52 protein-coding genes and 2 pseudogenes (2 of these 54 cut by a window edge) are annotated in these 57,671 nt (G+C 50.4%); 23 read left to right on the top strand and 31 right to left on the bottom strand.

All coding sequences use genetic code 11. The features are described from left to right. The 4 genes from AOA63_RS02375 to AOA63_RS19595 all read left to right on the top strand — a co-directional run. On the top strand, nucleotides 1–878 hold the 3' portion of the coding sequence (locus tag AOA63_RS02375) for an asparaginase (RefSeq protein ID WP_053958213.1). The gene continues 94 nt to the left of window position 1, outside the view; 878 of the gene's 972 nt are visible here — the last part of the coding sequence; the start codon falls outside the window, past its left edge; it ends in the stop codon at nucleotides 876–878. Nucleotides 879–902: 24 nt separating this feature from the next. Then, a complete protein-coding gene (locus AOA63_RS02370; protein WP_053958212.1) occupies nucleotides 903–2,234 on the top strand; it encodes an MFS transporter in 1,332 nt (443 codons plus the stop codon). An 89-nt stretch (nucleotides 2,235–2,323) separates the two neighbouring features. Continuing rightward, nucleotides 2,324–3,205 (top strand): polysaccharide deacetylase family protein, encoded by an 882-nt coding sequence (locus AOA63_RS02365; protein ID WP_053958211.1) that lies wholly within the window; start codon nucleotides 2,324–2,326, stop codon nucleotides 3,203–3,205. A gap of 818 nt (nucleotides 3,206–4,023) precedes the next feature. Then, entirely contained in the window at nucleotides 4,024–4,167 is a 144-nt protein-coding gene (locus AOA63_RS19595; protein WP_171822583.1) for a hypothetical protein, read from the top strand. 156 nt (nucleotides 4,168–4,323) lie between these two features. Here AOA63_RS19595 and AOA63_RS02355 read toward each other — a convergent pair whose 3' ends face one another. From AOA63_RS02355 to AOA63_RS02335, 5 genes are all read right to left on the bottom strand, one after another. Continuing rightward, nucleotides 4,324–5,676 carry an FMN-binding glutamate synthase family protein gene (locus tag AOA63_RS02355; RefSeq protein ID WP_053958209.1) on the bottom strand — a complete coding sequence of 451 codons (1,353 nt, stop codon included), beginning with the start codon at nucleotides 5,674–5,676 and terminating at the stop codon, nucleotides 4,324–4,326. Beyond that, nucleotides 5,658–6,374: a glutamate synthase gene (locus tag AOA63_RS02350; protein ID WP_053958208.1), complete on the bottom strand. Its 717-nt coding sequence runs from the start codon at nucleotides 6,372–6,374 to the stop codon at nucleotides 5,658–5,660. The genes AOA63_RS02355 and AOA63_RS02350 overlap by 19 nt, the downstream gene beginning before the upstream one ends. Continuing rightward, the gene (locus tag AOA63_RS02345; protein WP_053958207.1) at nucleotides 6,341–7,258 is read right to left on the bottom strand and encodes a glutamine amidotransferase; all 918 of its coding nucleotides are present in this window, start codon (nucleotides 7,256–7,258) and stop codon (nucleotides 6,341–6,343) included. Before AOA63_RS02345 ends, AOA63_RS02350 begins: the two co-directional genes overlap by 34 nt. Nucleotides 7,259–7,450: 192 nt before the next feature. Then, the gene (locus AOA63_RS02340) at nucleotides 7,451–7,975 is read right to left on the bottom strand and encodes an Lrp/AsnC family transcriptional regulator (RefSeq protein WP_242848262.1); all 525 of its coding nucleotides are present in this window, start codon (nucleotides 7,973–7,975) and stop codon (nucleotides 7,451–7,453) included. A 35-nt stretch (nucleotides 7,976–8,010) separates the two neighbouring features. After that, entirely contained in the window at nucleotides 8,011–9,195 is a 1,185-nt protein-coding gene (locus tag AOA63_RS02335) for an NAD(P)/FAD-dependent oxidoreductase (RefSeq protein WP_053958206.1), read from the bottom strand. A 113-nt stretch (nucleotides 9,196–9,308) separates the two neighbouring features. Here AOA63_RS02335 and AOA63_RS02330 point away from each other — a divergent pair, with 113 nt between their 5' ends. From AOA63_RS02330 to AOA63_RS02320, 3 genes are all read left to right on the top strand, one after another. Continuing rightward, nucleotides 9,309–10,085, top strand: coding sequence for an IclR family transcriptional regulator (locus AOA63_RS02330; RefSeq protein ID WP_242848261.1), 777 nt, complete (start codon nucleotides 9,309–9,311; stop codon nucleotides 10,083–10,085). A 620-nt stretch (nucleotides 10,086–10,705) separates the two neighbouring features. After that, complete coding sequence (glnT, locus tag AOA63_RS02325; RefSeq protein WP_053958205.1) at nucleotides 10,706–12,022, top strand: type III glutamate--ammonia ligase; 1,317 nt, start codon at nucleotides 10,706–10,708, stop codon at nucleotides 12,020–12,022. A 60-nt stretch (nucleotides 12,023–12,082) separates the two neighbouring features. Continuing rightward, nucleotides 12,083–13,519, top strand: coding sequence for an APC family permease (locus tag AOA63_RS02320; protein ID WP_053958204.1), 1,437 nt, complete (start codon nucleotides 12,083–12,085; stop codon nucleotides 13,517–13,519). 816 nt (nucleotides 13,520–14,335) lie between these two features. On the opposite strand, the gene AOA63_RS02315 is transcribed toward AOA63_RS02320, so the two are convergent. The 3 genes and pseudogenes from AOA63_RS02315 to AOA63_RS02305 form a co-directional block, all read right to left on the bottom strand. After that, entirely contained in the window at nucleotides 14,336–14,557 is a 222-nt protein-coding gene (locus AOA63_RS02315; protein WP_053958203.1) for a hypothetical protein, read from the bottom strand. A 69-nt stretch (nucleotides 14,558–14,626) separates the two neighbouring features. After that, nucleotides 14,627–15,223 carry a PAS domain-containing protein gene (locus tag AOA63_RS02310; protein ID WP_139061468.1) on the bottom strand — a complete coding sequence of 199 codons (597 nt, stop codon included), beginning with the start codon at nucleotides 15,221–15,223 and terminating at the stop codon, nucleotides 14,627–14,629. Between the two features lie 4 nt (nucleotides 15,224–15,227). Further along, nucleotides 15,228–15,783, bottom strand: a pseudogene (locus tag AOA63_RS02305) (GGDEF domain-containing protein). 665 nt (nucleotides 15,784–16,448) lie between these two features. Here AOA63_RS02305 and AOA63_RS02300 point away from each other — a divergent pair. From AOA63_RS02300 to AOA63_RS02290, 3 genes are all read left to right on the top strand, one after another. Then, nucleotides 16,449–17,015, top strand: a complete 567-nt coding sequence (locus AOA63_RS02300) for a TQO small subunit DoxD (RefSeq protein ID WP_053958200.1) — start codon at nucleotides 16,449–16,451, stop codon at nucleotides 17,013–17,015. A gap of 34 nt (nucleotides 17,016–17,049) precedes the next feature. Continuing rightward, complete coding sequence (locus AOA63_RS02295) at nucleotides 17,050–17,595, top strand: TQO small subunit DoxA domain-containing protein (RefSeq protein WP_053958199.1); 546 nt, start codon at nucleotides 17,050–17,052, stop codon at nucleotides 17,593–17,595. Between the two features lie 347 nt (nucleotides 17,596–17,942). Then, complete coding sequence (locus AOA63_RS02290; protein ID WP_053958198.1) at nucleotides 17,943–19,559, top strand: FAD-dependent oxidoreductase; 1,617 nt, start codon at nucleotides 17,943–17,945, stop codon at nucleotides 19,557–19,559. A gap of 102 nt (nucleotides 19,560–19,661) precedes the next feature. Here AOA63_RS02290 and AOA63_RS02285 read toward each other — a convergent pair whose 3' ends face one another. Both AOA63_RS02285 and AOA63_RS02280 read right to left on the bottom strand, forming a co-directional pair. Next, complete coding sequence (locus AOA63_RS02285; protein ID WP_053958197.1) at nucleotides 19,662–20,363, bottom strand: helix-turn-helix transcriptional regulator; 702 nt, start codon at nucleotides 20,361–20,363, stop codon at nucleotides 19,662–19,664. A gap of 605 nt (nucleotides 20,364–20,968) precedes the next feature. Continuing rightward, on the bottom strand, nucleotides 20,969–22,222 hold the full coding sequence (locus tag AOA63_RS02280) for a YeeE/YedE family protein (protein ID WP_053958196.1): 1,254 nt from the start codon (nucleotides 22,220–22,222) through the stop codon (nucleotides 20,969–20,971). 239 nt (nucleotides 22,223–22,461) lie between these two features. On the opposite strand from AOA63_RS02280, the gene AOA63_RS02275 reads away from it, so the two are divergent. The 4 genes from AOA63_RS02275 to AOA63_RS02260 all read left to right on the top strand — a co-directional run bounded on the left by AOA63_RS02275 (nucleotide 22,462) and on the right by AOA63_RS02260 (nucleotide 26,611). Next, entirely contained in the window at nucleotides 22,462–23,277 is an 816-nt protein-coding gene (locus AOA63_RS02275) for an IclR family transcriptional regulator (protein ID WP_053958195.1), read from the top strand. A gap of 111 nt (nucleotides 23,278–23,388) precedes the next feature. Then, the gene (locus tag AOA63_RS02270; protein WP_242848259.1) at nucleotides 23,389–24,402 is read left to right on the top strand and encodes a thiamine pyrophosphate-dependent dehydrogenase E1 component subunit alpha; all 1,014 of its coding nucleotides are present in this window, start codon (nucleotides 23,389–23,391) and stop codon (nucleotides 24,400–24,402) included. 135 nt (nucleotides 24,403–24,537) lie between these two features. Beyond that, the gene (locus AOA63_RS02265) at nucleotides 24,538–25,554 is read left to right on the top strand and encodes an alpha-ketoacid dehydrogenase subunit beta (protein ID WP_053958194.1); all 1,017 of its coding nucleotides are present in this window, start codon (nucleotides 24,538–24,540) and stop codon (nucleotides 25,552–25,554) included. Between the two features lie 10 nt (nucleotides 25,555–25,564). Then, entirely contained in the window at nucleotides 25,565–26,611 is a 1,047-nt protein-coding gene (locus tag AOA63_RS02260) for a 2-oxo acid dehydrogenase subunit E2 (protein WP_242848258.1), read from the top strand. A gap of 89 nt (nucleotides 26,612–26,700) precedes the next feature. Here the strand turns inward: AOA63_RS02260 and AOA63_RS02255 are convergent. The 12 genes and pseudogenes from AOA63_RS02255 to AOA63_RS02200 all read right to left on the bottom strand — a co-directional run. After that, nucleotides 26,701–27,002: pseudogene (locus AOA63_RS02255) on the bottom strand (IS1634 family transposase); the annotation flags it as partial. 945 nt (nucleotides 27,003–27,947) lie between these two features. Then, nucleotides 27,948–28,382: an SRPBCC family protein gene (locus tag AOA63_RS02250; RefSeq protein WP_053958192.1), complete on the bottom strand. Its 435-nt coding sequence runs from the start codon at nucleotides 28,380–28,382 to the stop codon at nucleotides 27,948–27,950. Between the two features lie 15 nt (nucleotides 28,383–28,397). Next, entirely contained in the window at nucleotides 28,398–29,138 is a 741-nt protein-coding gene (gene fabG, locus AOA63_RS02245) for a 3-oxoacyl-ACP reductase FabG (RefSeq protein WP_053958191.1), read from the bottom strand. After that, nucleotides 29,135–29,749, bottom strand: coding sequence for a hypothetical protein (locus AOA63_RS02240; RefSeq protein WP_053958190.1), 615 nt, complete (start codon nucleotides 29,747–29,749; stop codon nucleotides 29,135–29,137). The genes fabG and AOA63_RS02240 overlap by 4 nt, the downstream gene beginning before the upstream one ends. Next, nucleotides 29,746–32,010, bottom strand: coding sequence for an MMPL family transporter (locus tag AOA63_RS02235; RefSeq protein WP_053958189.1), 2,265 nt, complete (start codon nucleotides 32,008–32,010; stop codon nucleotides 29,746–29,748). The genes AOA63_RS02240 and AOA63_RS02235 overlap by 4 nt, the downstream gene beginning before the upstream one ends. Continuing rightward, the gene (locus AOA63_RS02230) at nucleotides 32,003–33,220 is read right to left on the bottom strand and encodes a 1-acyl-sn-glycerol-3-phosphate acyltransferase (protein WP_053958188.1); all 1,218 of its coding nucleotides are present in this window, start codon (nucleotides 33,218–33,220) and stop codon (nucleotides 32,003–32,005) included. The genes AOA63_RS02235 and AOA63_RS02230 overlap by 8 nt, the downstream gene beginning before the upstream one ends. Nucleotides 33,221–33,240: 20 nt before the next feature. Continuing rightward, nucleotides 33,241–33,852 (bottom strand): 3,4-dihydroxy-2-butanone-4-phosphate synthase, encoded by a 612-nt coding sequence (gene ribB, locus AOA63_RS02225; RefSeq protein WP_082344030.1) that lies wholly within the window; start codon nucleotides 33,850–33,852, stop codon nucleotides 33,241–33,243. Nucleotides 33,853–33,858: 6 nt separating this feature from the next. Next, nucleotides 33,859–34,449 carry a TetR/AcrR family transcriptional regulator gene (locus AOA63_RS02220; RefSeq protein ID WP_053958186.1) on the bottom strand — a complete coding sequence of 197 codons (591 nt, stop codon included), beginning with the start codon at nucleotides 34,447–34,449 and terminating at the stop codon, nucleotides 33,859–33,861. 974 nt (nucleotides 34,450–35,423) lie between these two features. Then, entirely contained in the window at nucleotides 35,424–36,179 is a 756-nt protein-coding gene (locus AOA63_RS02215) for a ferritin-like domain-containing protein (protein WP_053958185.1), read from the bottom strand. A gap of 370 nt (nucleotides 36,180–36,549) precedes the next feature. Then, complete coding sequence (locus AOA63_RS02210; RefSeq protein ID WP_053958184.1) at nucleotides 36,550–36,984, bottom strand: PIN domain-containing protein; 435 nt, start codon at nucleotides 36,982–36,984, stop codon at nucleotides 36,550–36,552. Then, nucleotides 36,981–37,253 carry an AbrB/MazE/SpoVT family DNA-binding domain-containing protein gene (locus AOA63_RS02205; RefSeq protein WP_053958183.1) on the bottom strand — a complete coding sequence of 91 codons (273 nt, stop codon included), beginning with the start codon at nucleotides 37,251–37,253 and terminating at the stop codon, nucleotides 36,981–36,983. The genes AOA63_RS02210 and AOA63_RS02205 overlap by 4 nt, the downstream gene beginning before the upstream one ends. Nucleotides 37,254–37,492: 239 nt before the next feature. Further along, nucleotides 37,493–38,356 carry a hypothetical protein gene (locus tag AOA63_RS02200; protein ID WP_053958182.1) on the bottom strand — a complete coding sequence of 288 codons (864 nt, stop codon included), beginning with the start codon at nucleotides 38,354–38,356 and terminating at the stop codon, nucleotides 37,493–37,495. Between the two features lie 577 nt (nucleotides 38,357–38,933). Between AOA63_RS02200 and AOA63_RS02195 the strand changes: the two genes are divergently transcribed. Next, nucleotides 38,934–40,100, top strand: coding sequence for an HTH domain-containing protein (locus AOA63_RS02195; RefSeq protein ID WP_053958181.1), 1,167 nt, complete (start codon nucleotides 38,934–38,936; stop codon nucleotides 40,098–40,100). A 311-nt stretch (nucleotides 40,101–40,411) separates the two neighbouring features. On the opposite strand, the gene AOA63_RS02190 is transcribed toward AOA63_RS02195, so the two are convergent. From AOA63_RS02190 to AOA63_RS02180, 3 genes are read right to left on the bottom strand one after another with little or no spacing between them, the layout of a single operon-like run. Next, nucleotides 40,412–41,680, bottom strand: a complete 1,269-nt coding sequence (locus tag AOA63_RS02190) for a ParB/RepB/Spo0J family partition protein (RefSeq protein ID WP_053958180.1) — start codon at nucleotides 41,678–41,680, stop codon at nucleotides 40,412–40,414. Further along, nucleotides 41,664–42,497: a ParA family protein gene (locus AOA63_RS02185; protein ID WP_053958179.1), complete on the bottom strand. Its 834-nt coding sequence runs from the start codon at nucleotides 42,495–42,497 to the stop codon at nucleotides 41,664–41,666. Before AOA63_RS02185 ends, AOA63_RS02190 begins: the two co-directional genes overlap by 17 nt. Continuing rightward, the gene (locus AOA63_RS02180; protein WP_053958178.1) at nucleotides 42,494–42,694 is read right to left on the bottom strand and encodes a helix-turn-helix transcriptional regulator; all 201 of its coding nucleotides are present in this window, start codon (nucleotides 42,692–42,694) and stop codon (nucleotides 42,494–42,496) included. Before AOA63_RS02180 ends, AOA63_RS02185 begins: the two co-directional genes overlap by 4 nt. A gap of 2,318 nt (nucleotides 42,695–45,012) precedes the next feature. On the opposite strand from AOA63_RS02180, the gene AOA63_RS02170 reads away from it, so the two are divergent. The 3 genes from AOA63_RS02170 to AOA63_RS20105 all read left to right on the top strand — a co-directional run bounded on the left by AOA63_RS02170 (nucleotide 45,013) and on the right by AOA63_RS20105 (nucleotide 48,389). Beyond that, nucleotides 45,013–46,602, top strand: coding sequence for an SIR2 family protein (locus AOA63_RS02170; RefSeq protein ID WP_053958176.1), 1,590 nt, complete (start codon nucleotides 45,013–45,015; stop codon nucleotides 46,600–46,602). Nucleotides 46,603–47,137: 535 nt separating this feature from the next. After that, nucleotides 47,138–47,917, top strand: coding sequence for a transposase (locus AOA63_RS20110; protein WP_242848257.1), 780 nt, complete (start codon nucleotides 47,138–47,140; stop codon nucleotides 47,915–47,917). Continuing rightward, a complete protein-coding gene (locus AOA63_RS20105) occupies nucleotides 47,901–48,389 on the top strand; it encodes a hypothetical protein (protein WP_242848256.1) in 489 nt (162 codons plus the stop codon). The genes AOA63_RS20110 and AOA63_RS20105 overlap by 17 nt, the downstream gene beginning before the upstream one ends. Nucleotides 48,390–48,736: 347 nt before the next feature. Here the strand turns inward: AOA63_RS20105 and AOA63_RS20525 are convergent, their stop codons facing one another. Further along, complete coding sequence (locus AOA63_RS20525; protein ID WP_171822578.1) at nucleotides 48,737–48,901, bottom strand: DUF1778 domain-containing protein; 165 nt, start codon at nucleotides 48,899–48,901, stop codon at nucleotides 48,737–48,739. A 771-nt stretch (nucleotides 48,902–49,672) separates the two neighbouring features. Here AOA63_RS20525 and AOA63_RS19575 point away from each other — a divergent pair. Next, a complete protein-coding gene (locus AOA63_RS19575) occupies nucleotides 49,673–49,846 on the top strand; it encodes a hypothetical protein (protein ID WP_171822577.1) in 174 nt (57 codons plus the stop codon). A gap of 114 nt (nucleotides 49,847–49,960) precedes the next feature. On the opposite strand, the gene AOA63_RS02160 is transcribed toward AOA63_RS19575, so the two are convergent. The 5 genes from AOA63_RS02160 to AOA63_RS02140 all read right to left on the bottom strand — a co-directional run bounded on the left by AOA63_RS02160 (nucleotide 49,961) and on the right by AOA63_RS02140 (nucleotide 52,806). Beyond that, entirely contained in the window at nucleotides 49,961–50,230 is a 270-nt protein-coding gene (locus AOA63_RS02160) for a BrnA antitoxin family protein (protein ID WP_242848255.1), read from the bottom strand. Next, the gene (locus AOA63_RS02155; protein ID WP_242848361.1) at nucleotides 50,175–50,414 is read right to left on the bottom strand and encodes a BrnT family toxin; all 240 of its coding nucleotides are present in this window, start codon (nucleotides 50,412–50,414) and stop codon (nucleotides 50,175–50,177) included. The genes AOA63_RS02160 and AOA63_RS02155 overlap by 56 nt, the downstream gene beginning before the upstream one ends. A gap of 602 nt (nucleotides 50,415–51,016) precedes the next feature. Further along, complete coding sequence (locus tag AOA63_RS02150) at nucleotides 51,017–51,733, bottom strand: UTRA domain-containing protein (protein WP_053958173.1); 717 nt, start codon at nucleotides 51,731–51,733, stop codon at nucleotides 51,017–51,019. 4 nt (nucleotides 51,734–51,737) lie between these two features. Continuing rightward, nucleotides 51,738–52,370 carry a creatininase family protein gene (locus AOA63_RS02145; protein WP_053958172.1) on the bottom strand — a complete coding sequence of 211 codons (633 nt, stop codon included), beginning with the start codon at nucleotides 52,368–52,370 and terminating at the stop codon, nucleotides 51,738–51,740. Between the two features lie 16 nt (nucleotides 52,371–52,386). Then, nucleotides 52,387–52,806, bottom strand: a complete 420-nt coding sequence (locus AOA63_RS02140) for a hypothetical protein (protein ID WP_053958171.1) — start codon at nucleotides 52,804–52,806, stop codon at nucleotides 52,387–52,389. Nucleotides 52,807–53,918: 1,112 nt separating this feature from the next. Between AOA63_RS02140 and AOA63_RS02135 the strand changes: the two genes are divergently transcribed. The 4 genes from AOA63_RS02135 to AOA63_RS02120 form a co-directional block, all read left to right on the top strand. Further along, nucleotides 53,919–54,425, top strand: coding sequence for a hypothetical protein (locus tag AOA63_RS02135; protein WP_053958170.1), 507 nt, complete (start codon nucleotides 53,919–53,921; stop codon nucleotides 54,423–54,425). Nucleotides 54,426–54,478: 53 nt separating this feature from the next. Next, nucleotides 54,479–55,255: a hypothetical protein gene (locus AOA63_RS02130; protein ID WP_053958169.1), complete on the top strand. Its 777-nt coding sequence runs from the start codon at nucleotides 54,479–54,481 to the stop codon at nucleotides 55,253–55,255. Nucleotides 55,256–55,284: 29 nt separating this feature from the next. Next, on the top strand, nucleotides 55,285–56,757 hold the full coding sequence (locus tag AOA63_RS02125) for a lytic transglycosylase domain-containing protein (protein ID WP_053958168.1): 1,473 nt from the start codon (nucleotides 55,285–55,287) through the stop codon (nucleotides 56,755–56,757). 79 nt (nucleotides 56,758–56,836) lie between these two features. After that, a protein-coding gene (locus AOA63_RS02120) for a hypothetical protein (RefSeq protein WP_053958167.1) crosses the window boundary here: on the top strand, nucleotides 56,837–57,671 show its 5' portion. The gene runs 23 nt beyond the window's last position; only the first 835 of its 858 coding nucleotides appear in the window; the start codon lies at nucleotides 56,837–56,839; its stop codon lies off the right edge, out of view.

Genomic DNA, 57,671 nt, shown 5'->3' with positions numbered 1-57,671 from the left:
CATCAGAGTTAACGACTTCCTCCTCCGATTTAATTGTTCACGAGTTGAGTTTAGAGGGTAGTTATAATTTTGATTTTGTGTTTCTCAATAGGTTATTAACGACAATTGAGTCATTAACTCATCTTCCGAATTGTCAAGGCATCGTAGTTTCTCAAGGAACGGACACCATGGAAGAAACCGCTTGGACTGTCTACCTCTTCAATCACACAAATGTGCCCGTCGTTTTTACCGGTGCTCAACGTGCCGCAGACATTCCCGACACCGATGGCCCTCGCAACCTTCGTCATGCGATATACGTTGCCCGTCAATCAAAATTTCAGTTTTCGCGCAGCCTCATCGTTTTTGGTTCTCAAGTACTATCAGGATTATGGGCCATCAAACGTCACACTACATCTCTTCAACCATATGCAAGTGCTAGCGGTGTCATTGCTGCGTTCGATGAATCTGATGCACTTTCAATTTTTCAAGATAAGCCAATTTCGCTATCCCTACCTCCTTTAAAACGTCACTGGATGGAATCGATAGCCGTCCTTCCCATGATGCTAGGATTGTCAGGAGATTTATTACTTCACATGGCTCGTAATGGCGTGAAAGGTATCGTCCTCGAAGGATTCGGATTAGGTAACGCCAATCGCTCAGTAGCGCATGCTGTAAGTCAATTAACAGAACAAAATATTCCGGTCGTTATCACGTCCCGCTGTCGAGAAGGTCCAGCTCGACCCGTTTATGGGAACGGAGGAGGGGCCGATTTACAGCAACGTGGCGCAATATTTGCTGGGCATCTTCCCGCATCTAAAGCTAGATTATATTTGTCGTTGTTACTCGGAAACGGCATCCCAATAAATCAATTGGCTGAGCATTTTCAACCATTTTATTGAAACTATCCATAGGGAGTGGTAATTATGGAACGCGTAAGCGACCGCATCCAGGTTCCTCGAGACACACTGACATCTCGGGATGTAACATACTCATCAATTGTTGCGTTAGTCGCATGGACCCTTTCCGTTTTTGATTTTATTCTATTTGGAACTTTACTACCTCAAATGGCTCAGACATTTCATTGGTCAACAACAAAAAGTGCTCAAATTGCCACGTGGGTAGCATTTGGAACATTCATTGTTGCATTAACGGTAGGACCTCTAACCGATTATCTCGGGAGACGCCGTGCATTAATCGTTACTACAGCAGGTGTAGCGGTCAGCTCTGGTTTAACAGCTCTTACCGCTGTAATTCCAAGTGCTCTTTATCTCATTATCGTTAGGGCCTTTTCAGGATTCGGATATTCAGAACAAGCCGTGAATACTACTTATTTATCAGAAATTTATGGGGCAAGAAATCGAGGATTACTCTACTCCTTTATTCAAGGAGGATGGCCAATTGGGGTAATGATAGCTTCCACTGTCACAGCGCTGTTAGTAGGTACGGTCGGTTGGCCCGGAATGTTTGCGATTGGAACGATTCCGGCTGTCATTATTGTATTACTTGGAACGAAACTTAAAGAATCTCCTCGCTATCAACATGTCGTCCAAATTCGAAATCTCCTCCGATCTGGTCAACTCAAAGAAGCAGAGGAGTATGGAACACAATATGGAATTGATACAAAACGCACGCGATCCTTTACTTATGCCCAACTTTTTCAAGGTGGTATGCTCAGGACAACTGTATTTTTGGGACTGGGGTTCTTATTAAATTGGTTTGCAATAGAAGTTTTTAACGTCTTAGCAACAACTATTTTAACGGAAGGAAAACACCTTAACTTTGGTAATTCGTTGTGGTTACTAGTACTCGCAAATGCAGTGGGATATGTCGGTTATGTAGCCCATGGATGGGTGGGCGATCACATTGGAAGGAGAGAAACTATTGGAGTAGCATGGATTTTGGGTGGATTATCGTTTGCCGGTATGCTTTATGTTGCGCATAGTTATATAAGTGTATTAGTTTTTCAAAGCATTGGTAGCTTCTTTCTTAATGGGGCCTATTCCGCTTTATTCATCTTCATGAGTGAATCATACCCGACACGGGTCAGAGGCACTGGAACCGCGTTTATCAATGCAATGGGTCCTGTCGGTGGTATCCTAGGTGCTCTATCATTTTCTCTATTGCTTAGTAGTCATCTAGGTATTCTTATGGCTGCTTTAGTAGGAGGGGCCATCCCGTTAGCCCTTTCGGGCATTGTAATGTTTGCTTTAAAACGTATCCCTCCTGGTCAAGTTTTAGAAAATTTATCCACATGATTTATTCACTTCTCAATTTTCACCTCTGTCTAACTGTTCATGGGTTCACCCACCGATTTGCATCATAACACTTTGAGGAGGTTACTTTAATGACACAAAAACAAATAAAGGTTGCTTACGGAATTGATGTTGATGCAGTGGCAGGTTGGCTTGGATCATACAATGGGGAAGACTCTCCTGATGATATTTCGCGAGGATTATTTGCTGGAGAAGTTGGTGTTCCTCGTTTGCTCAAATTGTTTAGCAAATACAACATTGCCACAACATGGTTTGTACCAGGCCATTCCATTGAAACGTTTCCCGAACAAATTCGTGAGGTTGCTGCTGCCGGCCACGAGATAGCCGGTCATGGGTATTCGCATGAAAACCCCATTGCTATGTCTAAAAAACAAGAAGAAGCCGTGTTGGCAAAATCTATTGAACTCATAGAAGACGTGGCTGGCAAAAAGCCCACTGGTTATGCTGCACCTTGGTGGGAATTCTCTCATGTTACCAATGAACTTCTCGTTAAGTACGGTATTAAGTATGACCACAGTTTGATGCACCGAGACTTTGTTCCGTATCGTGTTCGTGTGGGAGATACATGGACCAAAATTGATTATACCAAACCTGCACAAGAATGGATGAAACCTCTAATACGAGGGCAGGAAACTGATTTAATTGAAATTCCTGCAAACTGGTACTTAGATGATTTGCCTCCAATGATGTTCATTAAGAAATCGCCGAACAGTTACGGCTTTACTAATCCTCGAGATATTGAGCAGATGTGGCGGGACCAGTTCGACTGGGTGTATCGTGAATATGATTACGCAGTATTTCCTATGACAATTCATCCAGATGTAAGTGGTCGACCGCAAGTACTCTTGATGCACGAGCGACTAATTGAATACATTAATAGCCATGATGGTATTGAGTGGGTAACATTCAACGAAATTGCTGATGATTTTAACCTACGGTATCCGCGACTCTAAGAATCGGTAAAGTAGGCTTGGCCACTGCATTATTGCGTCAACACCGATGAAATCCCTTAATATCGGAAAGTAAAGAGAGCAATGCGGTGCGGAAAGAGTGAGAACAACGGACATTGTCTTCGTCATGTTTGTTTGGGTTGAAGTTAAAAGGGACTGTCCCAAAAGGGGAGTCCCTTTTAACAACTTACTCTTATTTGGAATGCTTCAGGAGACACCCTTACCTAATTTCAAGTTTAGTGTCAGGTGGCATAGTGAACTACCGGTGCGGGTCGATAGGCGGAAAATGCAGAGAATAATACCCGTCCATGTCATCCGATTATGATAAAGATTGGCGATCCGCTCAGGGCAAAGGCATGTTTCGTTTCGAGGCCGGGGATAGCGATCGTTGTAATCCCCCCACCAAATGCGAAATATCTATTACCCAGTAGGGGTGTTCTCTGATTCCAGGCAGGGTAGCAAGCATATGGATCTTGACTTTCTGTCCACGCCTAGAGTTAACACATAAATGCTAAACCACTTCCAGGGAATGCTGCCCTCCTATCCCTCGACGTTGCGCTTCAAAATGAGAATTCGGGCTGAGCGAGGTCGCCAATCATCACCACGGAAACTCTCGACCGCGTCATCCTCATCCGCCAGGATTTTCCAATCCATCCGATGTCCAAAATCGTGACCAATGCGCGGTGTCGACCTAACTGCAACGTTCCATGTTGTGTGTTTCGAGGTATTTTGGTCTGTTTCCGTTTGGACATGCAATGCATGGCCCATGGAGCGGCATTTCAGAGGAGAAAACCCGGTGCCCGGTATCTTGTGCTCAACTCATGGCGTGGGATCCGTCGAAATCTTTAGGAGTCATTACTGCCGGCGAATGCCCTGTGGGACGACTGGCACACATCGTCACGGCCATAGCCGCCGAGCCAGAGCACGGTTATTCGAATCCCCAAAAGCTCCTCGCTGAAGAATAAGTCCGTGGCCGTGATTTTTTCAGCATTCGTTGAGCTTGGCACCGTATACACAATTCCTGCTCTGCAATGGTGCGCACAAAATCCCAGGGGGTTTGCACCTGAGCACATCCCGATGTCCGCATTGTCGTTGCACAATCAACCCGTTAATGGGATCCATCACCCCAGATCCCTCATTATAGGTTCGAGGACTCGTTCTGGTTCGTCATGCAAATTTCGGCGTCCCTGTCCGACAAGGGGGATCCCAGTAATTAGCGAGGCCTCGAGCGTTAAGGATCGCAAATCCGTGGCATCCAAGTGATGGACATTAGATTTGCCACAGGATCGGGCGACAGTTTGAATTTCAAGCGTCATGGCATAAAGAAAATTGGCGATCCGCTCCGCGGCTTCGTCTACGTCAAGACGCGCTGTGAGAACAGGATCCTGCGTGGTAATACCCACGGGACATTTTCCTGTATGACAGGCATGACAATAATAGGGCGCGGTGCCGAGTTTATGAAAATCTTCCGCATAACGCGGATCATTACACCCCATCGCTAATAGAGTTGCTGTTCCAACCGATACAGCTGTTGCCCCTAGGGCTAAGGCCTTCGCCGCATCCACACCGCTTCGGATACCTCCCGAAATAATGAGTTGGACATCGTCTTCGAGACCTAAATCCCTCAGCGCCGCATGCGCCTCCACCACGGCCGCTAATGTGGGAATTCCGGTATGCTCCGTTTGAATCTCCACCGATGCGGCCGTCCCTCCTTCCATCCCATCAACCACTACCACATCGGCTCCCGCCTTGGCCGCTAATGTGACATCTTCATATACCCTACTAGCACCGATTTTGACATAAATGGGAATCCGCCATTCCGTGATTTCCCGAATCTCCTCAATTTTGATCACTAAATCATCCGGTCCCATCCAATCTGGATGTCGTACAGGGCTGCGTTGATCGACGCCGGGGGGCAAATCGCGCATCTGAGCAATATCGGAAGAAATTTTGTAACCGAGCAACAATCCTCCCGCACCCGGTTTGGCCCCCTGACTGACGACGATTTCCACGGCTTCTGCCCGCTTCATGTCATAAGGGCTTTGTCCATATCGTGCCGGTAAATACTGGTACACCAAAGTTTTCGACGATTGCCGTTCTTCCGGATGCATCCCGCCATCCCCTGTTGTCGTCGACGTGCCCATCTGTGTAGCCGCGAAACCGAGAGCGCGTTTCGCGGGCAAAGACAAGGCTCCAAAACTCATACCCGCAATCGTTATGGGAATGTCTAACACAATAGGCTGTGTCGCGTGACGCGTTCCCAACACCGTGCGCGTCTCGCACCGCTCCCGATATCCTTCGAGCGGTATACGGGTTAATCCCGCTGGGACGACGACCAAATCATCAAAATTCGGGACGCGGTGAGCCCGTCCCATCCCGCGAATGCGATATCGTCCCAACTCCGCCTTTTCTTGAATTTCTTCGATGACCTCTGGCGTCCAAATTTGATTCGGATTTATAAAGCCGTTTTCCATCGCGCTCTCTCCTTCTTGTCAAAATGATGCAGGGTTCCGGCACTGACCACTTTACGAAATACTTTCGGGATGCTCAGCATATCCGTATATGGTTCTAATAATTCCTTCAATTCGTCGTGTTCCGCCTTCGTCACCGATTCCACGTACGCATCTTGACCCAAATCCGCAATCTGGCCCGCAATAAAAATGCGCCCCGCATACATAGAGTCCCCTAGTCCCGGACCTGCATCGCCCAACACGATCATGGTTCCTTTTTGCATCATAAAACCACTCATGTACCCGATATTCCCGCCAACAATGAGCAGGCCGCCTTTCATCGCAATCCCCGTGCGCGGACCAGCATTGCCTGTCACCACTATCGTGCCGCCGCGTAAGGTCGGAGCGGTACTCGAACCGGCATGCCCTGCCACGACAATCAGACCCCCCATCAGATTTTCACCCAGCCCCCAGCCCACATTCCCGTGAATGTGGGCTTCAATGCCATCGCACATGGCAAAAGCATAGTACCCGAGATCTCCATACACGTGAAACGATGCGGGGGTCGTAATGCCGACTCCGATATTGTGTTGGCCCTTGACGCGTTGTAACGTCAATTGGCTCTCACCGCGCGCCAGTCGTTGCCGAATTGTTTGATTGATGTCCCGTGACGATAAATGACTACAGTCTAATTCCATAACACCATGGGTTGTGTTATCCATGTTCGCGCCTCCCCTGGCCATGCTTCATGAATAGATAGGTCAGAAACTCCCAATTGGCGGATTGCTTGACTTTCAGAGGCTATAAAGACAGCACGGTCTGATTCTGCTATCACCAGGGGTTTAAATCCAAAACCATCCCGAACATAGCCAATTTCATTGTTTGTCAGGGCGAGCACGCTATAGGACCCATCTAAATCGATAAGCATGGCATCAAGAGCTGCTTTTAAGGACAATCCCCGGGATAATTGATAGGATAAATAAGCGGCAATCACTTCTGAATCATTCACACTCTGAAAATGAAAGTCCCGACGCATCAGTCGTCGTCGCCACTGTTCATAATTCGTAATATGCCCATTATGAACAATGGTGACCGCGGGAATGGTCATCGAAAATGGCTGCGTGTGGGCCAAATCGATATGGCTTTCGGTGGCCATTCGCGTATGGCCAATGGCGACGGTTCCTTGCATCGCACTCATCCCAAATAACGCGTTCAGCCGTTTTGGATTTCCCACAACTTTCATTAAGCGGAGAGAAGCTGATACGCCCACCCCGTCCTGCGGCAATAATTTTTGGCGCAGGGTTTCTATCGTGTCGACCGAGGGCATGGATGGCGAATGAAACAGCGCGCTAGCATCCTTCGTGCCGCCACTCCAGGTCCCCTCAATGCCGAGCTCTGTCAGAATTTGTTGCACACGCAAAAATGTCCCCGTGTCACTCCATACCGTCACCATTAATCCCGCGTCTCCGTCAACGGCTGCGCCTGTTGAATCAGGCCCTCGATTGGCCAGGGCTGTCAGCATTTGAAACAAGGAGTGACCAATATCCTGGGAATGACTCAATGGCCTATCAGCGGACTTGACCATGATGCCCGCAATACCACACATCGCATGAACTCCTTTCCGCAATATAACATTTAATACGCTAGATATAATCATATCGTCGGAAAAAAGTCAATTATTAAAGCATAACGTTGGTCAATATATATGATTAACGACAGTATGACTATAATTGAAATAAAAACACGCGCTCTCCCACCCGGAGACCGCGTGTCATCATGTCAAAAATCATTAAACCGATTAGACCGATTGGTATAATTTCGGATCTAACGTGCCTTTGTCGACTGCCGCCGATAAGACAACCATGGTTTCAGATCGCTGAAATCCATGCACTTGGTCGATTTTTTCAAACAACAATTGTTGTAAATGCGCATTACTTCGGGCACGCACCTTAACTAAAAAATCATAATGGCCCGTTACGACATAAGCCGCTTCAATTTCGGGAATGTGGCTTAAATCTTCCAACGTTCGATACGCTTCCGTGCCTTGTACCGTCAGTAGTCCAATCCACGCTAACACGGGATAACCCAAAAGATCCGGATCGACACGTAACTCAAATCCCCGAATCACCCCGGATTGAATCAGTTTTTTCACGCGATCGTGGACAGCAGCCCGTGACAAGCCGATCCGCGTCGCCAGCTCCTGCAACGGCATCCGCGCTTCATTATGCAGCAGCATCAGGATTTGCCGATCGATATCATCGAGTTCCAAGGTTTCGTCCCCTTTGTGGGCTGATTCCCAAATCAAGCTTTGATAGAGGGTCATCCGTCTTGGATATCATGATACCACGTTTTGATCCCTCACCGCATTTGACTCGCTTGACCATACGGGTGTTGACTCACCAATAAATCCCCTTCTTGAAAACGACTGAGCCGAAACACATAACTGTCCAACTGGGGAAACTGTTCGGGAGCACTCACAATATCTGCCAGCATCGGCCCTATCACGGGACTCAATTTAAACCCGTGCCCGCTAAATCCAGCCGCCACAAACAATCCGGGAACCGGCGTTGGTCCGATAATCGGATTATAATCGGGCGTGACTTCATAACATCCACTATAGCCGCCCAGAAATTGCGCGTTATCCCAGGTGGGGAATCGCTGGAGCACTCGCTCAATTAACCCATGGACAAAACTCTCTGTGACTCCGTGAGGACAGGGACTGTCATCGATCCATTCTGGAACACGATGATCACTGTTGCCGACCAGAAGCGTTCCATTCATTTCGGGTCGGCCATACTGTAATTGAACCAAGTCCGAAAACACGGGCCGATGAGCCACATTCACCCCCGGATTGATGAATATCAATTGCGCCCGTTGACGACGGATCGGAACAGGGATCTCCAAGGATTGAAAAATCACCGGTGTATCGGCTCCCGCGGCAACAATAACCACCGGAGCCATCCACTCGGATCCATCTTGAGTTCGGACACCCCAAACGTCTCCGTTTTTCGTTAATATCTGGTTGACTTGCTGACCAAAATAGTATTGTACTTCGAGATTTTTGCTTAGCTCATAAAACGCCGTAGCGGTTAACGTCGGGTCAGCAACCCCGCTGTCCGGCTCAAAGGCCATCACCGCCAAGTCTGCTAGATTCATGTCTGGCCATACTTTTTGTACCTCTTCAGGATCTATCAAACGCGTCCCAATGCCTAGGCCTTGCTGCATGGCGATATTCGCCCGGAATGCGGCTTCATCTTCCGCTCCCACGCCAACGATATAGCCGGTTTGACGGTATCCGACGTCTACCCCATAATCCCTCCTCGCCCGTTTAAACCATTCCAACCCTTGGTTCGCCATCATGGCCAATATCGGAATCCCATAATGACAGCGTAATACCCCACTGGATTGTCCGGTCGCTTCGGCCGCCAACGCCGTCCGTTCGAGGACCACAATGCGACCCATGTGTTTTTCCGCCAATGCCCACGCTATACTTGTCCCCATGACCCCTGCCCCGACGACGAGAATATCCGCCTGATAAACCATGACAACACCTCCTGAATCTCATATAATGAGATAAACCTCTCGTTTAAAGAGATATTGGCACATTTTAGAGAGGAAACAGGAGTTTTGTCAACCGCTATGGCAAGGAGGGAATTTTGAATTTGACATCGGCACAATCGGGCGCTGCTGACACCGGTGTAATCTCGCGCTTGCGGCAGATCATGGATCTCTTGGCCGATCCGTCACTCATGAACGGAGCGAGTGCAACAGAATTGAGTCGTCGCGCTCACTTAGCCCTTCCCACAGTCCATCGATTGTTACTACAATTAGCGCGAGAAGAATGGGCTTATCAAGATCCTCAGACGAAGCGATGGTATCTGGGGCTCCGACTCATTACCTATGGACAAATCGCCGCGCAAAAATTTCCGTTCGTTCCGATTGTGCAGCCCATTCTTCATAACATTGTGGGTAACACGCGCGAAACGGCAATTTTTACACTGCGTGAGGGAGATTACGGCACCTATGCAGTCATTGTCGAAAGTCCCGAAAAATTGCGCCTCACGGAAACATTGGGGATGCGCTTACCATTAACCGTTGGGGCTTCCCGCCGGGTGATTTTAGCCTTTCTTCCCGAGCAAGAACAGAGGGCTATTATTACTCGGCTCTGTAAGGTTAATCCCGCGGTAAACGCCGCAGCTATTCAATGCGAGTGTCGCCGCATTGTACGCCAAGGATATGCTATCAGTGTCGGTGAAGTCACTCCGCATACCGTGGGCGTGACGGTTCCGGTTCTCCTTCAAGGCCGGGCCTGGGGAAGTTTTATGATTGCAGGACCAGATACCCGCATCACCGCCAACAAAATTCCTGATTTGGTCCAACAGCTTCATCACGCGGCGCAGCATGTTGAGACCGTGGTCTCACAAAATTCGTGAATTCGGCAATGCCGGCGGTCGCGATCCAAGGGCGGCCTCCGAGAAACATCTACCACGATTCGAACTTTTCCGCTTAGGGCCGCAACCCTTTTATCGCTTACGCGGCGTCAAAGTGGTTAAGGCACGGTATGGAGAGAGCAACCAACGCGCGTTTGGGCGACGATTAGGGCTCTCTCATTCCTTCTCGCCTTGGCAAATGCACTATGCCGGTATTCTTAAATAACACACCTCGTCGATGGTCCCGGCGTCCATCTATATCACCCGGATGGAACCCCGATTTCATTTGGTAAACGACAGACACGATCCCCCACTTAACGTGATCATGTCCCACTGACATGCCTCTTACCTATCCTGTTTCAAGACGCTGAATCGCGGCCTTTTACATAGCCTCAACGATACAATCTTCGACCGCACCCCTCCGCAAAGACTCACCGTAACGATATTTTTATGCTGTTGCCTGAAATGCTTAACGAGCCGTCCGATGCCCTTGACGCTTTTTAAGTTCTCCCAATATAATGCAAACTAAGCTGACGAAATGTTGGTAAAGTTATAGTTTTCGCGACGTTATGTTGGTTTTTCTTAATAATTTTAGATAGAAACGGTGGTGAAAAAAATTGTCAATGTTTCAAAACGTCTTCGAAAGCTCGGTTCAGCAGATTATTTTGTCCTTTGTGGATTTGCACGGGATCCTCCGAGCCAAGCTCGTCCCCAAATCGCATTTGGCTGCTCTACGAGAAACGGGGGCAGGTTTTGCAGGCTTTGCCATCGGGAGTGTTGGGCAGGGTCCCCATGACCCGGATTTAACCGTCCGACCCGATTTGTCACGGTGGATTCCTTTAAAAGATATGCCAGACACTGCTTGGACTATTGGGAACCTCATGTTAAATGATCAGCCATGGCACTTTTGTACGCGCAACCTCCTGGAAAAAGTTTGCGACGATTTTCGTCACCAGGCACTGCAAGCCAAAGTTGGCATTGAAGCGGAATTTTATCTGGTACGAGAAATTGATCCGGGTCACATTGTGCCAGCGGATGACTATGATCGCTTCCCCAAAACTTGCTATCAACTCGATGTTCTCGGCCGTCATTTGCCTTTTTTAACGAAGGTCATTGAGGGGCTGGAAGCAACCGGCATAGATGTCTATCAAGTGGATCATGAAGATGGGCCCAGCCAATTTGAAATAAATTGGGTGTATGATGACGCCCTCGTGACTGCGGATCGATTTAGTTTTCTCAAGTTTTGGGTGAAACGGGTAGCCCAGCAAGAGGGCCTCATCGCGACCTTTATGCCGAAACCGTTCTCCAGCCTAACCGGCAGTGGCGCTCATGTCCATTTATCCTTATGGGATACCCAAACCAATCGGAATCTCTTTGATGATCCGCATGACCCATGGGGGTTGAGTTCGATGGCGCATCATTTTATTGCCGGAATTGTGTCGCATGCAGCCGCCCTCACGGCCTTTGTCGCACCCACCGTAAACTCATATAAACGGTTAAGCAGTCCCACCAGCCTCTCAGGAGCCACATGGTCACCCACAACCATTACCGTCGGGGCTAATAATCGAACCCACCTCATTCGCGTTCCGGGTCCTGGACGCCTGGAATTCCGGGCGATGGATGCCGCGGCGAATCCCTATTTAGGAGTAGCAGCTTTATTAGTAGCCGGGTTAGACGGCATACAACGTCAACTGCCTAAACTCGAACCCTCCAAGGACAACATGTACGATCTCGACCCAGCAGATATCCTCCACCGTCAAATAGCCCGGCTTCCCAGTTCTCTCGATCGTGCCTTAGATGCCTTGGAAGCCGATCCGCTCTTCGCGGACGCCTTCGGTTCCACCTTTGTGCAAGGATTTCTTGCCTATAAACGCGCAGAATGGGACGAATATCACCAAACCGTATCACCCCAGGAAATTCAACGCTATTTGCTTCAATAACTGCTCACAACTCGATAAATGGTCTGGATTAGTTCTTAATATAAGGAGGATTTCACTTCTATGCAAACAGTGAACATCGCGCCCCCACCATCGCGTCACCGTGAACTGCATCAAAACTATCTGGCATTCCCTGAAACAATAGCCCAATCCATTGCTAACATTTCGCCCACGTTAACCCCTGTCCTATCTATTCCTTTAGTGGTCGCAAGTGCTGGCAATGGAACCTGGCTGGCCTACGTAATCGCGACGTTAGGACTCTTGTTAGTCGGATTAAATATTGCAGCATTTGCTCAACGTCACGCGTCTGCTGGTGCTTTGTATGACTACATTTTTGAAGGGCTAGGACAAACGCCAGGATTTCTCGGCGGTTGGGCCATGCTAGCCGCTTATTTGAGTACAGCGATGGCTCTTTTAGTAGGTTTTTCGATTTTTGTTGTTCAAATTCTTGGACACTTTCATATTCACATTTCGTACCTCCTCGTCGAAATCATTGGACTTTTTGTAGCCGCCATGTTGGCTTACAAAGACATCCGCATTTCGTCATTGACAGCTTTAATTATGGAGTTCAGTTCCGTATTGCTCATTAGTATTTTTAGTATGATAATTCTTTTTCGTCACAAGTCTCTCTGGGATGCCGCTCAAATTTCTTTGATTCACGTTCATTCATCAGGCATTGCCCTAGGGTTGGTGTTAGGCGTCTTTTCATTTGTTGGATTTGAAAGCTCGACGACACTGGGACAAGAGGCCAAAAATCCGCACCGCTCCATTCCTGCTGCCGTTATTATCAGTGTATTAGTCGCAGGAATATTTTTTACCTTGATGGCTTATTTTGAAGTTCTAGCGTTCCCGGGAGGCCTCGTATCCCTTTCGCAAAGCACTGCTCCGCTGAATACTATGGCAACCAGTTATCATCTGGGGGCATTTTCTTTGTTAATTGACTTAGGAGCGATGATTAGCCTGTTTTCTTGTGCTTTGGCATCACTGAACGCTGGAGCGCGTATTCTTTTTGCAATGGGACGAAACCGACATATCCATGATTGGGTTGGGCAAACACACACCGTCAATCGAACGCCCCATATCGCGATTGTCATTGCGTCCATCATAATAATCCTAGCCTTAATTGGCCTGGCAGAGGCGAAACCATTGAACGCCTACGGGTACTTTGGAACGTTTGCTACGTACGGATTTTTGGTCTCTTATTTACTAGTATCACTGGCTAGCCCTCTAATTGATCGGAAGCAAAGTCGACCGTGGATAGGTAGCCTTATGCGCTCTTTTGGGGCGATTTCCTTTCTATTAATCCCGATTATTGGCAGCATATATCCCATTCCCGCCTATCCCTATAATATACTACCCTATATGTTCCTCGGCTATATCGGCATTGGATTTGTATGGAATAGATTCGGTTCATCAACTAATCCATTACTGCACTCTACCAATCGAGTCGTCGACAATCGAATCACCGCGTTGTCAGAAGAACAGGAAGAAGAGGGGTAACCAGTCGCGCAACGTTTACAACACCTTCCCAAGGAACTGAAAAGAACCATCTTAAAGATGTCTTTGGCAAGAATTTTCAAAACAAATCTGTTACGCTAGTAAGGGAGTCAACCTGGCATGCTCGATCTTATATTGCTGCCCGAGTTGCTCTCATGGGACGTAACGTCGACGCAAGGCGCGATGAATAGCGCCCCCATCGGGTGTATATGGTCAAATAAAAAGGGACAGTTTGGCCATATACATTTCTCCCCGCTCGGGGTCCTGAAGCGACACGTAGTGTCATGACGGCACTGTTCCGCCGGGTAAGGACGCTTCGAGCGAGGAGAAATTCATGGCCATTGGCCGATGGCGTGGCCACTGTGCCCAGTGGCTCGCGATGGTGACCGATTAGGGGCGCCCGCGGCATCTCTTGTTGGTGACTCGTCACGGGGCGTATCGAACGACCCCGAGCTTAGGGAAACAGATTGCCCAACACATTCCGACGATCGCGGTGAATTGACCTGGAGTGGACCGAGCATTGGCCCAAGGGCCCGCGCCACCGCGCCTGCCGCACCGCCCCCAGCAAATGAGGTGGACGGAAAGCGCCTACGACCGGATGGAATAGGCCACGAATCCGGCATATGGGGATTCCCCAGAGCGTACCTGCTTGTTCGGGCAGCGGAGATCTTAACGAGATGGCAAGGCAGCCGCCCTTCGTAACCCAACCCATCGCCTACAAAATCCCCAGGAGCCATCCCTGGGGATTTTGATTTGCTTTGCTGTTGAGGAATTTACCTTGTCGTTTTTGGGGAATTAGCGCTGGCGTTTCTGGGGAATTTACCCTGCCGTTTTTGGCCTGTTTGAATTGTCGTTTTTGAGGAATTTAAATTGTCCTTGACACTTTAAGGCCCGCGCTTCCTCTGGGGTCCCGCGCTGGGTCGCGGTCTGCACCCCTTTGTGGACCAGCCGAATCGGGAGTCCATGCCGACGCGCCACCGCCGCGGCCTTCGGGATGTCCAACGCTTCTTGAATGCCCTGGGCTTTCCATGCGGGGGTCATCGTTTTCGACTCACTCCTGTCATCTCCATCCTGTCCTCAGGTAAATGATGCCAAAATTTTTCGCGATGGTCACGATGGGGGATTGTATCGCATGACGTCCGGGATGTCTAGAAGCATTTGGGGGCTTAAGAGCCAGGGACCTCGCACTCTTATCGCCTGAGCAATGGTTTGCAAACAGATGCCATCTAATTGCACAAGTGTTCCGGTTCTTTTCGCCTCAGCAAAGACGTCGAGGGGAGACAATACCCGTCCATGATATCGGAGACGAATTAAGGCGTCCTGTCCAATCACCAATTCGCTCTGCAAATTGACGACTGGCTGAAAAACCGCATGAAACGTGAGATGGTTTAGAAAATCCGTGTCAGCTGGATTGACCCCCGACGCCTCACTCGATATGGGCGATGCGACAAGTTTTGGGCTCTGTGCCGGACATTCCTGCACCGTGCCCCAATAGCCGACCACTTGCGATCCGATAACGATGGGTACGAGCGTCTCATAGGCCCACCATGGAGTGCCGTCTGGTCGGCGATTTTTTAAGTGCCCAGTCCACACTTGACCGTCGTGGAGAGTCTGCCACAACGCATCATAGACTTGGGAAGGCGTGTTCCCCGCACTATTAATTCCCGGTTTCTGGGCAGCCAACATTTCCCACGATCGCCCCGTCAATTGTTCATACGACGCATTGACGGCAACAATGGTGCCTGGTCAGTACAGCCGCCGTAGACCATTGCGCGCATAACGCCCGAGCAGCATCCGCTAACCATCCTATTTGTGCAGTCGGTGTCGTGTGGGGACCCGTCATTTCTGACAGCTCCGACGTATGGATGATGCGATTTTTGCCTTGACGTTTCGCTCGGAGCAAATTTTGGTCGGCGATGTGTGCTGTGTCGTCGGAAAGCGTTCCAACCGCCCATCCAACCGAGACGCCCAACTCAAATGATCTCGCTGTGAGTGTGCAGGATTCCTTCGTCACGGCATTGTGTAACCGTTCGACATTCCCGGACGCATCGCTAGGAGCGACATTGGGCATCCAGACAGTAAACTCACCCCCGCCCGGACGCACTAACGCGTCTTCGGCCCGGAGCTCCGCCCGAATACGGTGGGCAAAAGCCTGCAATACTTGGTCTCCAACATCGCCCCCAGGTGTCGTTGAACCATTTGAAATCGTCAAGATCGCCCGCCATAATCATGCCCGCAGATCGAGCACCTGCGGACAATTGGGTCATCCATGTTTTGAGACCATATCGTGTGAGGGCCCCGGTTAACGCGTCATGCTCAGCTCGATAGATATCTTCTTCCCATTGCCACATTCTGTCAGCGCGTTCGACAATATAGGCGACGGTAAATCCCGCAATAGTAATGGACGTCAAGACATCAGACATGGCGTCCTGCCCGGGAATCTAGGGAATCAGCGCCAGTCCTTGTAAATAGCTACTATTGATAATTCGTTAAATGCGCCATGTTGGCCCGGCCCAGTTAGAAGCAGTCGAGTTGCCACACGTGGAACTGTATGTGTAATGAAACCGGGAAATAGGTACGTCGATACGATGCACGTTCTTTTTTGGTCTTTAAGAGCAATGTGCTCACGGCGAAGCCTGCCGAATTCGGCGGTCGGCCAAATCACCGAATGGGTGCCATGTGTGACACTGCTGCAATTTTAAGAAAACACTCGGTCCTTGTTAATGGCTCAGGGTTCCCCCATGGGTTGACCCCTCTGCGAATAATTCGGTAAACGTGTCCCACGATGACTGCCCCATATGACCCTGTGCAAATAGGCCACACGGCCCTATGGTGGATGAGTCATTCCCTTGTACGATATACATGTGAATAAATTCACATAGTGATCAGCGCGCTAAGCAATATTAAGGCACATGCGAAAGGTGGAATCATTATGGTATCGGAACAAACCCACGATACGACCGAAACCACACCAAAGGGAACGGAAACGACGTGGATTCCCACATCCTATCTCTGGCCCTTACGCTTTATTTTAGGTTTTCAGTTTCTGACCGCTTGGGCCCGGCGCTATCTGAACGCCCCGGGCAAATTAGATTGGTATGCCAAAAGCAATATTGGACATAAATTCAGTACCATGATGCCGCATGCCCTGCCGCCCATTCGCGCGATGATTCAATGGCTGATTCTTCATCCGCATTGGGCTTGGGCTTTTCTCATTGCGTTTACCTGGATTGAGTTTATCGTCGGACTGTTTCTGTTAACCGGTACGCTTACCCGATTAGCCGCTCTGGGCGGAGCCTTGCTGTCCTTTGGCATGTTGTTTGGCAATGGCTGGTTAGGGACGGCCTGTATTGATGAGTTTCAGATTGGAACCGTTGAAGGTATCGGTTCGATGATTCTGCTCTTTGTAGGATCGGGGTCCTTTGGTTTAGATCATTTGATTCACAAGTATTGGGATGGGCATCTCCATCTGGCCTCACTCGATCTTCATTTGACCTAAATTCATCATGCTGAAATCAAAGGAGGCTACTGCGATGCAAGAATCGCACAATGTTACCCATCAAGAGCATCCGTTACCACAGTCGAAGGTCAAAAAACAAAGTGTATGGATGTTAATCGTAGCAATATTTCTGACATTATGGGCCTATCAATTTGAACACCACGGATTATGGGGCAAATTGGTCAACTACAATAAAACGCCAAAATTAGTCTTAACGAGGACCGCGTTAAGTCCCCAACGATTAGCACTGACAATCTACCGACCGAATGGTCCCGACACCTATGGATCGTTTGTGGTGCAAGTCATGGTGAAAGGAGAGACTTCGGCCACACCGGCTGAAGTATGGGGACCCAAACAGTTGGCGCATCTTACGCCGTCTGCTATTCATAATAAATATTTCTTTCAAAAAGTGTCGACCGGTCCGTGGGGTTTGGTCGTTCCCTTGTCCGCGCAAGCGACGATCCAACTTCCCCTCGACAATCGAGCTCAAATGGCCCTAAAGGGACAACGCGATGCGATTGTTAAAGTTGAAGATGTTAGTGGCCTGACATGGCAGACCACGGTGCCGATTCATCCGTGATTGTATACTGCGCGATCGAACGAACACAAGAAAAATGATGCGAGCCGCCATAATAGAGGAGTCGTAAAGCATAAAGGAGCAAGTATTGGGAGTAGTTTACAGCAGTTCAATGGTTACCCATCCGAAAGCCCGGCAGCAATACGGTCCACACAGTCCATTTGTATAATTCCATGTGCACATGGAAGAAGCCCCCACGAACCCCTATGATTAAATAAACAAAAAAAGGAAAAACATTATGGGTCGTGAGGGCCATTCTCTAAAAGTGCATTCGGTTTTCCATGCACTTTTGTCGAGTAAAGTGTGTCCCGTTCGTCCCATTACAAAAGATTATTCGAGGAATATTGTAAATGAAATGGCATGCGGACATCTTGATCATTGGCGGCGGCATCATCGGAACGGCTCTAGCTTATGAACTTACCCGGTCTCAATTAACAGTCACATTATTGGAACAGCATACAGTGGGCTCGGGAACCTCTTATGGCGCCGCGGGCATGTTGCCTCCTCAAGTAGAAGCTCATGAGCCAGGCCTTCTGTTGAAATGGGGGTTAGAGGCCTTTCCACGTTATCAACAATGGCAATGGGAACTGAAAGACATCGGTGGAATCCATCTTGATCTGGATACACGTGGTATCATCCAGGTAGCCGAAACAACAGCGGGACATGTTGCGCTGCAACACCAGCGGGAATGGCAGGAACGTCACGGATTAACCGTCCGAACCATGGATGGCAAACAATTGCATGACGCCATCCCGGGTCTGCGTCCGGACATCGACTGGGGAATTTGGACACCCGGAGGGCACGTGAATGCCTCGCAGTTAAGTGCGTCACTGGCCCAAGGCGCCATATTACAAGGCGCTCAGATATTAGAAGGCGTGACCGTCACGCGCATCGATGAGGGACGGGTCGAATCCACACAGGGACAATTTACTGCAGACACTATTTTGGTAGCCTCAGGCCCCTGGATTAATTCCTTGCTGAACCTTCCGATATCCCCCGTGAAAGGCCAGCGTGTATTATTTCGCCAGGCAGCGCAAAGGGCCACGTCCATGACGGTTTTTGGCGAAAATGTTTATCTCGTGCCGAAATCCGGAGGCCAGATATTAGCCGGAAGCACGGAAGAACCCACAGCGGGCTTTGACCAGACTCCCACGTTGTCAGCGATCTTACAGGTAGGTCAAGCTGCCAGGGATCTTTGTCCGGTATTAGACCGGGCCCAACTGATCGAATCATGGGCTGGTTTGCGTCCTTGTGCGCCAGATGGAGTCCCAATCATAGACCATGTGCCCCATTTCCAGAAAGTCTGGGTTGTGGGCGCACACTGCCGCAATGGCATTTTGTTGGCCCCAGTCACCGCGCAGTACCTGGTCAGACACTTAACCCACGGAACACCCTTGCCTGATGAGGTCCGCTTATCAAGATTTTCTGCAAAGATCCCGACGTCTCACGTTTCCACCCATCCCACTTTTGCCATCGAACCCACCCCCTTAACAACCTCGCCATCAGAAAAGCCAGAGGCTGACGGGATGGTTACGGTAAGTGTTCACGGCGATGTGCCAGCTTTATTGGAAAAAGTTTTTCATAGGATGACGGATTTTCCCGCTCTTATTGTGGATTCCCGCGAAATTGTCTCCGTCGTGACCATTCTCAGCTCGCACGGGGAAAGTCAAACCACGCGGTGGACCGCCTCGTTTTTGGGATATCCCATGCAATGGACTGTCGCCGATCACGTTGACCGCGTCCATTATCAAATTCACGGAACGCTTATCGAGAGTAATATTTTTGATTATTACACCTATGACGCGGCTTTGACCCCGAGCCCCCAAGGCACCCGCATTGTGCTGACGGTCACGTTTCGTCTGGCGCGGTTAAAAGGGTTGGCACTGCTTCCCGCTCGTCAATTGGTGACTCGTCACCTTGAGATGATCCTTATCCGAATCAACAAGGGCGTAACCGCCGATTCATAACCAACGACATCGGCGCAAACGGTTGCCTGCACACCGCTTTACGGAAGATGAATTTCCTATTCTCTTCGCGCTCCGGCAGGAATAATCGCCCAAGGGCTCACTCTACTCATCGATATGGTCGACCAGTCCTACTCCCCTCTCCAAACCGGCATTAAACGCCTGATACGTGTTGTACATAGCTATAGCACTTGCGCGATCCCGAACGCCCAAATACCTAAAAATATGATGAATCCGATGTTTCGTTCGTGAGAGAGTAATACCGCAATGCTGAGCGATTTGAGGATTAGAATATCCCCGCACCATCAAAGACCATATGTAATAGTCGAGTTGAGTTAACGTTCGAGTTCGCGTACAACGGCTCTTGGGCAACACCGAAGCCATGCGGCGGGCCATGTCGATATCTATACTTCCCATCTGGTAATATGCCAGGCGAATCATACTCACAATTACCGCACTCTGCGTCGAGCGGGTCAATCCGACAACTCCATATTCAAGCATCTGGAGAATCCCACTCCAATGGAAGGGACTTTGGCTAATCACGATACTCACCAAATCAGGAAATTTTTGATGAATCCGTTTGAGTAAATCTCCGAGAATAGGCCACGGTACCATCAGAACCGCAACGTCGACACGATGACCGGGAAAGGCATTGAGGATCTCCTGATTATTCTGCACGATCCATTGACAACACGTGTTCATGTCACTGTGGGCATTTATCATGCGATACAATCCTTCATTCTCTAAGTCACTGGACACTAACAACCCCACAGAGATGCGATCATGCTTAATTTCGGCTTTGGTCATTATGGTATCCACCCGTTTCGGCGAGTCAATGCTCCTCATTTGAATTGACTTTATGGTCACGCTTTGTTTTTAAGAATAGACGATGCTAAGAAAGTCCGACAGGACCATATGGTCCACTACGCGGCAGCTCTTTTTGCGCATACCATATTCCCCTTGGTTCCGATTTGAGGGTCGATGGATCCGTGTTTGGTGATCACCCCCACTCTTGATTCTCCTACATGGGCCACATGTCACAAAAACGGGCACCCCGGTGAAAAGAAACGAGGGTGCCATGTCCTGACAAATTCCTTACCAGCCCCAAAGATCAGCTGGTCTTACTCTTAGAAAACCCGCGCAGTGATTCCCGCAACAATTACCGTCACATCGCGCAAACGCTCGCGTCATCCAAATCGAAACCATCACCCTAAGGAGGATTATGATGATGAGGCCCCAAGTCGTGTCTAGCCCCCTCCATCTGAAGAATGACGCGAGGCGAAAAGGATACAACTTATTGTCACTACCGACCTACTACAAGGCTGAGGCGTCTATAGCCTACGGATTCCGTGTCCTCCAAAATGACACTTGGACCACAATCCCACGCTCAGAATTCCAGCACAGCCTAAATGTCAGCAGTTTACCAGTCCAAATATCGGCCGCAATCTTACTCCTAATGCGCTTCCCAGCATAGCGCTAAACAACCATAGCCAACCATGGAGACTGAATGAAGCCACACCGGAAAAATATGCGCCAATGTTGCATCCAAATGCAATGCGTGCGCCATAACCCATCATAATTCCGCCGAGGAAAACCGACACCAGTAGCCGGCGGGGTAGTTGTTTTAAGGACATTTGCAATAATCCTCCAGCGAGACCCGCTCCCAGCAACGCTCCCACAATTACTCCAAAATCCAATACCGTCGTGACATCGTGAAAAATACTCTGATGTAACGCGTGGGCATTAGCTGGAATCTGCCAATACGCCCAATGAGTAACCTGAAATCCTAGCCCTTCGGCAATTTTTGCCCCCCACAATGCATAAGCGAACGTAATCCCCCATGGTTTGCCCGACAACATCAAGACCAGGAAATTTCCGAAGGCCAAAATCACGCTTCCCGTCACCCATGACCACGGCCCTTGTAGAACAGGCGTCCAATAGCGTCTCCCGTCTACTCTCCTACCGGGACCGCCATTAAATAGGGCTTGCACCTGACCATGCTGCATCCGTTCCAGCCACCACACGGCCAAAAAGATCGTCCCGACAATAAGCAGTTGAAGAAGCCCACCGCCCACGATACCCAATGATTCAATAAACGAAATGGCTGGTAAATGTGGAGTACGCATCCACCACGGGAAGTTTACACTACCCAATACCGACCCGAGAACAAATCCACCAATCGTAAGAATCCCCCGACGATCGCCGCCTCCGGTATGGTATAAAGTCCCCGAGGCACAGGCATCTGCCAGTTGCATGCCTATTCCAAAAAGAAAAGCGCCCGCAACCACCGCCAAGCCAACAGGAAAGACGTATCCCGTGACACGATGACCCAAAACCTCGCCACGTATTAATAACGGAAGAAACAGCATATTGGCGATAAGGATCATCAGCATTTGAGCACGAAGACCTGCACTTCGACGGTCTAATAAGAAATGCCGAAACGATGACGTAAATCCATAATGTGTATGGTACAAACCGAGACCGAGCACACATCCGATACCGAATAATGTCGCGAGAGTCCAAGATTGAAAGGATCCCAAAACAATTACGCCTAGTCCGAGAACGGTTACGGCGATGGACACGATGCGTCGGTTCGGTGGTCGCCCTATCGCTTTCCCAGAAATGGGTTCATCGAGATTTGATACGTGTCGTTCTTCCGTGGCCATCCTACTTGCCTCCTTTATCGAAATGCTTGACCAATTATACCAGATAAACCCTATCATCTTAATCATATATGTTTTTCAAGATAACTCCGTTTTTTCCGAAAAACTTATCCCCGAAAGCCCAACAAGCATGAACAGGCATCGGTGGTTCTCATTATTTGAAATACTTTGTATTGAGCGAGATGCGTGAGCTTTTATAATGGACATGGAGCGGCCGATTCAGACACATTGGAGGTAGGACCATGGCTGAATCCTGGACGATAAAAAGCTTGTCCCGGGGATTGCACTTACTCGATCTTTTGGGGGAGCAGCCCGCTGGTACCACCATAAAATGGCTCAGCCGGGTATCGGGAATTCCTATCAGCACCTGTTATCATTTGATTAACACCTTGGTGGACTGTGGGTATGTGAAAAAGGATCGCGAACGGCACGTTTATATCCTGTCCCATAAGGTCTCCTACTTGCACAGTCAAATTCAATCTCAACAAACGGTGCCGATTGAGCTGCAAGATCTCGCCCATGAAATGAGTCGTCACTGGCATGAAACGACTTACGTCGCAAAGTGGGACGGTGACGAGATTGTCATCCAGTATATCGCTGAAGGAAATCAAGCATTGAAGGTTCGTTCACTCTATGTGGGATATTATGAGCATGCGTTCGTTCATGCGTTAGGCAAAGCCATTTTGGCTTACGTCTCGCCTAAGACATTTCACCAGTATTATCTCCGCCATCCACCCGTCATCCGCACCGAACATTCCCGCATTCAATGGAACGATTTGCAACACGCACGACTTGTTACGAGGGAACGCGGCTATTCCTTGGACGAAGAAGAATGGGAAGAAGGCGTATGCTGCATTGGCGTGCCGATTTTTAATTATACCCAAAGCATATGGGGTTCCATAGCGATTTCTCTTCCCCGAAGTCGCTACGATCGTCTGCATGCTTCATTATTGGCCGATTTGTTGCAACGATCCACGAAAGTATCCCAAGAGTTGGGCTTTCGCGTATCAAGTGACCAACATCCTGAGCGGGTAGAGTATACCAAATCGACGGGTTAACGATTTGAAAAACCACCTAGTCGATGAGATTTGAGACTGAGAACGTTGAGTTTTGGAAAACGAGCGCATCGTTACGTACAAGAATGTCAGAACAGAGAAAGGACGGAAACAATGGACCAGATGGAAAATCCGGACAAGACACAGGTGGCGAAGTATGTCGAGATGTACCGCACAATGTGTTTGATTCGCCGTTACGAAGATCGGATCGCGGAGATTTATACCGAAGGCAAAACCCCTTTATTTAGTATTGCGGCGGGAACCATCCCAGGCGAAATGCATTTAGCAGCCGGTCAAGAACCCGTAGCCGTAGGGGTGATACGGCATTTACGGAGGGAGGATGCGGTAACGGCTCCGCACCGCCCTCATCATTTCGCCATCGCCAAAGGGGTTGATCTCAAGCGGATGACTGCGGAAATCTTTGGCCGCCAAACAGGGCTCTCCCACGGGAAGGGGGGTCATATGCACCTTTTCGATCCCCTCACCCATTTTAGTTGTTCCGGTATTGTGGGCGCTGGATTTCCTCCCGCTGTTGGAGCGGCATTAGCCTTTAAGCGGCAAGGGCGTGACAATGTGGCTATTGCCTTTGCAGGGGAAGGGGCTGCTAATCAGGGCACATTTCATGAAAGTCTGAACTTGGCCGCGTTGTGGAAAGCCCCGGTCATTTTTGTGATTGAGGATAATCACTATGCCATATCTGTACCGAAAGAGCAGTCGACGGCCATTGCTCATAATAGCGAGCGGGCCCAAGCTTACGGGCTTCCTGGGGTCTATATTGCCGGCAATGATGTGCTGGCGATTTCGGAAGCGGCCGAAGAAGCCATCAGTCGGGCACGGCAAGGTAAGGGCCCGACGTTACTGGAAGTGGAAACGACAAGACTTTACGGGCACTTCCAAGGCGATCCCGAAGTCTATCTCCATGCTGGCGAAAAAGATGCCTGGCGACAGTTGGATCCGATCAAACGATTTCGTGAATACCTTTTTGAGCACCAATTTCTCACGGAAGATGAAGACCAGCAGATTCAAAATGCCGTCATCACACAGGTTGAAGAGGCAATAGACTTTGCCCGGCAATCGCCAGAGCCGGCACCCGAAGAAGCATTGTTCGACGTTTTCGTGGAGTCGTAAGTGCTGTGTCCTAACGCTAGAGGAAGGGGATTACGGTTTGATTCAGACTTGCCGCGAACCATATCCCACCGTCATAGGACTACGGAGACACTAAAAGATGAGAGAGATCAAAAGTCATAAGGGGGAAAAGGCTATATGGTGACAGCATCAATGCGTAAATTGACAATGGCGCGAGCTATCAGTGAGGCCATCAGCCAGGAAATGGAGCGTGATCCCCGTGTTTTGGTATGGGGCGAAGACGTCGGGGTTTATGGCGGGATCTTTGGCGCCACACAAGGACTCTTGGCGCGTTTTGGTCCAGAACGGGTGATGGACACTCCGATATCGGAAAGTGCCTTTATCGGAGCGGCCATTGGCGCCAGTGCCGAAGGCATGCGCCCTATTGTTGAGCTGATGTTTGTGGATTTTTTTGGGGTGGTTATGGATCAAATTTATAATCATCTGGCTAAAAACCATTATATGTCCGGAGGGAGTTTCCGGCATCCGGTCGTGTTGATGACGGCCATAGGCGGCGGATACAACGATGGGGCACAACACAGTCAAAGTTTATACGGGTTATTTGCCCATCTTCCCGGCCTTAAAATTGTGGTGCCGTCCAATGCCTATGACGCCAAAGGGTTGATGATCTCGGCGATTCGTGATGACAATCCGGTGATGTATTTCTTTCATAAGGGATTGCTGGGATTAGGATGGATGCCTTCAGATGATTTAGCCGAAGTGCATGTGCCGGAAGAATCTTATACGATTCCTTTTGGACAGGCCCATTTCGTTCAAGAAGGTTCCGATATTACTGTGATTACCATTGGTGCCATGGTGCCCAAAGCCCTCAGAGCAGCTCAGCAACTTCAGAATGAAGGCATTTCTGTAGAAGTCCTCGACTTACGCACATTGGTGCCCCTCGATCGCGACCGCATCATTCAATCCGTCCGTAAAACGCACCGGGCCCTCATCGTCGATGAGGATTACCGGTCTTTTGGCATGAGTGGGGAAATTGCCGCTGTCATCGCCGAAGAGGCGTTAGATTATCTGGATGCGCCCATCCGCCGTCTGGCCCTACCTGACGTGCCGATTCCCTATAGCCGTGTGCTGGAGCAAGCCGTGATTCCCTCTGTGGAAAAAATTGCCGACGAGATGCGTCAACTCGCGAAATAGGGAGGACATCATGGAAGAGACCTTAGTCAAAGTGGAATTTAGCGACCGGGCGGATGCCGAAGCCGTACTCATCCATTGGGTTTATGATGAGGGAGCGCTAGTTCGATCGCACGAAATTATTGCCGAAGCGATGGTGGATAAAGTCTCGCTGTCCATTGAAGCGCCGGTCGAGGGGTATTTGCATCCCCTGCTTAAGGAAAATGACACGTTTTCATCTGGACAGGCTATTGCGAAAATTACCCAAACACAAATTCCAAGAACTCAAGATTCACCTCATCGTGAGAGCCGTGATAACGGGGCGAATAACCATGCCCCGTCGGAGGACGAATTTGTGCCGGCTCCACCGCGGGTACGGCGGTATGCCAGGGAAAAAGGCATCAATTTAAAAGAGCTGGCTCAAGCGATTTCTCATCGGCCGTTGACCGTAGAAGATATTGACAATTGGATTCAACAACACGGATCCACCCCGGTGCAACCTTATTCACCTTTTCGCCAGCGCTTAATCCACAACTTAACTGATAAGAATGCACTACCAACAACCTTGTCACGCCGCATCGCGGCGGGGGATTCCCAATTTTCCCCGCTCGTGCGAATTTGCTGGGCGGCGGACCAAGCTCTTAAACGGCATCCGGAAATTCATGGATGGGCCAACGCCGAGGGATTTACCCCGGCTACAGAACTGCGGCTGGGTGTTGCGACCTCGACGGCACAAGGATTGATCGTGCCCATCTTCGTGGGCTCTCGTGATTTAGATGGCTGGAATCAAGCATTGGCCGAATTACGGCGTGCCGCTCACGATAACCATTGGGAGCACTGGGATTTTTCCCAACCATCTTTTGTTATCAGCAATTTGGGTCCATGGGGTATTGAATATTTTACCCCGCGGTTAATGGTACCCACCGTGGCCATTTTAGGCCTTGGTGCCGGAGACGACAAGAGCTTTCCCGTGTCGCTAACATTTGATCACCGGGCAGTAGATGGGGTTCAGGCTGCCAACTTTCTTCAGACCATGGATAAGCTGTTGCGTTCCCAACGTCAGGGTTATTGGGAACAATAAGCGGAAACTCGGTTGTGACACTGAAGTCAATATCAACTGAAACCCCTTATGACTCCTCTTCGGCACGTGCTGGGTGAAAGGCGCGGAATTTATCCCGAGGGTCTAGGGGGCACCTGCGTGGTAATCGTGTCCGTGAAACCCCATGCGGCCAAAATGGCCGCCACCGGCTGAGGATGAACCGCCGGGACAACCAGTTGACGGGTCTGGGCATCGCAGGGCATGACAAGCCATCCGCGCAGAGGATGTCCACGTCCTGCCCGGTGGGCCGCGCCAACAGACCGCGGGTCGGCGTGGGAAGGGGCGGGGCCTGTCGGGCCCGACGTTCGATGAGGCTGAGCACCAACGCGGCGAGCATGAGCACATAACCTAAGGCCTCTACCCATTCCGGCTTTTAAGCTTTCCGATTGCGGCATACGGCGAGGTGTATGTATTGCTGTTCATGGGTGTCGATCTGTGGCTTAAGCCCCTACGACTCTGTAAACAGACGCCGAAAGTTATCTAGCGGGCGGTTCCAGCGATGCAATTGGCCGAGACGAATTGGATCCTCGGCGGCGCTTTGAGTCACGATCTTTCCTTCCTTGAGCATCTCGAGCATGACCTGCGCCTTGACTATTGGTGCCTAATGTTTTTGCTTCGCCATAACGTGTCCAGTGTAACACATCACCGATCACCAATCTAACGTAACAGATCCCAACTTGTTTCCGGAGAAACCCAGGGACCGAGTCTGTCAGCGAGATACGGGCTCTTCACAACTTTGTCTCAGTCTCTTAAACCCATCTCGAATTGTGCATTTTTTGAGCATCGCCGGGGTCCAACATATTAGCTCTGTGTTAGGTCACCATCCATAAAACAAGAATCTCCCGCCTACAGTCCAGGCGGGAGATAATCTCCGCAATTCGTGAGAGACATTCATAGCCCATGACAAAAAACCGAGGGTCATCACACATCTGAACAAGGCCTCTGAAAGCACCCCACTCACCCACTCTTACCAGCAGCATTCATCCGGTCGGCATCCGTGTAATCTATCTCCAAAACGTAGGGGGTTATGACAAATCTGCATCAGTCGCCTCCATGTCACGGCATAGTCCTGTTAACTCTTTGTTATTGGTGGTCCGGTTTTCCGCCCAACATAGATGATTATGTTATCAACCCATCTGGGGTAAACCAGGAGCATGCTTCTCGAAGAAAGTTAGATGTCGCTAGTTCTCAGTGGCAGCTATTTGACCCGGAATTGTATTTATCCATTCTTGACGGTGAGGTACACTCTAGAACCTGTGAAAAGCTAGCCACATACTCGGATATCTCGGGCGCGTCATCTAGTTAGGTTGTGCGTTGTTTACCGCTGAAACGTCTCTAAGGACCACCGATTCCGAATTTGTCCGGTTTCACTCCATTCCTTTAAGCGCATGAGCCGCCACGCCACCGTGTGCCTTAAGGGCCGCCACCATGCAGCCCATCCTCCATACCTCACCCTATAGTCTACGCGACAGGTGGTATTGCCCTCGGAACACACTGTTAGTTGTCCCAGTTCAATCGCCCCCTTCCCCGTCATGCGATAACACAGTCGCCGATTCTGGTCATCGGCATGGATTGCGACCGTTACCCACCCAACGCCCGTCAGGCGAATCATCCATATGTCATCCTGGCTGCCGAAGGTCCGTTTCATAGCGCGAATGGCTCCATTCCACTGGATCCACTCTGAGACGTTCGCGACATGCTGCCACACCGCAGTCGCCGATTGGTTGATCCCCAGTTCCCGTCGTGCTTCCATCCGCATCCTCCCTAATTAAAATCGGATGCCGCCATCAATCCGCAACACGGCCCCATTAATGTACGCATTTTGCGCTAATAGCACCACAGCTTGACTCACCTCATCCGGTGTGCCTGCACGACGTAGCAAAATTGCCTGAAGCTTGTCGTTCACAACTTGGGGACGCACCGCACGGGTCATCGCCGTGTCGATAATGCCCGGCACGACGGCGTTAGCGGTAATTCCTTTCGCGGCATATTCCTGAGCAATAGTGTGCGTTAATCCGATCAGCCCGGCTTTGGCTGCCGCATAGTTGGCTTGACCCGCATTACCCAAAACCCCACTAATCGATGAAATATTAATCACCGTTCCCGATTTTTGTCGGATCATGGGACGTAATGCATACTTGGCGCAATAGAACGCGCCCCGCAAATTCGTATTCAGAACCTCATCCCAGAACTCCTGAGTCAAATGAATCAAGAGACCGTCGCGGGTGATGCCCGCATTGTTCACTAAAATGTCTAGTCGACGATAATGGGCCAACACGGTTTCCACCATAGCTTGAACGGCTCCTTCCTGTTCAAGGTTGGCCGACACTAATATGCCGTGACTGCCTTGGGCTTCGACCGCTTTCAACGTGTAGCGTGCTGCCTCACCATGACGCCCATAATGAATAGCGACGGTAGCCCCCGCATGGGCTAAGGCTGTGGCAAGACTTTGGCCAATGCCTCCCGACGCGCCGGTAACTAACGCCACACGACCGGCTAGTGGTTTCATGCAATACCCTCCTGTAAAAGAGACTCCCACAGCGTCGATAGTGTGACATCAAATGATGCTCCCATCGTGTAAGACGGTCCATGCCTCAGAATCAACCATCCGGGGTCTAACGGAATCACCGTCCACGATGGACTACGAGTCGACGCACTATAGTGTGTCCCATCAAATTGCCAAGCGGGAGATTCAGGCATCAGGCGGATCGTTGATAAGATGCTTGACAATCCCGATTTCACCCCGTCGAGCCAATCATAGCGAGGAATGCGCAATTCGACCCATTCGTCTCCGTGCGCATAAATCGGCAACGATCCGATATAGGACTTTATTTCGTCCAAGAAAACCCATACCTGTTCCGATTGTGTCACGTCTTTAGTCAGAAACGTGACAAGCCGTCCGCCTTGTCGCACAAAGTCCGCTATCAGGTTCTGTTGTTGCGGCGTCGGCACAATAGCGCGGAGTCGCGAACGATAGGGATGATAAGAGACCACCTCCCACTCGCACCGGCCTCGGGGATCGATCACGACCCAATCTGTGGCGTGCAAGGCGACCGAGCGCTGACTAGTCCAAGGGATACTGTGAGGAATTATCAATGGGCACCCAATCGTATAAATCATGGCGATTCCTCCTCAACGGACATGTCGATTCCAGGCGTGCTCAACGACTGCGATAAACGACGCCCGTTCCACCAATTGAATTCTCCGAACAACCGCATGGCCGCTGGCAAAATCACCGGGCGCACAATTAAGGCATCTAAGGCAATGGCCAGCGCAAGCGCAAACCCTAGTTGGCGCACAACTCCCACGGGCACCGTCGCAAAAGCCCCGAATACCGCAATCATGATGGCGGCCGCACCAGTGACTAACCGTGCGGTTTCCGCAACACCCTGTCGAATACTGTGGGTCGTAGACAGCCCCGTCAGTCGATATTCCCGAATCCGACTGACAATAAATACTTCATAATCCATACTGAGCCCGAAGAGCACCGCAAATAACACTACGGGAGTGACCGAATTTAAAGATCCCGTTCCCTGTCCCGTCCCCCATCCCCATTGAAAGACTGCAGTCAGCCCGCCGAGACTCGCGAGAGTGACCAGACCATTAAAAAGTAAAGCCTGAAGCGGAAGAATCCACGACCGGAAGGTCCATGTCAAGATCACCAGGCTCACCCCAAACACCGCCAGAATGATCCATGGCAACCGGTGCTGAACACTCTGGTCAAAATCGTACCCCGTCGCCGTCTGGCCGCCTATCCACGCTGAAAGACCCGTTCCCGCCACCCAGCGCGGCATACTGTGACGTAGTCGCGCGACCAGAACGTGAGTCGCCACGGCATTGGGTCCGGCCCGCGGGACCACCCGGATCAAAGCATCGCGGGCTCCGTGTGTGACAGCGACAGTCTGGGTTACCGCGTCTTGCATGGCCGGAGGCAGTGTATGCCATCTTTGGTCCGCCACGGCATATTGCGCCGCAGACCATCCGCGAGCCCACGTGGTCGGCCCGATAACTGCGGTGACCCCAGGCTCCGCCATCACATGGGCCGTAAGTTGCACAATGGGTTGCAAGGCCTGCGGTGTGGTCAGCGATCTGGGGCTCGTAATCACAATATCAATCGGAAACAAATCACGCGTGGCAAAGTGCGCCGTCAGAAACGACAATCCTTGGCGCGCTGGGCTGTGGGAAGGCAAGGCCCGCGCGGACGCCACGGGCACTTGCATACGCAAAGACGCGACAGGCACGGCAAGCACCCCAAGTCCCAAAATGCCTGGTACCAAAAATGCCCAGGGATGCCTCACAATGCGATTGACCCATCGCCGCCAGCGCGTCATGGCTTGAGGCCACGAGGCTCCGGGCAACGTGCCCCGGCGAATCTGCGTCCCGATCAACACCAGTCCAGCCGGTAACAGGCTCCACGCTGCCGCAACGGCGACCGCGACAACAAGCACTCCACCGACTGCAATCGATGTAAAAATCATTAAATGCGCTAAAAAGAGAGCCGCAAGACTCACCAATACGGTCACACCTGAAAAGAATACCGCTCGTCCTGCGCTCGTCATGGCTCGCTGAATCGCCACGGCCGGCACCACGTTATCCAATTCTTGTCGGTAGCGGCTGACAATAAACAACGCATAATCTACCACCACCCCGAGCCCAATCATACTAATCGCATTGGTGAGTAAAATATTCAGCGTGAGATGCCTGGCCACCACATAGGCCAAAGCCATTGAGGTCGGCAAGACGAATCCCGCCACTCCGAGCGGAATCAGCGTGGCCATCACCGACCGCGTCACCCACAACAACACGACGATCAGAAGGGGAAAAGCAATCCGCTCGGCAGCGGTGACATCGTGTTGCGTGGCCGTGTTCAACGCCGCGTTTAAGGCCGGTCCCCCCGTCACCCAGAAGCGATCGAATGGAGGCAAACTGTGCGCGACGAGCCGCGTGAGTTGGGGTACCAAGTTTTGCGCTACGGTACTGTGCGTCGTCGCAAGACGCACGATTAAATAGGTAGCGTGACCATGATCCCCAATCATGACAGGATTGGGGGGCTGGTAGGCTGTCGTGACGTGCTGGACCCACGACTGACGACGCAAACGTCCCGCAAGATGGTCAATTACCTCACGGACGGAAGACGTCGTGACTTGGGTTTGGACATTAGCAATAACGATCAGCAACGTATTGGGATTTTGGGCGGGGAAATCGCGGGCCATGATCTGCGACGCCACCGCAGATTCACTACGAGGGTTACTAAATCCGCCCGCGGATAAGGTGCGCGGCAAACGCGGTGCCACGCTCACAGAAATTATCAAGACAACGAGCCACACCACAATCACCCACTTGGCGTGGCGGATAATCCATGCAATCCACCGCTTACGCATGGGTTTTCACCTCATTTATTTCACGTTCGGGATGCCAACGTAGTAACCATGCCCATGCTTCATAGTGTCGACGTTGGTCGGCGACAGTCTGGGCCGGTAACTGCGCGGCTTGATGAAAGGCGTGCTCAGCCAGCTCCCATTGATGGGCGACAATCGCGCAACGTCCGAGCCCCATCCAAAACCCAATCTGATCAGGGACTAACTGAACGGCAGCGCTAAAATATGACAAGGCATCGGACAGTCGGCCTGGAATCCATGGCACAGTTTGATGCCATAATCCCAAGGCGTACAGAGCGTGCGCGTAATGATGATCCATATGCACCACGCGTTCAAAGGCCCGACGCGCTCGAAATATGGTCACAATTTTCGTCAGTCCACGGTGAGCCAGCGCCAAACGTCCGAGTGCCCGACCGTATTCAAACAAAACATCCGCCGTCGGAGGTTCGTGGCGAAGCAGTTCTTGTGTAATATAGTAGGCCCGCTCATGGTAGCGTTGCGCGGTTAGAGTCTGATGTTGGTTGGTGGCTTCGATGCCCTGCTCGTTCCAATACCGTGCTGCGGAGTGATTGGGCATCGAACCCCCTGGCCAGATCGGTTCATCAGTTAACAGAGACAGTCGCTCCATAACCATCTGCATCCATTGGGTCAAGGCCGCATCCCGATTATGACGCGGCAAGAGCGGAACGGACAGTGATTCTCCGATCCGCACGGTGACTCGGTGGCGTCGCGGCCACCTCCGGTGTTTAGGAAGCACGTCAAATGTGCCGGTAATGCCCATCGGAACAATCGGAACATGAGCCAATGCGGCGAGCAGAATCACTCCAGGTTTGCCAGGTTGTAAAAAGCCCGTCGGTGTTCGAGTGCCTTCTGGATACACACAGACTACTTGCCCATTGTTTAAAGCGCGTAACGTGGCTCGTATCGCTTGAGAATCGGCTGCCTGTCGGTTCAGAGGGATACATCCCACCGCCGTATGCCACCACCGCGACACGGGGTGCTCAAAACTTTCTTTTTTGGTCAGAAAATAGACCCGATGACCTCGAGCCCGTTGAATGACTGTAGCCACCACAAAATGATCGATAAAACTCGCGTGGTTTGCGACAATCAGATAACCACCGCTTTCAGGAATATACTCCGTACCTTCCACCTGTCCTAACACAAACCTTTGCGTCACCGGAACAATAATCCCACGGGATACTTGTTCAATCATGCGCGCACCTCCTCATTCGCTTACGACACGGAGGCCCGCGCCAAGGCAATATCCGACACCGTTAAATAAGGCAATTGAAAAGCCTTCGCCATAGCGTGCAAATCATCTCGACGCGCCATCATACCATCGGGGCGCAAAATTTCGACGATGACGCCAGCCGGTTGATGGCCGGCCATTTGGGCCAAGTCCACCGCGGCTTCAGTGTGGCCACGACGGACAAGAACTCCTCCGTCCTGCGCAATAAGGGGAAAGACATGCCCGGGCCGTACGAGGTCCTCAGCCACGGCATCGTCCCGGAGAGCCACTTGAATCGTTCGCGCCCGATCCCCGGCCGAGATCCCGGTCGAAAGTCCAAAGCGCGGATGCGCATCAATCGACTGAGTAAACGCAGTGCGAAACGGGTCGGTCGTGTGCGGAACCATCAGCGAGAGGGCCAAACGCTCGGCCAGTGTCCGTATCATCGGAAAGCACACCAGTCCCCGGCCCTGGGTAATCATAAAATTGATCATGTCCGGGCTGGCCCGATCCGCCAAACCAATTAAATCGCCTTCATTTTCACGATGTTCATCATCCGCCACAATAATCAGACCGCCTGCATCAAGAACGGTCAACGCTTGATCTAAATTGTTCATCACTCATTACTCCTCCTTTCGAGCCAACATTTTACGAACGGTTTCCAACACAAACGCGACCCGGCGGTCTACCGGCAAAATCGGCATGTGGACGGGCGGGTCAAGTTCCGGCATGATCATGACCAGCAAGCTAAGAATGAAATATCCGGTAATGGTGGGATACGATGTCGCAAACTCGCCGCGCGCCACCCCTGATTCCACAATTTCGCAGAACGGCTGCCGCAGCTGCGCAAAAATCGTATCCACGTCTTCGCGAAATTCCGGCGTATGATGAAATTGGTGTCGCACCCAGATCCGCGCAAACGGAATGAGATCAGGGTCTAAGTGAATGAAGGCCTCAACAGCCTGAGCCAGTTGCGCCATGGGGGAAATCGGCAGGGCCAGAATGGTCTCAGACACCGCGTTAAATTGGTCCACGATGTACTGCAACACCGCTAAATAAAGATCTTTTTTACTAGAAAAGTAGAGATAGACCGTTCCCTTGCCCAATCCCGCGTTTATGGCAATCTCATTGATATTCGCCCGGTCAAAGCCTTTAGCAGCAAACTCAGCGGCCGCGGCTCGTAATAGATCTTCGCGTTTGTCTTCAGAATCCACGAGGTCACCTCATATTCTTAATGACTGACTGGTCACCCACAAGCTAGCATAGGCATCTGCCCGCGTCAAGAACTCGAGGCCCTTCACTCGCGAATTTGGGCGTTCTACTAATTTTTGATGGAGTGGCTCGGACGGATTGACTAACATTGACATCCAGCCGAATAAAAAGATCAGCCGAATGTAACGGCAAGCACTTCATTCAACAAACTGGTTGCTCACAAAGTTTCAAAAGTTGTGTCCCCACTGAAGGTTTGAATCCGCAGTACAGTGAGCCTCCATAGGACAAGCGAGGATGGACCGATCAAAGACAGCAATGACGAGAAAAAGGGATCATCTCCGGCAATAATGAATCCATATTTGCAGTCCAGCTGCCCGTACGGATTGGTACCGGTGACCACCCGGTGGGCAAACGACGATGCAGCGAGGCTGGTTACCGGGATGACTCAAAGTTTGTCCCGCCACGACAGCAACTGTCCCCAGGATGTCGTCATTTATTGTGGATAACATAAAAACTTTTTGGATGCATGGGTTGCCATGTCATGTGGGATCGTAGGTTCCCCTTGGGCACGACCAAATGCCATTCTCGTCCCCGTTCCATCGTAAGAGAAATCTCAATGCTTTTTACAGCAATTTTAGTCGATAGCCCCTAGCGCAATGCCGCAGCCTGATGGGGAAAGATGCCTACGACATCGGCCCGTCAGCCGATTTCCCGATTGAACCGCTCCAAGGGGTTCGTGGACGCGATTTGCGATCGGTTCATGCATGGATCTCATCGCGTGAGCATTCAAGGCGAATCAATGCGCACAGTCTTGTCAAGCCCAGCCGAACGCAATCCAACCAGCGTCACGGAATAATCCTGTAGGAAGGGTCAAGAATTTCCGAACGCGATGAGTAAGAGATGTCCGATCTACCTGGTAACGACTTTCCGATCTCCCTGGTAAATCACACCGAAATATGCAACTATGTTCAAACGCTTAAAGCAATTCCCCGGTACTCCGCTCACCGCCTCTATCATTGTGTTGCTCTCGCCATGTGTCACCTTCCGTGGACGATAAAAATTGAGCACGAATCTGGGTAATTTGCGTTTCAGTCGCCGCAACCCGCTGCCGCACGGCCGGAACGTCCTCGCACCAACGGTCCAAACGGTGGCGAATCATGCGTACGTGCCGTTTTTCATCGGAAACAATTTGACGAAGAATTGTCCCGATTTCGTCTCCTGTCGGGTACAACTGAGCATGCGCCGCAAAAGAGACGACAGCCCGTTCCTCGCTCGCCAAGAGATAGACCAACAATGGAGTGACCCGCAAAATAGGCACATCACGCGTCAATGATGGCCACTCGGCCAGAGCTTGGGCAATAAGTTGTCCCCCCAAGCTCGGGGGAGTGACGTTCGAATTAGGTGATGGATTTCCCAGAAGGTTCATAATCCGCTGAAAGAGGTGTTCGTGTCGGGACTCGTCCGCCGCGTGCATCAGCGTTTCGCGTTGAAATGTCGTGTCCGGGACCATCTGCGCCAAATCCGGAAGACGCATGGCTCCAAGACGTTCCAGTTGATAAAACCCCAACAATATAGCAACCCGTTCATCGGTTGTTAGACTTGCCAAATATGCAGAGTATTGGTCAACATCATCGAACCATTCCATTTTCTGTTCCCCTTTGCCCTCGTTTGCCGCCCCAAGAATATCATAATTCGTGACGCGGTGACGAACAATCTGTAGTGCGATGACCACTGATCACACAGCCCACCCAACACACGTCTGAGCATCATTGTGTTTCCCAGCGTCTCGGGTTCACGAAGACGTGTCGCCAAACGCCCCATGTGGTCTCCTCGATGAAACATTGTCTGGGTTATTCCTGCGCGGTCATCGCATTCCGGGTGAGTACGAGGTCATTAAAGGAGCGATATTATGCTGGAATAGATTTCCACAGAATTGTGGATGACCATAACCATGGCTCAAGCGGTCTCCGACGTCTTGCGTGCTCTCCCCAGCGTGGCTTCGGACCGTTCCCACCAAAAACCAGTGAAAGAGCCTCTGCCTAAAGTTATCTTAAGCCGACAGTTCAAATCCATTACTACAAGCTGACCCATTCCTTTGAGCTTCATTGCGCCTGGTCACTAATCAGGGTGCGAAGGCGTTGGTTCGCTTCAGCCGGACGTAAAATCACGAGTCCTGGAGGAGAGTAGAAATGACGCCCATTAAAGGTCACAAGCCAATGCGTCGGAATCCGTAAGGCCGCCGCCACCACGTGACGATCCTTCTCGTGAGCATACTCCATGACCTTCTGCAGGTCCGAATCATCGGGATCGGGACCGATGTGTAAACAACGCGGCCATAAGGTCTCAAAGATGGGCAAGGCCCGGGGAATTTTTTGTTGGAGATTACGACGCACTTCGTCTAGCACTGGGAACGCCGTCCATCCCTCAATTAACCCGATTTCCGCCACTTGCGACAAGGCATGCGATGCCCCCTCGGAGGACGCGCTGCCCGCAATGATCACATCAGCATCAAAAAAGACGCGCAGAGGCGGAATCATGCGTCCTCGGATTGCGGGGCATCCGGGCCATAGCGTTCTTGGGTCCAGGCCCTTAACAGGTCTTGAACTGACAGACCCGCTGCAGCGCGTTCTGCCGCAATTTGTTTAGCGAGCTCGGTGACGACCGGAATGCGGGGACTCAAGATAAAAACCCCATTCCAATCGACCAATGTGAGCGGCGTATCGGGCCCCAGCCCATAGTGCTGGCGCACGGTTTTAGGTAAGGTCACCACGCCGCGGTCTCTCAACTGGAGTAGATATTTGTCCATAAGAAATCTCCTCCTCCTGATTACATTATACCCCATCGGACAGAAAAGCAGAAAGACAGAAAGACAGAAAGACAGAAAGACTGGCTATTAGCCTATTTCCCGGGATCGCCATGTCAAGCGAATCCACACGAAATCGATGAAAAAAATATAGGCTAACAGCCACCAGATTACGCGATGCTGGAAGCCTCGGGCTTCAGCCCTGGGGAGAAGGCGTGCTTATTCATCGCAAGACCCCAGCTTTAGCCGGGAGGTAGGTGACTCTTTCGCTGCACGCTCAACCCCGCCTCAGTCAGCTGCATCCCGGGCAAAAGCCGCCCTTGAATGAGGAATAAAGCCTCATCTCCCTCCGCACGTATCGCGGCAACGGTTTTCAGGGCCTTGCGGATACTTTTAGTTTTAAGCGGAACCTGCACCGTCAGACCTTCCGGCGTCGTCACGGGCACGATTACGTGATCACCGGACAATGCCACATCCCGAGGCCACTGGTCCGGCGCCATTGTTAATGTCACTTTCAAGGTGCGCACAGCAATCGGGGGCATCGTCACAACCTCCTTGGGCAGTGTTTGGGCAGGGCTTGGATGAGATGATGGGAAACCCCACACACGATTGCGGACCCGCGGCACACGCGGAAATCCTCGACGATGAATTGGAGGCGGCGCGGAGACCTGCCAGGTCGTATCGGCCTGGCACGCTTTCAAACGGATTTCCGGTACCCCTTGAGATCGCGCCCGGACTTGGAATCGGCCAATGCCCGGCAGCCAGCAGTCTAACCGATCGCGAAACACCGCTAACAGCACGGCAGCGTCATCAAGTTGCGCACGAAGCCAGCCGGCCGCCTCTTCATGCGAGATTTGTCGAGCTTCCGCAATGTGGCGTAAGGTGTCGGCGTCAATCACCGCCTCCTGAAAGGGGGGGCGCTGATGGTGGAGACACAGCGGACACAGCAGCACCGCCGTAGCCGGGTCGAGTCCCTCATTCCGCCCCCGTGGAATCACCCGGGCCACCCGCCGATCCATGGGGCGACCACACGCTTCACACCGGCCCGTTTCCGCAGCCCAAATCGCGTCCCGTATGGCAGGATCCACCTCGGTCGGAAATCGCATGCCATCCTCCTCCCGCAACGTCCTACTATCCAGACTCTCTCACATGGGCCGGGTCCTGACAAGATAGCTCGCGGGCAAGGTGGACGGTAATCCGTTAACTCCGGTATCAACAAACCAAAAATCGTGCCGATTATTGGAAATCTGTCCAAAAACCTGTATCATAGTGCGCAGAGGGTAGTGGATACCCATTCAGGGATGGCGTTCACTACATCTTGGGTAAGAGGAAAGAAAAAAGGACCGCGTTCCCGCGCAGTCCCCTCAGGCCCGTTCACCACTCCTGACAGCGGTGAACGACGACGCTCACATTATAGCGTAAAGCGTCTTCTCGTTCAAACCTTGAGGGAGTGTCTCAAGGTTATTTTTTTGTGCGTTAAACAGCGCGCAAAACAAAACACACAACTGCAACCAACAGTCGTGTGTGTCCCAAAAACATGTAAAAGGAGGTTCATTTGCCGTTTAATCCATAGGCGCGACTTCTCAGTGCTCAAAGGAAATTTTTACCAGAACCCCTTTGAGTACCGGGCATCGCTTTACTCTCATGATTGTATAAGAGGATAATCATCCTGTCAAGCCAATCATGACCATTACGGCAAAACCACTCATGAAACAGAATACCCACACATCTCCTCATTCATACTCCCGAGTTCTTCCGACATTAAAGCGGATTGAGACCGATCTGGTCGAACGGGGACTCCCTCCTAACACGCGACAGTTATATCTTTTTCTCTGGCGCGCCAAAACTCAAACACCCCGACTCCCTTTAGGATTAATATTTTCCGAAAAGACACTAGCGCGCGAAACGCATATGAGTACCCGCACCGTGCGTCGCTCCCTCCAACGTTTAGAAATGTTAGGATTATTGCGGATTATTTCCCGCAAACGGGCCAACGGCGGAACCACGTCCAATCGGTATGTCTTAACCTGGCAACCTTTGAAGAGCGTTCCGCAACCGACCATCACCACCGTCGAGCGGGTTCACGACACAACAGAATCGGCTCCGGCATCTGAACCCACCCCCACGCCTGACACGGTATTTATGTGGCCCGAGGTGTCCGAAGGGTCCCCGTCAGACTGTCCACGGGGGGAATCGGCGCGAGACCTTGATCCATCAACCATTGAGACCTCTATTCGCGAGCCGATCCCAGAAAAAAAGACTTTCAGTAAGAGTGATCAACCTATCCCTGGAGCGCCTCTTTGGACATTCTCCTCAAAGCACGATGTCCAGTTGTTTTTAATTGCGATGCTTCAAAAACACCAAATTTCCATCAAGCGCATCCGGCATTGGTTACGGCACTACGACATGGCACGTGTTGCGCAAGTGGCAATATGGATGGTCTCGGCACCCCCGAAAGCGATTCAGTTTCCCGGTGGATGGATGGAACGCGCACTGCGCGAAGAGTGGGCGGCACCACGCTGGGTGCATGAACTTCGACAACGGCGCATAGATTATGCTGAACATTTGACGTATCTGCAAACGCAAAAGGCTCAAGAAATAGCCGATGAAGAACGCATACACGCGGCACAGACGGAAGCGACGGCGCAATGGGAGAGATTAGCACCACGTTTATCGGAATTGTCTGGCTTAAAGGTATACGCAGCCGAGTTGGCGCGAAAAGCTCTCGGATCGTTATTCGCCCATGTCTTTCGCGAGGGCAGCCCTACGTGGCGGAGCTTTATTCTCAAAGCCGCACAGGAACGTCCTGATCTGGTGACGTTGGAACTTGCAGAAGAATGTGGGGCTTAACATACAACATGCGTGATGCCACCTCGGGTATCCGCGGGTTCTCAACGAGGTGGGCGGTGGGTGCACTGTTCCGATGTCGGAACACGTGAGGATCCTTCGTGGCGGTATTGCACCCAAGGGGGTCAAAGCCGTTCATCGCAAAGGGTCTTGAGTCACCATGATTGTTCGGTATTAGTACTCGTGTTTAACTCCGATCCCCGTTCTATTCCGCGTTGGGAGAAGGCGTGTGACAGATCTTGACGTTTATTCAACGGAGCAGCAGTGTTCCGATATCGGAACACTGCTCGTGAACCATATACATCAAAGTGTCATCACGACGAACCGGGGGTTGACTCGTCCGGTGTCGAACTATTTCCAAGCCGTTCTCGTAAGGCGCGCGCTGTGCGATCATACAAGTCGGCTAAAACCGCGAGTTCTTCGGGGGACAAACGAGCAATGCGGGTTTTCTGAATATCTTCCAATCGCGCCACTTCTTTTTTCAGGAAGCTTCCCCGTGCAGCCCGAGACTTTTGCGGTGGGGACGTTTTTGAGGATAAAGGCGATGGCTCTGCGAGACGTTCCGTAATGTATTCGCGCAGTTGGGTCACCGTGGGGCGTTTTGTCACAATAAATTGTAAAACCGATTCGATAGTATTGGGGATTTTCTCGTGGCCGTCTGTATCAATGAGCGGTGCAAGTTCGAGTGCCAGAGACCGGGTATCTAAGCGATGATCTCGCATCGCCTCGCGAATAAGGGGATTCCGGATTAATTTGAGTAAACCGGATAAATAAGCGGGAGACTTATGGAGTTGTTTCGCCAATTGGCGCAAAGACAATCCGCTATCCAACAGTTGTTGATAACCTAACGCTTCTTCCCACGGTGCCAGGTCTTGTCGCTGCACATTTTCGGTTAACATCACGATTTTCCATGCGCTTTCTGGCACGTCAACAATCCGGGCTAAAATAGTCGTCCACCCCAACGTCTTGACGGCGCGATAACGTCGTTCTCCCGCTAGGAGTCGCCACTGTCCGGGCGTGTCTCCATCAGGGGTGACTACCACGGGCTGAAGAAGTCCATGCTGCTCAATACTGGTCACTAATTCGCTAAACGACGGGTCATCTTCAATATTTAATCGGACATTAACATCCCGCACCACTATCGTCGCGAGGGGGACTTCTTGAATAGGGGCCTCCGCCACGGCTTTCACCGCTTCTATCGTCGTTACGGACGTTTCAGACAGCGGTGTAGGCGATTCGTTGTCTGTTGAGGACACCGGTGCGGCGATGGATCGTAGAGATGAAGAGGGTCCCTTGTCCATCTGACGACGCAGACGTCGTTCGGACTCCCATAAGGCTTGGACCCCTGCTAACCCATCGTGTTGATAAGCCTTCCACTGCGTATCGAGCCGATCATTTTCGGCAATCGCTTGTAATAACTTCTCCCGGTGGTGTGTAACCACTGTGGTCGCAAAGCGCCGAGGTGTGGCAATGTCCGCATCGGTAATGGCCCAGGTTTGGGCTAATTGGCGGCGTGTCGTGTCATCGAGCACCAACTCAACAAATTCTCTTAGCATTTTGACGGTATTATCGCGCGAAAGCATAGGTCAACCACCTTTGTGTGATCAATTGGAGGGCTCGGCCGACTTCTTGCGCACTCGGCGAAGATTCTCGCAATATCGGTTGCCATGCGGTTTCAGCGTGTTCGATGGCTGTGGTATTACGGATGGCCCAAGGGTAAATCCATTCATGAGGCAGAACCCGTTCTAATTGGTCTAGCCAATTTTTCGCAATCCGCATGCGACCGTCCCATTTATTAATGACGACGCCTGCGATATCGGGAATTGCTAATCCTTGCCGACGCCATGTTTGCAAATCGTCTACGGTGTCCAGAACCGCTTCAACGCCGCTCGCATTTAACGTGACGGGTAATAAGACACTGTGAATGACGTTGAGCCAAGGAATGAGAGCCTGAGCCCCTGGATGGAGATCGATCAAAATGACATCATAATGTTCGCGTAAACGGCGCACAAGCGCTTGAACCGCTTGAGGATTAAGTTCCCGTGCGGCTTCATGTCGATTGGGCCCTAGCGGAATGACATCCACGCCATAAGGAGACGCTATGCGAACAGCTGGCCACTCCACAGCGCCTTGTAATACGTCATAGAGATCTTGAGTTAATTCTTGGTGATCGCGTCCAATGCCAAGACATTGTTGAACCACGCGTGTGCTGTCGGCATTGACCACGCAAACGCGATACATCGGATTCAGGACGCGTAAGGTAAAAGCGATATTGGCCGTCAGCGTGCTTTTCCCAATGCCCCCTTTCACAGCATACGCACTCCAGACAATGGGATGTTCCGGTAGAGGGACACTCGCCATCGAGAGGGTCTCTGGAATGGTTTGAAGCACGGACGTCATAGAGCTTTTCCCTCCTGATTGCCACGATCGGTTAACCAGGTTTGGAAGGCGGCAACAGGAATACGCCAAATCCGCGGGGAAATTTTCACGCCGGGCATTTGGCCGTGCGCCAAAAGGCGACGGACCGTATCCGGACTAATCGCGAGGATTTCTGCTACATCGGCGACGGTGTAATAGTCTTTCGTGGTATTCCCCATAAGAATCCTCCTTTACATTAGTAACTGTGTTCTTTCTATTCGCGATCGGTTGTGCATTTTCCTGCATGTCCTGCACGATAATACATGATATCGGCGCTATTCGCCGTCTATGCGGTTAGGGTCATATACACGAAGTGTTCCGACGTCGGAACACCTTAGAAAGGGACAATGACGGACTATGAATACCGGTTTTCGCTGGAAGTGAAATTCACATAATTATAAATATGAATTGGGACGATACAGTGGAAGAACAACTTATGGGGATTTTGCGGGCGGTAGCTATCTGTGGCTTTTAAAAAAGTGATTAACCAAAATTAACAGACGCGTTATAAGAATAAAATGTGCGGTGTAAGGCATGCGAATTGAAGGAAGAAAGTAACAGTTCCGTCTCCTATTCAATATATGCAGACAGTTTGTCATCAGCACTAGGACGACAACGGCGTCTAAAACAGGAAAGCGTTCCGATGTCGGAACACTTTCCATTAAAAAATAACCAGTGTGTTTTTCTGGATGGGTAATGAATCCACACTTTATCGGCCATGTGGACTGTGGCAGAAGCAGGTTTGTTTTGGTCTATTGAAAAACGCCATCCTTCTACTAATTTCTCGCGCTTTTTATCATAGTTATATTCGCAGAGGAACGACGTGATTTCGCCATTAGCGGTTCACATCATTCATCCACAGATATTGTTCACGATATTTTTTTTGCATCTTTTTTATTTTGTTAATGGTAACGAGATAATCAAAGTCACTCAAGGTTGCTTATTAGCTTGACACACCCATTATCCATAGAGACACTTATTGATGCGGCTAGCTAATTTTGGCGGAATCTTACAATTGTTGAATTGAAAACAAACCAATGGCAGATTACGCTCCTATCGATTTTAGATTACGGAACGATTGTATAGTTACTATCCTGAATCTTCGAGGATTTGACGGGTCTGACAGCTAACTACATCGCTAGACGTTAAAGGGGTATAGATTCCTTATGCTACAAGAGCCATCTTAAGCGGGGCCGTACCAGACAGGCGAATTGTTATAAGCCCTTATGTACTGCGAATTTGCTCGTGGAACCACACACTTTTCTTTTTTAAAAAGCAATGAAATTGGATGGATTGGGAAACAATCATACATGAAGAGTTAGGTAATGCGAAGTCTTTGACGAACTATATTACCGAATACGAACACCAAAATGGCTGCTCTATCACCACAACATTAATTCAGCTAATCTACAACAATATAACGATAGATACGAAAATATATAGTTTATAGATATTTCTAAAAAATCAAATCCCATCAGTATCCGGATGCATTCTCTTGCCCACCAGTGTTCCGATATCGGAACACTGGTGGAGGTGGCGCGATCTACCAAACTCAGAACTGATAGTTGCGTGATGAGTTAATCACTTTTACTTTCACCCCGCATCGTATTGCGCACTCGTGGCATTAATACACAAAATCTTAGACTGCACTTATCATCAAAGCAGCACCGAGTTCTTGCGCTTAACTTTTTATCGCAATTTTATTATTCCAAAAAAATATACAAATAAATGAGTATCGGGAACGCAGCAAAACACTCTAGACTTTATAAGAGACATATTTCATTTCTCATTCCACATCAATGACCTTATGGTTTTTAATTTAATTAAATCGGAGCTACCTTTTTTTAATTTTAAAAGACTGGTCATTGTAAAAAAAAATTCCTCAATTTTATCAGGTTTTCCGACATCGGAACATATTGGCGACGACTAGTAAAATCATTCGATTTCTTTGTTAGTCGATCGTCGAACTATCTCAAAGATATTTATGAGAACAAAAGTTCGTTAGACACATATTCTCGTTGGATGCGCGGTACCCAATAGAAATGTAGTGGTCCCCGAAATCTAGACAAAATTGGAGGCCCTCAAGTGTTATACTGGACACACTATGGCGAAACAAAACATTACATGCCGACATTCAGGGCACAGATTGTATTCGAAATGCTCAAGGGAGAAAAGACTGTGACACTCATAGCCGGCGAGTATCCATTTTCCCGGCTCTCGGGCCAATGGCCTTACCGGAAACACCAAGTGCTGTCGAATAATGAGCGTATCAAATTCGTCAATCCCTCGTGATAGTAACCAAATGAGGTTAACCTGAAACAGATAATACAAAATTAAGAAAAGAAATATTTCTTAAGAGACCTAGGAAAGTCAGAGCAGGAAACATCAAGTTTATTTAGATTTATTTAAAACAGTGGACATCATGGTTATCTAATTTAGCAGGTAATAACTTAGATTGTCCGACAAAACTATACCGAATTGATAGGAAGGCTTTATTATGAAGCAATTAAACGCAAGCGAATTTCTAAGAGAAATTTTTTTCCCGTTGCGGTCTCGTAACAACCATAATTACCCACATTTCCGCCAATTCGCTTGGTTTATCGGAGCAGGGTGTTCAAGAAGCTCTGGTATTCCGGCGGCTAGTGAGCTCGTAACCTATTGGGAGAAAGAATTTCCCTTAGCGTCCGGGAATAGCACGTTTGATAAAATAGCTGAACGTTTCCCGGGGCGGCTCACCTTTCAAAAGGCTATTGAGGATGTATGCAGTCAGGGAATGCCAGGGTGGGGATATTATGTATTGGCTCAGTTAATGACGCACCCGGTTCTCCAAGGGCGTTTTAACATCGCGCTTACAACTAACTTTGATGACTTACTATTAACTGCGCTATACTGGTACGGATATTTAGACGATGAATACAGACTCTTGCCGCGTCATGTACCCGAATCAACGCTGTCTCGATTTATTCAATCTGATGATAAAAACCCAATTATAATACCTCTCCATGGAACAGCACAATTTGAGCCACTGAGCGACATCGCATCGCAAAAGGAACGATTACAAGGATTTGAAACTCATTTAAGTCGTATTCTAAAAGGCCGCGCCCTCATTGTTATCGGATACGGTGGGAACGATTTAGGTGTAAGTAAAATGTTTTTGAATTTGGCTGAACTTGACTCAACGGTGTTCTCGGAAAGCATATACTGGGTCTCGTCCACAGCGCCCTCTTTGCCGTGGTTGGACAATCTCGAATTGAGGTATAGAATTCCTGTGAAATGGGTATCGGTAGACACCTTTGAAAACTTAATGGCAGAATTTGTCCACTTTTTTATGGCACCTTCATGGTGTGGTAAAGAGGAAAGTAGAGACTACCAGAAAATATATCAACATATTGAAGACGAGTTAAATCTGTCAGAAGCAAATTTGTCAAACAGCGCTGGGTGGCCCAAATGGAATAACGTACAGAATCGACTAAAGAGTGATTTTCGTCAGTATATTAATAGGCGTGAAGCTGAAGATGAAGCTCGGAGCCAGGATTCTAGGGAAGGCTTGGCTTTAAACGGTGAAGTCCTTTCTGCATCGTCATTGGAGGGTACCCTTGATTTGGCCCAATCATTCAACAACGACTACGCCCTATGGCGACGTCAAGTGGTGAATATTCTGCAAGACAATTATAATCTTTCATTGAATCCTCTAAAACTAGCTGAATCGTCTACCCGTACAGTTTTTTCGACTGCTGATAATCAGATGGTTGTAGTAATTTTATGTTCCAAAAATCACAGTAAAACCGATGAATACGAACGTTATTGGTTTGGTTTTCATGGGTATCAACAAAACGCATGTAAGGCCGCCAATGAGGCTTATGTCCTATTGGTTTGTGGTGCACCCGAACCGAAACAAATCTTGCGAATTCCTTTTAAGGCTCTTTCCCAATACGTGTTTGATACGACCGAGAAATCTAACCCAATCCAATCCTTTTGGCATATACGGATATTAAAGAAAGATGAACATTGGAATCTGCTTGTAAAATCTTATAAAAATGGGCAGGGATACGATAATCAGGATGTTACTGAATTTGCTCTAATGTAAATCTATCGCACAAAAATATAGCGGTACTATCCTTATAATATTAATATACTTAAATAACATTTGCTTTTCTGTTTTGTAATCTTGATGAATATTGTGCGGAAATTTTACAGAAAAATCCAATCACTTTACCTCCCTTATTGGGGTGGTCTAGGGAATTAGTAAGTTGCACGACAGTTCAATGTGTATGCAGTGCACAAAGTTATGTATGTAGGGCAGACGTTTTAGGTCTAAGGACAAGAGAGGCATTTTTCAACTCTTTAATGGCTGCTTTTAATATCTGTGCGAACGAGGTAATTGCGCTGTCGAAAAACCCTTGAGGGACGCGGGATGGAGCGTTACCCCTCAAGAATTTTCCCCCATAAAATGACGGCGATATGTGGGTTTTCCGATGGGGTTCAGGGGCCGAAGGCGGATTTGACCCCACCCGCGGCAAACCGTGCCATCATCCCGGAAAACGCTTGAACACAAGAAAAACGGGCCGAGCTCTGGTAAAATTGAAGTACCAACCACAATTTTCCGAAAGGAGCTCTCCCGCATGGCTATCATACCACAACTCTCGCTGTTTTCGTGGCAAGATCTTCAAGAATTGGGCGATTTGGAACGCCTCGTGCTGGTTCTGGATACGGTGCCGGACGACGCCCTGATGCGGCACTTAGACACCGCCCGCGGACGCGGGCGCAATGACTATCCTGTCCGCGCGATGTGGAATTCCGTGTTAGCTGGTGTGGTTTTCCAACACCTGAGCATCGAAAGCCTCCGTCGGGAACTGGCTCGTAATGCCCAACTGCGCGCACTGTGTGGGTTTCGCAACGCGGCCGTCCCGCCGGCATCGGCGTACACCCGGTTTTTGCGTCGGCTGATGGCCGAACAGGACAGGATAGACGCGCTGTTTGAGCAGCTCGTGGAGGACATCACGGCCGTGCTTCCGGATTTCGGTCATCGTTTAGCGATCGATAGTAAAGCCATTCCCTCGCGGGCCGTGCGGCCCGCCAAAAACTCTGGTGCTGATGGGCGCCGCGACGTGGATGCCGACTTCGGTCGAAAGGAATACCGGGGCGTTCATGAGGACGGGACCCGCTGGAGTAAAGTCGTCCAGTGGTTCGGGTATAAGCTGCACCTGGTGGTGGATGCGACGTACGAATTGCCGGTGGCGTGGGAGGTGACGAAAGCCTCGGTGTCCGATGTCAGCCGGGCGCAGCCCTTGTTGAATCATCTCCACGACCGCCATCCCGCCCTGCTGTCACGGGCCGCCCTGCTGGGATACCTACCAGATCAAGCCAGTGATCGATATCCGGAATATGTGGCGGGATCCTGATGCCACGCGAGTCCTGCCGAGTCACCCGACGGTGACCTATAATTATCGGGGCGAGGTATTTTGTCACGATCCCGTGACGGGGCAGGTCCACACGATGAGCCACGGAGGATTTGACAAGACCCGACACGCGCTCAAAAAACGATGCCCCGCCCGCTTTGCGGGCGCATCCTGTGCCGGTCACACGACTTGCCCTGTGGCCCAGGGGATGCGGATCCCCTTAAAGACGGACCGGCGAATCTTTACGCCGATTGACCGGGCGAGTTATCGATGGGCCCGGGAATATGCCCATCGCACGGCCGTGGAACGGGTGAACAGTCGATTAGATGTCTCGTTCGGGTTGGAACTCCATACGATTCGGGGCCTTCGGAAGATGCAACTCCGGTGTGGAATGGCTCTCATTGTGATGTTAGCAATGGCGTTGGGACGCATGCGGCAACGGCAACCGGAGCGGATGCGGCAGCTCGTCGGGTAAAGTCCGGAATCCCCGACAGATTGTGGGAATTCGTAGCGGCCCCACGGGCCGCTGGTTGGCATCGGCATAACCCGTTCTCAGCGATCTGGGGGATAGCCCATGGGCGAATGATTCGTGGAAATCGGGATCGAAACCGGCTGCATGAGATACGCGCAGAAACCGAAATCCACTACAGCGCAAAAAACTCGCGAACAAAAAGATATTTTTTGTTAATCACAAATAGCATAACCTGTTGCGTTGGAATTCATCGTTTATGGGAACGCCGATTTGCGAAGTATGTTGGACCACGTGGTAGTCGTTGACTACCACACTCAGGATTATATGCTTAGCCGGACTCAACTATTTCGTCATGACAACACTTTGCGTCGCGCAAAGCACGGGGGGCGCCGAGTGGTCTGAGTCCGAAGCATTTCGGTAAATTGCCGACGGATTTGATCGCTCAGCTGAATGTTTTGATGTTGTGCCAGAACGTTTTCAGCATGATGTCTTACAGCGACTAGCCACTGAGACAAAATCTGAAATGCTCACGCCCGTTATAGCGGCAGCCGCTATTTCAATCGTTTGTTTTTGTGTTTCTAAGCGTGCTATCCGTTTTTTATTCATTGTAATCATATTTTGCTCTTTTTCCTAGGTTATTCTACGCCAAAGTGCTAAATGGCGGAATAGGGAACGCTGCCGCCTTGTAGAAACTCGCCGAATTGAGCAGAAGAAAGATGTCCTATAAGAAATCTTATGTAAACTTGTTGTTTTGCCAATGTCTGCAACAACGACACCCGAACACGACTTGACTGAGCTGGTTGTCCAGAGACGCGAACATGCACTGGATACCATCTTGTGATCTATTCCGGGGAGGGACCGTAAGGGCCGATAATTGAGGCGTTACCATAAAAGCCAGAAGACGAACTGCTCTTTGTCTGAACATGTGGATTCCACGAGAGATGATGAAGGGCGATTTCAACGGTTGGCACTGCTCCTCCATCATTTAGGCCAGGTTACCGTTAAAAAATACAGCGGGCAACTTCACTGGGGAGACCTTGCGTACTCTGCTCTTTCTCTGCAAAGCGCCTTACGTCACGGTAGCGCGACGGGGCAACACAGGAGCGGTTGCTCTCTGACTTAGAGTATACGCGCGGCCCGGTTTTTATCAATACGGCTGCCATCATTCTGGGCACTCCCCCGTCGTTAGCCCCTGAGTCCTTCCCCATTTTTCATGGTGGGGTTTCGCCAATTGATGTCCCGGGTCATAAGCGTAAAACATTCCCACCGTCAAGGTGGGGCGGTTCTTGATGCAAGTCTATGACTATCAATTTCATCCCAATATAAGCGAGCGTCGTCTCCAGACGGCTGTGATTGAGGATTTATTGAATAACGAGAACCTCACTAGTCAGTCAGAAGACAACATTCCGGGGATTAACCGTAATGCCAATGGTATTGGCCGATCAGCCAGACTTTGCTGACAGTCATTTTCGCCAAACCCATGCCATAAGGGATTAGTGCCCAGGCTGGAAGTTTGTGCCACCGCATTTTCCAGCTATGAGGTTACATGCCACGTGCCCCCGAGAGCAAGAAATTTAGGAACGTCGGCGTTGCACTTCCATATAATGGCGTAACACAGCGTTCATCCGACGTTGATAGTCAGGTCCTTGGGCGCGAAAGTATTCTACTACGTCGGCATCGATACGTAAGGTGAGTTGCTTTTTAGGTCCCGGAATGAAAACTGCATTCTGCCAGAATGTCTCACTGAGTTCTGGCAAGTCTTCATCGTAGAGGTCTGCGTCCTCCAATTTATCTACGGCCTTCCAATTGGTCTGCGAGGGTTTGTCGATATCGTGCTTGTTCACGGGCATTCGCCTTCCTTAAGGAAATAATCCGATAATGTGATCCACGGAGAGTATACGCGCACACACAGATCCGTCCGGCAATCAGGCCGATTGTCACTCGGCGCTCTTCCCCGTAGTCGTGACGTTCATCCCGCCATTCAAAGCGGGGACTCGCAAACAGTTTGGCGGCATCGGCAAAATCCATCTGATGCTTTTCGAGATTCCTCAGCCGCTTATCCTCATCCCATTCCAACTCCATACCTTCATTATACCGACTCGAAACTGTCGTGCCAAACGAAAAGGTATTACATTATTTAACCGGGTTCATGTGGATTCAAAAGAAATGGCTTCCTCCGTCCAAAAACCATTAAGTCCACTAACGTAAAAAATACTAAAAACCTGTATTGACTTCGGGATGACAGGAAACTCGGCGGCGCAAGATACTTGCACCGCCCGATTCTAGGAATTATATAGTGCTGTATGAATTTTACGAGCCGGAAGATCATTTGTTGACTTACAATGCGTATGTCCGTTTGAGACATATAGACCGCTGCTAGCACCGGACATAAGGCATCATCATTTGGATGCGGAGAGCCGCTCTCATTGACAACACTAACAAAGAATTCCTCTCCATTCGACGATTACGGTAATAGCTCTTGGATCTTGCGGCTGTTTGGTATCCAATATTTGAGCGAACCGTCTTTAAGCGTATTACGGAATTTGATTTGGATGTCATGAACTGGGTGTTTTGTAAGTCTGTTCTCGCAAAAAATCACCGAGGCATATGCAGTGTCAGTATCAATGTTACTAAAAGTGTCGATATGGCACTTCATACTGAAGGTGGTAATGACTAGCCCGATCCACCAAGCGGACGACTTCAATCACGTTGCCCATTCGGGTTCGGGTGACACGATCGATTTGTAAGACAAGCAATGGGGCTCGCCCTATCGCGTGAAACGCTTTCCGTTCGTCAAAATCAGCTAAACGTGCAGACACCGTTTCTTGAAACCCGGCTAGTAACCCATAGTGGGCTTCTAGCAAACCGTAAAAGTTCGGTCCGGGAGCTTTCGCATAGGCCCGGACTGGAGAATCCACGGCATACCATCCTTCGGAGATGGCAACGATAATGATTCCATCACCTTGCAGTGCTTTCCACCGCCAGAGTGGGCCAGTTCCCATCCATTGCGTTACCCAGTTTGGGGGGGTGTTATCAACCTCAGCGGCCAGCGTTTGCACCCAAGGGTGTTTCCATGCTGGATCACGCAAAAACTCCGTCGTGCGATCCGACACACTGCGGGTGCCTACGACACGACGTTCTCTCACACCGTGTGCGCCATAGAGCCATCCCCCGATTTCGAGTTCTTGAAGCACGCGATTCGCCGTGGCAATCGAGACGCTAAACCGTTTTTCAATCGCTTCCGCGGTCAAAAAAATGGTATCGGGTGGCCATTGCCCTTGATCGATTTCTTGTTGTAATGTCTTAAAAATCTCATCCCACCGACGCGGTTGGTATCCATCGCTCAAATAGTCATTTCCATCCTTTCACCACATCGCGTATCGTTTCGGTTAACGCATTCCACGCTGTTTGTCCTGCTTCTGCCGTGGCGGCAGTTGGATATCCGATTACACCGGATACGGTATAACCGTGCATACCGCTTGCCGAAAAATACGGACGATTGGGTTGGGAGACATCAGCGGGAATTTCAGAAGTAACGGTTTCCGGAGCCAAATAGAGGAGGAGACTGCGTTCCAACGCCCCCGCGTGCATGTCCTCGTGAGGCCCAAAATCCCACCCTGCCGCCTGATAGGCCGCGGCCCAATGCGCCCGGTCCGGGAGCAACAACACGCGGGCCCCATCGGCATTCCATTCCTGGACGAGACTTCCTAAAACTTGATTCCCGCCGTGACCATTAATAATGACCAGAGGATCACTCTGGGCCCACACAATATCGGTGAGAAGGGCGGCGAAGTGCGCGACCCGAATACTGACCACTTGGCCCAATCCCCGATGTTCAAAGGAACAACTATACGGGATGGCCGGCAACACCGTATCTTGGGGTTGAGCGCAGGCGTGACAGAGAGCGATGGCAATGCGCGTATCGGTGTCATAGGGGAGATGTCCGCCATGTGGTTCCCAGCTCCCAATCGGTAACCAGCGCATACTGATTCCTCCAAAATTAGTTTTGTAAATGTGAAGATTTTTTATGCTCCCCTTGGCGATAAGGCGGATAAACCCTGACAAAGTCGACGAAGGCTAAAGCCGCCCGAATTTGATCGGGGTTTAATCCGAGTCCCGTTAGAGTAACCCATAAGTCCGGAAGTGCTTGTTCCGGGACGGGCCATTCCCAGAGTAAAACCTCTTCCCAAGGAAGATCTAACGCTTGGGCCAATGCAACGGCCAGAGCTGGGTCACACGAGTGCATTTTTCCCGCTTCTAACGCAAACACTTGTTGCGGTGTAATTGTACGGGCCGCATGCGGTCGATACGTTCGATAATACGGAGTCGCCATTTGAGCTAATTCCGATAACCCGAGATTATGGGCTGTTCGTGTCTCGTGAATAATTGGGCCTAAACGCAGACCGCTAACATAAGGCAAGACAAAAGGCCATGCTGTGGGATCAGAAGGAGGTCGCCGTCGCCTTGATATGTTCTCACCTCCTTGTTGGGTTTACTGTACCATATTTTACGCAAAAACCGATGAGAAACCTAATTATTCAACTTCATCAATAAGTCCTCCCCGAATGTAATTTGAGAATATTCATAGACAATTTACCATAAACAAAAACATTATAAACAGGACCTTCGATGAGATGTTCCGCGTGTTGACTCGATACAAACATCTGTTTATTCGATAAATTTCATTACAAAAATGCCGTTAAGATCTTGATTCATGAGGGTAACTTATTTAATATGATAATCATAAAGTGCTGACTCTCGCAGCCATGATTCACAATCTACGAGAGTTGAGTGACAAGGATGAGAGTCCTTGTTGGGGCCAGGCACACGTCCGCAATTCCGCTCTCGGACGTTAAGACCCAAGCGTTCTGAAGGATTCCGCGATGCTCACACGGTGTATTTGGGAGACGGTGTGACGTAGCCAATTACGCTATCGGATCCAGACGGTATCCTTTAAGTGCCCAACGGTCTTGAGCACAGCCGTCAACTGACGCGCTGTTTTCTAACATCAGGTCTGGCTTGCGTGCGCCTCTGTGTGTACGTAAAGCGTATCGTAAAGAAAAGGTGCGATACGGCTCCAGGTGTCGTTCGTGAGGACGCACTACACGCTGTCCCCGTGTACCGTATGATGTTAGCTGATCGGTTTTGCTCTCCGATCAGGTTCCAAGGCGAGCACCCCCCGATTCGTTTCACCTCCCACAACGATTGCGGGGCCTCAGAGGCTACTGGGAAGGGCGTACATATCGTACGACATCACGCCAAATCTTCTACCCGACAGAGTTGCAAGTGCTGAAGGAGAGCCGACTGAGTAGCGGCTTTTTCGTTTGTGTGCTCCCGGCCCAACTACGTTTCATCCGTCTCTTGTGTTCGGTCAGCAGCAGGCCAAGTCACGCTCAGATCGTGCGACGATTCCTAATGAAGCTCTCAACTTTGTCTACATTTTTTCTTTTCTCCATTGTTAATGTCATAAGCTTGTGCCTCAAGGTAGGGTACCCACGCTAGATTTTTGTGCATAAGGAGTGTGGGATTTCAATGGCTTATTTTCTGCCTCTCTATGATTGGATTGTGCATCCGTCAGTGCATCACAAACCGTCGGCCACTCCGCGCTTGCGCTCTGCCGTGCCGACAAAACTCAAATTCAAACATCAATCCTTAACTCCGTGGGAGCATGTCATCGGTCAATCTTTCTCACAAATGTATTTAATGGATGTCCCACTCAATCAGGAAAACCGTATGCTTTACCGTGCGGCTCACTGGGCTCAATCACATCGAGTGATTCCATTTATTCCTTTGGTGCCTCAGACACGCCAGAAGCACTGTTTGCTGTCTGGTTATGTCATTTTGTTGTCTTTCGCGCCCTTGTCTTCTGGCGTCCAACACGCTATCAAGGTCTATCTTCATGCAGAATCGCTTATTCCTGTGGAACCAGCGCAAATCGTGCCATATTTACAGTCTCTTCCTATTCATTGGCCGTCCAGTTTCCCATTGTCAATGCCCGAAACGGTGGTGGCGACGGTTCTCGGTCATTTGGTCCCGTAGTCCATTTAAAATCCTGATAAATTATTCCTCAATGTTCAGGAGGGTCGATCGGTATGTCTATCACTTTCGATCGTGTTCTGCATCGTTTCGTTGTGCGCCATTCTCATCACAGGGCCTATTATTTGTCCGCAATGTTTATTGGGCAAATGCATCAGTATCGAGTTAAAAACTCTCAATTGCTCGGTTTATCGCTATCCCGATTGCTTGAGCGACAAAAGTTATATTATGCTATGCTTCATCGCCGCTCTTTTTGGTTTATCGTTAAGGACAAAAGGACCCTGTTTAACACCCACATTACGCACTACCACCTTACGCCACTCACCCCTTTGGGATCCCTGCCTCTCCACACCAAAATTCGCGGATTTATCAGCTCGAATGCCCCCTTGTCGAACCATTTTCCCAATCCCGAACAATTACGCGTGACATTTGAAGATCGCTTAGGATTACGCTTACTCGTCAATCAGTGGTGCCGTCGGTACTATCCCGGCCTCGTCGCCCATGACGTCGTCCGTCGTGTTGGCGTAGCGACTTTCGTGCTCGTGGACGGTCCCTTGTCGTTGATTAAAAAAGCGCAATATAATACGGACAAGCCGAGATTGTCGCGCGAATTCTATTCCCGGCAAACGCGGGAACAATTTATCCTTCTACACCATTATCAATCTCTTGCTCCCAAGTTACCGTCGATTTTAGGCATTCCTTCCGAAGATATTGTGTCTACTCCATCGCGAATTCTTATCCAACATCGATTGTCTCCACGCCAACAGAGTCTATTGGATATGATTCGCATCCTCTTTCCTCAAGAGATCATTTATGTCGTCCGGCGTCGTTAAAATCGTTGGCAGCAGAAGGGATTTCTTCTATGTTTAAGCAACGTCGACTTTTTCTGGCCGCGGCTTTTGTCGGTGGCGGGTTATTCGGCGTGCCCCTGCTCATCATTGTCCTAGTGCCCGTCCTCATGCTCATCGGCGGCTTAGCCTTCCATCAGGCGTCGGACCCTCCTCCCTTTCCCCAAAGCCCGGCGTTTAGCGATCAATGGATCAATTTGTCATACCATGTCACCGCCGCCAACCATGTCTATGCCGCCATTCCCAATAGCGTCTGGATTGCGGTCATCCAAAATTTGTCCAATGGCGCGGTGCTCAGCGATCAAACGCATGGCCATGGCTTATTTGCCTCGCCCAATCCGCATCTGACCGGACATCCGCTGAAAGATTTTAATGCCGCCGTGCCCGTCCTCAAGGCCGATTGGGATGCGCACCATTACAAAAGTAACAGTCTCGCCGAATTCATGAGCGCCACGCAAAATCCGCCCGGCGATTTTGTGCATGCCACCAAACAAGATATCGTGGCCTTATCGACGAGTCCGATGATTGCGGCCTGGCCGGCTACCGGCTGGAAAAACGGCCAATGGCAGTATCCTTCCGGGTCCACCGCCAAAACGTGGGTGCTGGTCGCGGGCAGTGCCCCCGTCGGCCTCCCAACGGAAGTACCCTGGAAACCGCCCACCTGTGCTTGGATTCATGGCAAGGATGTCTGTGTGCCCAATAATATTGCGGTTTCCATGGTGGAACCGCCCACATCCGTCACCATTAAAAGCGACGGCTATAACGGGCCGATGCTCTCGTCCCTGCTGATCCCCGCTGGGCAAAAAGTCCCGGCGTGGCCGCATGCCGCAGTGTGGGGCGCGGATGTGATTGTCAATCAACAACATCCCGTCACGATTACGGCCCATTGGCCGACGTTTTCGCTCTCTGTCACGTTGCCGAGTGCGACCGGATTTTCTGTCGGAGGCGGTGGCGGCAACGGCAATACACCGGGGTATAATCCCACGTCCATTAAAGCCGCGATCCAACATTGGTGGCAAGACATTCTCGTCGCCAGTCAACGCACCGGAGTTCCGGCGGCATGGATTGCCGGGGAAATGATCTTAGAATCGGGAGGCCGTCCCGACGCCGGAAGTCCTGGCGGCGCTTTTGGTCTGATGCAACTGGAACCGCAAACCGCAGCATCCTTACCGGGATACTATCCAGGGGCCCGGCATAACCCCCAAGAAAATCTCATTTTAGGCGCGGAACTGCTGGCCGAAAATTATCAACAGTTTCAGTCTTGGTACTTAGCGTCTTCGGCGTATTACGGAGGTGCCGGAGCTGTCGAAGACGCCGGGGTCACACCGAGCATGTCGTGGACACAAGCTGAATCGCTGTTAGCCAACGTGGTGCCCGATCCCCAAGCTGGCAATACCTTGAGCTTGGCGCAATATGCTCTCGATGTGGCGGCTTATGCCCAAATGGCCGCCTCGGATGAAAATTTGCCTGGTCCGTTTTCTTCGTAACGGCTGAACAGGATTTTTGGAGATGTCTCACGAATTGTTTCGGATAGTGTCTGATTATTTTGCTCAAAGGAGTGCTGTTATGCCGAGTCGTTTTCTGGCACGCCGTGTCGTATGGAGTCTGATTCCGCTTTTTCTCGCCGGATGTGGCACCCAGACCACGGCCTCGCATCCCGCGTCTTCGCATCCGGCGCATGCGGTCCACCATACCGCCCATCAGGCGTCGGCTTCCCGCTCAGCGGCGTCGACTTCTCCGGCGTCCTCCATCACCGCGGCTTTTGGATCGGTGGCGTGGAGTCAAGCCGTGCAAGCCGATTTAGCCCGTCAATTACATCACCCGGTCTATCCCCTCGATATCGTGGCCGATCAACCTGGTTGGAACTTGCCATTGCCCAGTGCCTTAGTCTTGGAACCGCACGCGTATCATGGGTTTCTGTATTATGCCATTGCCCGTCCACATCAGGCGATTCAGTGGCAGGCCGTGTCCACGAATTTAGTCAATACGCCCATCAGTCAAGCCCAAAAATTACCGCAACCCATTTTCTGGCCACTGCATTTTGCGTGGCAACTCGAAACCAACGTCCAATATTCCCCGTTATTGGGCGGCACGCTGCCTTGGGATAATGTGACCGGGCATGTTGAAAATCCGGTGGCCTGGACGGCGACCTGGACAGCCGCTCAACCGGGGGCTCCGGCCTCGACCACGATCAATGTCTATCTGCCCGTCTATTGGAAAGATCCGCAAGACGAAGGGATTTTACCGACAGCCTTACCCGATGGGTCGTTGATTCAAATCCAAATTTTTGGTGCACCGCATTCGCACACCTGGTCTCTGGGCCCGGATTTATATAAGGTGACGCCGCAAAATCTTGTCACGCAACAATTTCCCGCTAACGCCAAAGCCGGCGATTTCTTTG

Origin of the sequence: Sulfobacillus thermosulfidooxidans (assembly GCF_001280565.1) — a bacterium.
Taxonomy (GTDB): Bacteria; Bacillota; Sulfobacillia; order Sulfobacillales; family Sulfobacillaceae; genus Sulfobacillus; species Sulfobacillus thermosulfidooxidans_A.
This window is presented reverse-complemented; position numbering and strand designations above follow the sequence as displayed.

What these genes read in the sequence shown, in the direction of transcription:
- AOA63_RS02370 (WP_053958212.1), top strand. Translation starts at nt 903, where the DNA reads ATGGAACGCGTAAGCGACCGCATCCAGGTTCCTCGAGACACACTGACA.
- AOA63_RS02365 (WP_053958211.1), top strand. Translation starts at nt 2,324, where the DNA reads ATGACACAAAAACAAATAAAGGTTGCTTACGGAATTGATGTTGATGCA.
- AOA63_RS19595 (WP_171822583.1), top strand. Translation starts at nt 4,024, where the DNA reads ATGGCGTGGGATCCGTCGAAATCTTTAGGAGTCATTACTGCCGGCGAA.
- AOA63_RS02355 (WP_053958209.1), bottom strand. Translation starts at nt 5,676, where the DNA reads ATGGAAAACGGCTTTATAAATCCGAATCAAATTTGGACGCCAGAGGTC.
- AOA63_RS02350 (WP_053958208.1), bottom strand. Translation starts at nt 6,374, where the DNA reads ATGGATAACACAACCCATGGTGTTATGGAATTAGACTGTAGTCATTTA.
- AOA63_RS02345 (WP_053958207.1), bottom strand. Translation starts at nt 7,258, where the DNA reads ATGTGTGGTATTGCGGGCATCATGGTCAAGTCCGCTGATAGGCCATTG.
- AOA63_RS02340 (WP_242848262.1), bottom strand. Translation starts at nt 7,975, where the DNA reads ATGACCCTCTATCAAAGCTTGATTTGGGAATCAGCCCACAAAGGGGAC.
- AOA63_RS02335 (WP_053958206.1), bottom strand. Translation starts at nt 9,195, where the DNA reads ATGGTTTATCAGGCGGATATTCTCGTCGTCGGGGCAGGGGTCATGGGG.
- glnT (WP_053958205.1), top strand. Translation starts at nt 10,706, where the DNA reads ATGTTTCAAAACGTCTTCGAAAGCTCGGTTCAGCAGATTATTTTGTCC.
- AOA63_RS02320 (WP_053958204.1), top strand. Translation starts at nt 12,083, where the DNA reads ATGCAAACAGTGAACATCGCGCCCCCACCATCGCGTCACCGTGAACTG.
- AOA63_RS02315 (WP_053958203.1), bottom strand. Translation starts at nt 14,557, where the DNA reads ATGACCCCCGCATGGAAAGCCCAGGGCATTCAAGAAGCGTTGGACATC.
- AOA63_RS02300 (WP_053958200.1), top strand. Translation starts at nt 16,449, where the DNA reads ATGGTATCGGAACAAACCCACGATACGACCGAAACCACACCAAAGGGA.
- AOA63_RS02295 (WP_053958199.1), top strand. Translation starts at nt 17,050, where the DNA reads ATGCAAGAATCGCACAATGTTACCCATCAAGAGCATCCGTTACCACAG.
- AOA63_RS02290 (WP_053958198.1), top strand. Translation starts at nt 17,943, where the DNA reads ATGAAATGGCATGCGGACATCTTGATCATTGGCGGCGGCATCATCGGA.
- AOA63_RS02285 (WP_053958197.1), bottom strand. Translation starts at nt 20,363, where the DNA reads ATGACCAAAGCCGAAATTAAGCATGATCGCATCTCTGTGGGGTTGTTA.
- AOA63_RS02280 (WP_053958196.1), bottom strand. Translation starts at nt 22,222, where the DNA reads ATGGCCACGGAAGAACGACACGTATCAAATCTCGATGAACCCATTTCT.
- AOA63_RS02275 (WP_053958195.1), top strand. Translation starts at nt 22,462, where the DNA reads ATGGCTGAATCCTGGACGATAAAAAGCTTGTCCCGGGGATTGCACTTA.
- AOA63_RS02270 (WP_242848259.1), top strand. Translation starts at nt 23,389, where the DNA reads ATGGACCAGATGGAAAATCCGGACAAGACACAGGTGGCGAAGTATGTC.
- AOA63_RS02265 (WP_053958194.1), top strand. Translation starts at nt 24,538, where the DNA reads ATGGTGACAGCATCAATGCGTAAATTGACAATGGCGCGAGCTATCAGT.
- AOA63_RS02260 (WP_242848258.1), top strand. Translation starts at nt 25,565, where the DNA reads ATGGAAGAGACCTTAGTCAAAGTGGAATTTAGCGACCGGGCGGATGCC.
- AOA63_RS02250 (WP_053958192.1), bottom strand. Translation starts at nt 28,382, where the DNA reads ATGGAAGCACGACGGGAACTGGGGATCAACCAATCGGCGACTGCGGTG.
- fabG (WP_053958191.1), bottom strand. Translation starts at nt 29,138, where the DNA reads ATGAAACCACTAGCCGGTCGTGTGGCGTTAGTTACCGGCGCGTCGGGA.
- AOA63_RS02240 (WP_053958190.1), bottom strand. Translation starts at nt 29,749, where the DNA reads ATGATTTATACGATTGGGTGCCCATTGATAATTCCTCACAGTATCCCT.
- AOA63_RS02235 (WP_053958189.1), bottom strand. Translation starts at nt 32,010, where the DNA reads ATGCGTAAGCGGTGGATTGCATGGATTATCCGCCACGCCAAGTGGGTG.
- AOA63_RS02230 (WP_053958188.1), bottom strand. Translation starts at nt 33,220, where the DNA reads ATGATTGAACAAGTATCCCGTGGGATTATTGTTCCGGTGACGCAAAGG.
- ribB (WP_082344030.1), bottom strand. Translation starts at nt 33,852, where the DNA reads ATGAACAATTTAGATCAAGCGTTGACCGTTCTTGATGCAGGCGGTCTG.
- AOA63_RS02210 (WP_053958184.1), bottom strand. Translation starts at nt 36,984, where the DNA reads ATGATTCCGCCTCTGCGCGTCTTTTTTGATGCTGATGTGATCATTGCG.
- AOA63_RS02205 (WP_053958183.1), bottom strand. Translation starts at nt 37,253, where the DNA reads ATGGACAAATATCTACTCCAGTTGAGAGACCGCGGCGTGGTGACCTTA.
- AOA63_RS02200 (WP_053958182.1), bottom strand. Translation starts at nt 38,356, where the DNA reads ATGCGATTTCCGACCGAGGTGGATCCTGCCATACGGGACGCGATTTGG.
- AOA63_RS02195 (WP_053958181.1), top strand. Translation starts at nt 38,934, where the DNA reads ATGACCATTACGGCAAAACCACTCATGAAACAGAATACCCACACATCT.
- AOA63_RS02190 (WP_053958180.1), bottom strand. Translation starts at nt 41,680, where the DNA reads ATGCTTTCGCGCGATAATACCGTCAAAATGCTAAGAGAATTTGTTGAG.
- AOA63_RS02185 (WP_053958179.1), bottom strand. Translation starts at nt 42,497, where the DNA reads ATGACGTCCGTGCTTCAAACCATTCCAGAGACCCTCTCGATGGCGAGT.
- AOA63_RS02180 (WP_053958178.1), bottom strand. Translation starts at nt 42,694, where the DNA reads ATGGGGAATACCACGAAAGACTATTACACCGTCGCCGATGTAGCAGAA.
- AOA63_RS02170 (WP_053958176.1), top strand. Translation starts at nt 45,013, where the DNA reads ATGAAGCAATTAAACGCAAGCGAATTTCTAAGAGAAATTTTTTTCCCG.
- AOA63_RS20110 (WP_242848257.1), top strand. Translation starts at nt 47,138, where the DNA reads ATGGCTATCATACCACAACTCTCGCTGTTTTCGTGGCAAGATCTTCAA.
- AOA63_RS20105 (WP_242848256.1), top strand. Translation starts at nt 47,901, where the DNA reads ATGTGGCGGGATCCTGATGCCACGCGAGTCCTGCCGAGTCACCCGACG.
- AOA63_RS02155 (WP_242848361.1), bottom strand. Translation starts at nt 50,414, where the DNA reads ATGGATTTTGCCGATGCCGCCAAACTGTTTGCGAGTCCCCGCTTTGAA.
- AOA63_RS02145 (WP_053958172.1), bottom strand. Translation starts at nt 52,370, where the DNA reads ATGCGCTGGTTACCGATTGGGAGCTGGGAACCACATGGCGGACATCTC.
- AOA63_RS02135 (WP_053958170.1), top strand. Translation starts at nt 53,919, where the DNA reads ATGGCTTATTTTCTGCCTCTCTATGATTGGATTGTGCATCCGTCAGTG.
- AOA63_RS02130 (WP_053958169.1), top strand. Translation starts at nt 54,479, where the DNA reads ATGTCTATCACTTTCGATCGTGTTCTGCATCGTTTCGTTGTGCGCCAT.
- AOA63_RS02125 (WP_053958168.1), top strand. Translation starts at nt 55,285, where the DNA reads ATGTTTAAGCAACGTCGACTTTTTCTGGCCGCGGCTTTTGTCGGTGGC.